Source organism: Microbacterium radiodurans (genome assembly GCF_008710705.1).
GTDB classification, from domain to species: domain Bacteria; phylum Actinomycetota; class Actinomycetes; order Actinomycetales; family Microbacteriaceae; genus Microbacterium; species Microbacterium radiodurans.
The window spans coordinates 686,225-743,116 of record NZ_VYRZ01000002.1 but is presented as its reverse complement, the minus strand read 5'-3'; the positions used below and the strand labels follow the sequence as shown (position 1 = coordinate 743,116).

At 69.5% G+C, this 56,892-nt stretch carries 54 protein-coding genes (1 of these 54 running past the window's edge); 32 read left to right on the top strand and 22 right to left on the bottom strand.

Annotation, left to right across the window (positions count from 1 at the left end; translation table 11 throughout):
* The first annotated feature begins 49 nt into the window (after positions 1 to 49).
* Positions 50 to 1,093, top strand: a complete 1,044-nt coding sequence (locus F6B42_RS09405) for a quinone-dependent dihydroorotate dehydrogenase (RefSeq protein WP_150419357.1) — start codon at positions 50 to 52, stop codon at positions 1,091 to 1,093.
* Here the strand turns inward: F6B42_RS09405 and F6B42_RS09400 are convergent.
* Positions 1,068 to 1,637 carry a DUF3043 domain-containing protein gene (locus tag F6B42_RS09400; protein WP_150419356.1) on the bottom strand — a complete coding sequence of 190 codons (570 nt, stop codon included), beginning with the start codon at positions 1,635 to 1,637 and terminating at the stop codon, positions 1,068 to 1,070. The two genes, F6B42_RS09405 and F6B42_RS09400, sit on opposite strands and share 26 nt — an antisense overlap.
* A 47-nt stretch (positions 1,638 to 1,684) precedes the next feature.
* On the opposite strand from F6B42_RS09400, the gene F6B42_RS09395 reads away from it, so the two are divergent.
* The 5 genes from F6B42_RS09395 to F6B42_RS09375 all read left to right on the top strand — a co-directional run bounded on the left by F6B42_RS09395 (position 1,685) and on the right by F6B42_RS09375 (position 6,740).
* Positions 1,685 to 3,076 carry a dipeptidase gene (locus F6B42_RS09395; RefSeq protein WP_150419355.1) on the top strand — a complete coding sequence of 464 codons (1,392 nt, stop codon included), beginning with the start codon at positions 1,685 to 1,687 and terminating at the stop codon, positions 3,074 to 3,076.
* A gap of 81 nt (positions 3,077 to 3,157) precedes the next feature.
* Positions 3,158 to 3,520: an iron-sulfur cluster insertion protein ErpA gene (erpA, locus tag F6B42_RS09390; protein ID WP_150419354.1), complete on the top strand. Its 363-nt coding sequence runs from the start codon at positions 3,158 to 3,160 to the stop codon at positions 3,518 to 3,520.
* Positions 3,521 to 3,630: 110 nt separating this feature from the next.
* Positions 3,631 to 4,536, top strand: a complete 906-nt coding sequence (gene ctaC / locus F6B42_RS09385; protein WP_150419353.1) for an aa3-type cytochrome oxidase subunit II — start codon at positions 3,631 to 3,633, stop codon at positions 4,534 to 4,536.
* Entirely contained in the window at positions 4,536 to 6,302 is a 1,767-nt protein-coding gene (gene ctaD / locus F6B42_RS09380; RefSeq protein ID WP_150419352.1) for an aa3-type cytochrome oxidase subunit I, read from the top strand. The genes ctaC and ctaD overlap by 1 nt, the downstream gene beginning before the upstream one ends.
* Complete coding sequence (locus F6B42_RS09375) at positions 6,303 to 6,740, top strand: cytochrome c oxidase subunit 4 (RefSeq protein ID WP_150419351.1); 438 nt, start codon at positions 6,303 to 6,305, stop codon at positions 6,738 to 6,740. It abuts the gene before it with no gap.
* Between the two features lie 674 nt (positions 6,741 to 7,414).
* Here F6B42_RS09375 and F6B42_RS09370 read toward each other — a convergent pair.
* From F6B42_RS09370 to ctaE, 5 genes are all read right to left on the bottom strand, one after another.
* Positions 7,415 to 7,822: a rhodanese-like domain-containing protein gene (locus tag F6B42_RS09370; RefSeq protein ID WP_150419350.1), complete on the bottom strand. Its 408-nt coding sequence runs from the start codon at positions 7,820 to 7,822 to the stop codon at positions 7,415 to 7,417.
* 78 nt (positions 7,823 to 7,900) lie between these two features.
* The gene (gene qcrB / locus F6B42_RS09365; RefSeq protein ID WP_150419609.1) at positions 7,901 to 9,694 is read right to left on the bottom strand and encodes a cytochrome bc1 complex cytochrome b subunit; all 1,794 of its coding nucleotides are present in this window, start codon (positions 9,692 to 9,694) and stop codon (positions 7,901 to 7,903) included.
* Positions 9,695 to 9,738: 44 nt separating this feature from the next.
* On the bottom strand, positions 9,739 to 10,818 hold the full coding sequence (gene qcrA, locus F6B42_RS09360; RefSeq protein WP_150419349.1) for a cytochrome bc1 complex Rieske iron-sulfur subunit: 1,080 nt from the start codon (positions 10,816 to 10,818) through the stop codon (positions 9,739 to 9,741).
* A gap of 39 nt (positions 10,819 to 10,857) precedes the next feature.
* Positions 10,858 to 11,658, bottom strand: a complete 801-nt coding sequence (gene qcrC / locus F6B42_RS09355; RefSeq protein ID WP_150419348.1) for a cytochrome bc1 complex diheme cytochrome c subunit — start codon at positions 11,656 to 11,658, stop codon at positions 10,858 to 10,860.
* Between the two features lie 19 nt (positions 11,659 to 11,677).
* On the bottom strand, positions 11,678 to 12,322 hold the full coding sequence (ctaE, locus tag F6B42_RS09350) for an aa3-type cytochrome oxidase subunit III (RefSeq protein ID WP_150419347.1): 645 nt from the start codon (positions 12,320 to 12,322) through the stop codon (positions 11,678 to 11,680).
* 121 nt (positions 12,323 to 12,443) lie between these two features.
* Here ctaE and trpD point away from each other — a divergent pair, with 121 nt between their 5' ends.
* Positions 12,444 to 13,496 carry an anthranilate phosphoribosyltransferase gene (gene trpD / locus F6B42_RS09345; protein ID WP_150419346.1) on the top strand — a complete coding sequence of 351 codons (1,053 nt, stop codon included), beginning with the start codon at positions 12,444 to 12,446 and terminating at the stop codon, positions 13,494 to 13,496.
* 11 nt (positions 13,497 to 13,507) lie between these two features.
* Complete coding sequence (locus F6B42_RS09340; protein WP_150419345.1) at positions 13,508 to 14,503, top strand: PHP domain-containing protein; 996 nt, start codon at positions 13,508 to 13,510, stop codon at positions 14,501 to 14,503.
* A gap of 16 nt (positions 14,504 to 14,519) precedes the next feature.
* Here the strand turns inward: F6B42_RS09340 and F6B42_RS09335 are convergent, their stop codons facing one another.
* The 3 genes from F6B42_RS09335 to F6B42_RS09325 form a co-directional block, all read right to left on the bottom strand.
* Complete coding sequence (locus tag F6B42_RS09335; protein ID WP_150419344.1) at positions 14,520 to 15,437, bottom strand: 5'-3' exonuclease; 918 nt, start codon at positions 15,435 to 15,437, stop codon at positions 14,520 to 14,522.
* Between the two features lie 39 nt (positions 15,438 to 15,476).
* Positions 15,477 to 15,971 (bottom strand): hypothetical protein, encoded by a 495-nt coding sequence (locus F6B42_RS09330; protein WP_150419343.1) that lies wholly within the window; start codon positions 15,969 to 15,971, stop codon positions 15,477 to 15,479.
* A 257-nt stretch (positions 15,972 to 16,228) separates the two neighbouring features.
* Positions 16,229 to 16,759 carry a hypothetical protein gene (locus F6B42_RS09325; RefSeq protein WP_150419342.1) on the bottom strand — a complete coding sequence of 177 codons (531 nt, stop codon included), beginning with the start codon at positions 16,757 to 16,759 and terminating at the stop codon, positions 16,229 to 16,231.
* Positions 16,760 to 16,846: 87 nt separating this feature from the next.
* On the opposite strand from F6B42_RS09325, the gene F6B42_RS09320 reads away from it, so the two are divergent.
* From F6B42_RS09320 to F6B42_RS09305, 4 genes are all read left to right on the top strand, one after another.
* The gene (locus F6B42_RS09320) at positions 16,847 to 17,269 is read left to right on the top strand and encodes a YchJ family protein (protein ID WP_150419341.1); all 423 of its coding nucleotides are present in this window, start codon (positions 16,847 to 16,849) and stop codon (positions 17,267 to 17,269) included.
* Between the two features lie 231 nt (positions 17,270 to 17,500).
* Positions 17,501 to 18,958 carry a 30S ribosomal protein S1 gene (rpsA, locus tag F6B42_RS09315; protein WP_150419340.1) on the top strand — a complete coding sequence of 486 codons (1,458 nt, stop codon included), beginning with the start codon at positions 17,501 to 17,503 and terminating at the stop codon, positions 18,956 to 18,958.
* A gap of 113 nt (positions 18,959 to 19,071) precedes the next feature.
* The gene (locus F6B42_RS09310; RefSeq protein ID WP_150419339.1) at positions 19,072 to 20,757 is read left to right on the top strand and encodes a sensor histidine kinase; all 1,686 of its coding nucleotides are present in this window, start codon (positions 19,072 to 19,074) and stop codon (positions 20,755 to 20,757) included.
* Entirely contained in the window at positions 20,754 to 21,920 is a 1,167-nt protein-coding gene (locus F6B42_RS09305; RefSeq protein WP_150419338.1) for a diguanylate cyclase domain-containing protein, read from the top strand. Before F6B42_RS09310 ends, F6B42_RS09305 begins: the two co-directional genes overlap by 4 nt.
* Before the next feature lie 13 nt (positions 21,921 to 21,933).
* Here the strand turns inward: F6B42_RS09305 and F6B42_RS09300 are convergent, their stop codons facing one another.
* Positions 21,934 to 22,638, bottom strand: coding sequence for a response regulator transcription factor (locus F6B42_RS09300; protein WP_150419337.1), 705 nt, complete (start codon positions 22,636 to 22,638; stop codon positions 21,934 to 21,936).
* An 89-nt stretch (positions 22,639 to 22,727) separates the two neighbouring features.
* On the opposite strand from F6B42_RS09300, the gene coaE reads away from it, so the two are divergent.
* Together coaE and uvrB are read left to right on the top strand one after the other, a co-directional pair.
* Positions 22,728 to 23,324, top strand: a complete 597-nt coding sequence (gene coaE, locus F6B42_RS09295) for a dephospho-CoA kinase (RefSeq protein WP_150419336.1) — start codon at positions 22,728 to 22,730, stop codon at positions 23,322 to 23,324.
* Between the two features lie 90 nt (positions 23,325 to 23,414).
* Positions 23,415 to 25,496, top strand: coding sequence for an excinuclease ABC subunit UvrB (gene uvrB, locus F6B42_RS09290; protein WP_150419335.1), 2,082 nt, complete (start codon positions 23,415 to 23,417; stop codon positions 25,494 to 25,496).
* A gap of 55 nt (positions 25,497 to 25,551) precedes the next feature.
* Here uvrB and F6B42_RS09285 read toward each other — a convergent pair whose 3' ends face one another.
* The gene (locus F6B42_RS09285; RefSeq protein ID WP_150419334.1) at positions 25,552 to 25,791 is read right to left on the bottom strand and encodes a hypothetical protein; all 240 of its coding nucleotides are present in this window, start codon (positions 25,789 to 25,791) and stop codon (positions 25,552 to 25,554) included.
* Between the two features lie 37 nt (positions 25,792 to 25,828).
* Here F6B42_RS09285 and F6B42_RS09280 point away from each other — a divergent pair, with 37 nt between their 5' ends.
* The 11 genes from F6B42_RS09280 (at position 25,829) to F6B42_RS09230 (ending at position 37,681) form a co-directional block, all read left to right on the top strand.
* The gene (locus tag F6B42_RS09280) at positions 25,829 to 26,272 is read left to right on the top strand and encodes a MarR family winged helix-turn-helix transcriptional regulator (protein ID WP_150419333.1); all 444 of its coding nucleotides are present in this window, start codon (positions 25,829 to 25,831) and stop codon (positions 26,270 to 26,272) included.
* Positions 26,273 to 26,336: 64 nt separating this feature from the next.
* Entirely contained in the window at positions 26,337 to 29,222 is a 2,886-nt protein-coding gene (gene uvrA / locus F6B42_RS09275; RefSeq protein ID WP_150419332.1) for an excinuclease ABC subunit UvrA, read from the top strand.
* 1 nt (position 29,223) lies between these two features.
* The gene (gene uvrC, locus F6B42_RS09270) at positions 29,224 to 31,122 is read left to right on the top strand and encodes an excinuclease ABC subunit UvrC (protein ID WP_150419331.1); all 1,899 of its coding nucleotides are present in this window, start codon (positions 29,224 to 29,226) and stop codon (positions 31,120 to 31,122) included.
* Between the two features lie 33 nt (positions 31,123 to 31,155).
* The gene (gene rapZ, locus F6B42_RS09265; RefSeq protein WP_150419608.1) at positions 31,156 to 32,031 is read left to right on the top strand and encodes an RNase adapter RapZ; all 876 of its coding nucleotides are present in this window, start codon (positions 31,156 to 31,158) and stop codon (positions 32,029 to 32,031) included.
* Positions 32,032 to 32,072: 41 nt separating this feature from the next.
* A complete protein-coding gene (gene whiA / locus F6B42_RS09260) occupies positions 32,073 to 33,050 on the top strand; it encodes a DNA-binding protein WhiA (RefSeq protein WP_150419330.1) in 978 nt (325 codons plus the stop codon).
* Between the two features lie 152 nt (positions 33,051 to 33,202).
* Positions 33,203 to 33,823 (top strand): superoxide dismutase, encoded by a 621-nt coding sequence (locus F6B42_RS09255; RefSeq protein WP_150419329.1) that lies wholly within the window; start codon positions 33,203 to 33,205, stop codon positions 33,821 to 33,823.
* A 134-nt stretch (positions 33,824 to 33,957) separates the two neighbouring features.
* Positions 33,958 to 34,962 carry a type I glyceraldehyde-3-phosphate dehydrogenase gene (gene gap / locus F6B42_RS09250; RefSeq protein ID WP_150419328.1) on the top strand — a complete coding sequence of 335 codons (1,005 nt, stop codon included), beginning with the start codon at positions 33,958 to 33,960 and terminating at the stop codon, positions 34,960 to 34,962.
* A gap of 5 nt (positions 34,963 to 34,967) precedes the next feature.
* Positions 34,968 to 36,182, top strand: a complete 1,215-nt coding sequence (locus tag F6B42_RS09245) for a phosphoglycerate kinase (protein ID WP_150419327.1) — start codon at positions 34,968 to 34,970, stop codon at positions 36,180 to 36,182.
* Positions 36,173 to 36,961, top strand: coding sequence for a triose-phosphate isomerase (gene tpiA / locus F6B42_RS09240; RefSeq protein WP_150419326.1), 789 nt, complete (start codon positions 36,173 to 36,175; stop codon positions 36,959 to 36,961). The genes F6B42_RS09245 and tpiA overlap by 10 nt, the downstream gene beginning before the upstream one ends.
* A gap of 115 nt (positions 36,962 to 37,076) precedes the next feature.
* Positions 37,077 to 37,325: a preprotein translocase subunit SecG gene (gene secG, locus F6B42_RS09235; RefSeq protein WP_150419607.1), complete on the top strand. Its 249-nt coding sequence runs from the start codon at positions 37,077 to 37,079 to the stop codon at positions 37,323 to 37,325.
* Positions 37,325 to 37,681: an RNA polymerase-binding protein RbpA gene (locus F6B42_RS09230; RefSeq protein WP_150419325.1), complete on the top strand. Its 357-nt coding sequence runs from the start codon at positions 37,325 to 37,327 to the stop codon at positions 37,679 to 37,681. The genes secG and F6B42_RS09230 overlap by 1 nt, the downstream gene beginning before the upstream one ends.
* A gap of 92 nt (positions 37,682 to 37,773) precedes the next feature.
* Here F6B42_RS09230 and pgl read toward each other — a convergent pair whose 3' ends face one another.
* From pgl to tkt, 6 genes are read right to left on the bottom strand one after another with little or no spacing between them, the layout of a single operon-like run.
* Positions 37,774 to 38,547, bottom strand: coding sequence for a 6-phosphogluconolactonase (pgl, locus tag F6B42_RS09225; protein WP_150419324.1), 774 nt, complete (start codon positions 38,545 to 38,547; stop codon positions 37,774 to 37,776).
* A 1-nt stretch (position 38,548) separates the two neighbouring features.
* The gene (locus F6B42_RS09220) at positions 38,549 to 39,493 is read right to left on the bottom strand and encodes a glucose-6-phosphate dehydrogenase assembly protein OpcA (protein ID WP_150419323.1); all 945 of its coding nucleotides are present in this window, start codon (positions 39,491 to 39,493) and stop codon (positions 38,549 to 38,551) included.
* Entirely contained in the window at positions 39,490 to 41,037 is a 1,548-nt protein-coding gene (zwf, locus tag F6B42_RS09215) for a glucose-6-phosphate dehydrogenase (RefSeq protein ID WP_150419322.1), read from the bottom strand. Before zwf ends, F6B42_RS09220 begins: the two co-directional genes overlap by 4 nt.
* Positions 41,038 to 41,048: 11 nt before the next feature.
* Positions 41,049 to 42,668 (bottom strand): glucose-6-phosphate isomerase, encoded by a 1,620-nt coding sequence (locus F6B42_RS09210; protein WP_150419321.1) that lies wholly within the window; start codon positions 42,666 to 42,668, stop codon positions 41,049 to 41,051.
* Positions 42,665 to 43,771: a transaldolase gene (gene tal / locus F6B42_RS09205; protein ID WP_150419320.1), complete on the bottom strand. Its 1,107-nt coding sequence runs from the start codon at positions 43,769 to 43,771 to the stop codon at positions 42,665 to 42,667. Before tal ends, F6B42_RS09210 begins: the two co-directional genes overlap by 4 nt.
* On the bottom strand, positions 43,768 to 45,846 hold the full coding sequence (gene tkt / locus F6B42_RS09200) for a transketolase (protein WP_150419319.1): 2,079 nt from the start codon (positions 45,844 to 45,846) through the stop codon (positions 43,768 to 43,770). Before tkt ends, tal begins: the two co-directional genes overlap by 4 nt.
* Before the next feature lie 264 nt (positions 45,847 to 46,110).
* On the opposite strand from tkt, the gene F6B42_RS09195 reads away from it, so the two are divergent.
* A complete protein-coding gene (locus F6B42_RS09195; RefSeq protein ID WP_150419318.1) occupies positions 46,111 to 47,043 on the top strand; it encodes a heme o synthase in 933 nt (310 codons plus the stop codon).
* 208 nt (positions 47,044 to 47,251) lie between these two features.
* Here the strand turns inward: F6B42_RS09195 and F6B42_RS09190 are convergent, their stop codons facing one another.
* Entirely contained in the window at positions 47,252 to 47,740 is a 489-nt protein-coding gene (locus F6B42_RS09190) for a dinucleotide-utilizing enzyme (RefSeq protein ID WP_150419317.1), read from the bottom strand.
* Positions 47,741 to 47,816: 76 nt separating this feature from the next.
* Positions 47,817 to 48,779, bottom strand: a complete 963-nt coding sequence (locus F6B42_RS09185; protein WP_150419316.1) for a COX15/CtaA family protein — start codon at positions 48,777 to 48,779, stop codon at positions 47,817 to 47,819.
* Positions 48,780 to 49,023: 244 nt separating this feature from the next.
* On the opposite strand from F6B42_RS09185, the gene sufB reads away from it, so the two are divergent.
* The 6 genes from sufB (at position 49,024) to F6B42_RS09155 (ending at position 54,396) form a co-directional block, all read left to right on the top strand.
* A complete protein-coding gene (gene sufB, locus F6B42_RS09180) occupies positions 49,024 to 50,442 on the top strand; it encodes a Fe-S cluster assembly protein SufB (RefSeq protein ID WP_150419315.1) in 1,419 nt (472 codons plus the stop codon).
* Positions 50,442 to 51,626, top strand: coding sequence for a Fe-S cluster assembly protein SufD (gene sufD / locus F6B42_RS09175; RefSeq protein WP_150419314.1), 1,185 nt, complete (start codon positions 50,442 to 50,444; stop codon positions 51,624 to 51,626). The genes sufB and sufD overlap by 1 nt, the downstream gene beginning before the upstream one ends.
* Positions 51,623 to 51,964 (top strand): non-heme iron oxygenase ferredoxin subunit, encoded by a 342-nt coding sequence (locus tag F6B42_RS09170; protein ID WP_150419313.1) that lies wholly within the window; start codon positions 51,623 to 51,625, stop codon positions 51,962 to 51,964. Before sufD ends, F6B42_RS09170 begins: the two co-directional genes overlap by 4 nt.
* Positions 51,965 to 51,979: 15 nt before the next feature.
* Complete coding sequence (gene sufC / locus F6B42_RS09165) at positions 51,980 to 52,750, top strand: Fe-S cluster assembly ATPase SufC (RefSeq protein ID WP_150419312.1); 771 nt, start codon at positions 51,980 to 51,982, stop codon at positions 52,748 to 52,750.
* 20 nt (positions 52,751 to 52,770) lie between these two features.
* Positions 52,771 to 53,100 (top strand): metal-sulfur cluster assembly factor, encoded by a 330-nt coding sequence (locus F6B42_RS09160; RefSeq protein ID WP_150419311.1) that lies wholly within the window; start codon positions 52,771 to 52,773, stop codon positions 53,098 to 53,100.
* An 84-nt stretch (positions 53,101 to 53,184) separates the two neighbouring features.
* On the top strand, positions 53,185 to 54,396 hold the full coding sequence (locus tag F6B42_RS09155) for a MalY/PatB family protein (RefSeq protein ID WP_150419310.1): 1,212 nt from the start codon (positions 53,185 to 53,187) through the stop codon (positions 54,394 to 54,396).
* A gap of 27 nt (positions 54,397 to 54,423) precedes the next feature.
* Here the strand turns inward: F6B42_RS09155 and F6B42_RS09150 are convergent, their stop codons facing one another.
* The 3 genes in view from F6B42_RS09150 to F6B42_RS09140 are tightly spaced (at most 11 nt apart) and all read right to left on the bottom strand, a layout consistent with a single transcriptional unit that may run on beyond the window.
* Positions 54,424 to 55,329, bottom strand: a complete 906-nt coding sequence (locus F6B42_RS09150; RefSeq protein ID WP_150419309.1) for a siderophore-interacting protein — start codon at positions 55,327 to 55,329, stop codon at positions 54,424 to 54,426.
* An 11-nt stretch (positions 55,330 to 55,340) separates the two neighbouring features.
* A complete protein-coding gene (locus tag F6B42_RS09145; protein ID WP_150419308.1) occupies positions 55,341 to 56,162 on the bottom strand; it encodes an ABC transporter ATP-binding protein in 822 nt (273 codons plus the stop codon).
* On the bottom strand, positions 56,159 to 56,892 hold the 3' portion of the coding sequence (locus F6B42_RS09140) for a FecCD family ABC transporter permease (RefSeq protein ID WP_150419307.1). 316 nt of this gene lie beyond the right edge of the window; 734 of the gene's 1,050 nt are visible here — the last part of the coding sequence; its start codon lies off the right edge, out of view — the gene reads right to left on this strand; it ends in the stop codon at positions 56,159 to 56,161. The genes F6B42_RS09145 and F6B42_RS09140 overlap by 4 nt, the downstream gene beginning before the upstream one ends.

The following is a 56,892-nucleotide window of genomic DNA, read 5'->3' as shown; positions in this document are numbered from 1 at the left end:
CGGAACGGCGGTCACGCGCGGTCGACGCGGCGCTCTAGGCTGGAGCCCGATGTACGCGCTGATCTTCCGCACGGTCCTGTCCCGCCTCGACCCCGAGACGGCGCATCACGCCGCGATGCCGGTGATCCAGATGCTGGGGCTCCCGCCCTTCGCGTCGATCGCACGCACGATCACACGCCCGGCCGCCGAGCTGCGCACCGAAGCGCTCGGCCTGACCTTCGCCTCTCCCTTCGGTGTCGCCGCGGGCTTCGACAAGAACGCCGTCGCCGCGCGCGGCCTCGGGGCGCTCGGATTCGGTCATGTCGAGATCGGGACGGTCACCGCGATCGCGCAGGAGGGGAACCCCCGCCCGCGCTTGTTCCGCCTCGTCGCCGACCGCGCGCTGATCAACCGCATGGGGTTCAACAATCGCGGCGCCGCAGCGGCCGCGAGCCGGCTCGCGCGGCTGCGTCGTCGGCGTCACCGTCCCGTCCTCGGCGCCAACATCGGCAAGAGCCGCGTCGTGGACGTCGCCGACGCGACCGCCGACTACGTCACGAGCACCCGCCTCGTGGCGCCGGTCGCGGACTACCTCGTCGTCAACGTGTCATCGCCCAACACCCCGGGTCTACGCGGCCTGCAGGCGGTCGAGACCCTGCGTCCGCTGCTGGAGGCCGTGCGCGAGGCCGCGGGCTCGACGCCGCTGCTCGTGAAGATCGCGCCCGACCTCGACGACGACGAGGTGACGGCGATCGCCGCGATGGCGGTCGACGCGGGTCTCGCGGGGCTCATCGCGACGAACACCACGATCTCGCGTTCGGGGCTCCGCGCCGATGCGGCACGGGTGGATGCCGCCGGGGCCGGCGGTCTGTCGGGTGCGCCGCTGCGCGAGCGGTCGCTCGCCGTGCTCCGCCTCGTGCGAGCGGCGGTGCCGGCATCCTTCTGCGTCGTCGCAGCCGGCGGGGTCGAGACGGCTGCCGACGTTCAGGAACGTCTCGATGCGGGCGCCGATCTCGTGCAGGGATACACGGCGTTCGTATACCGCGGTCCGCTGTGGGCCCGCGAGATCAACCGCGGGCTGGTCGCTCTCAGGCGGGACGCTCGCCGCGCTTGACCTGAGCCTTCGGCAGGCGCATGAAGCGCATCTGGATCGAGCGCATCGCGCCGTACCAGCCGAGGCCCTTCTCGAGGCGTTCGGCGCCGAACTTCGCGCGCGCTGCCTTCTTCACGCGTGCGCTGGTGATGATCATGTCGGCGATGACGAGCAGGATGAACGCCCACAGGCCGATGAAGGCGTAGAAGGTGAAGGCCGTCGAGCCGAGGAACGTGACGATGATCACGAGCACCATGGCGCCCATGACGAGCTCGCCGAGGTGCCATCCCGCGTCCACGTAGTCACGCACGAACTTGCGCTGCGGGCCCTTGTCGCGCACCGGCAGGTACCGCTCGTCGCCGTTCGCCATGCCGATCCGCGCCTTGTCCCGACGCTCCGCGAGCTCGGCGCGGGCGCGAGCCTTCGCCTCCTTGGTGTCGGGCACCAGGGGTCGCTTGCGCGCTGCCTCCTGGGCGGCCCGGCTCGGGGTGGGGCGGTTCTTGCCCGATCCCGGAAGCGCCTCGGCGGCGTCGTTGGGAGTGGGTACGGCGGGGGTCTTGGCCACGGGGATCCTCGGGTTTCGCGACGAACGTGCCTTCTAAGATTACCCGCATGACCTCCGAATCTCCTCGGTCCTCCGCTGTGCGCGAAGCCGCCCTCTCCGCCGTCCCCGCCGCTCTCGCCGATCTGGGCGCGCTCGTGCGCATTCCCTCGATCGCGTTCCCGGGATTCGACCGGGCCGACGTGGAGCGCAGCGCTGCCGCGGTGGCGACGCTCGCCGAGGACCTCGGGATCTTCGACCGCGTGGAGGTCAAGACGGCCGCGATCGCCGGCACGGGAGAGCAGGGCATGCCCGCCGTGCTGGCGACACGAGCGGCTCGAGGAGGCAAGCCGACGATCCTCCTGTACGCCCATCACGATGTGCAGCCGGTGGGCGACGAGAGCCTGTGGGAGTCCGCTCCGTTCGAGCCGACGGTGCGCGGCGGCCGGCTCTACGGCCGCGGCGCAGCTGACGACAAGGCGGGCGTCATGGCGCACATCGGCGCGCTGCGCGCGCTCGTCGACGCCGTCGGCACCGACTTCGACCTCGGCGTCAACCTCTTCATCGAGGGGGAGGAGGAGGCCGGCTCGGGCTCGTTCGCCGCCTTCCTCTCCGACAACGCCGACGCCCTGCGCGCGGACGTCATCGTCGTCGCCGACTCCGGCAACTGGGATGCGACCACCCCGGCGCTGACGGTGTCGCTGCGCGGCAACGCTCGCTTCACCCTCACGGTGCGGACACTCGAGCATGCGTCGCACTCCGGGATGTTCGGCGGCGCGGTGCCGGACGCCATGCTCGCCGCGATCAAGCTGCTCGGCACGTTGTGGGACGACGACGGCGCCGTCGCGGTCGCGGGGATGACCGAGCGCGATGCCGACACGCCCGAGTACACCGAGGAGACCCTGCGGTCGGAAGCGGGTCTGCCGAGCGGCGTCTCGCCCATCGGGCGAGGCAGCATCCTGAGCCGCATCTGGAACAAGCCGTCGATCACCGTGACGGGTATCGACGCGCCCACCGTGCGCAACGCCTCGAACACCCTCAGCCCCGAGGTGTCCGTCGTGATCTCCGCCCGCGTCGCGCCCGGTCAGCCCGCCGCCGAGGCGTACGCGGCGATCGAGGCGCACCTGCGCGCGGCGGCTCCGTTCGGCGCCGAGCTGACCTTCAGCGACATCGAGACCGGCGATCCGTTCCTCGTCGACACGAGCGGCCCCGCGGTCACGAGCGCTCGAGCGGCACTCGCGACGGGGTACGGCGTCGAGCCGGTGGACATCGGCGTCGGCGGTTCCATCCCCTTCATCGCGGATCTCGTGCGCGAGTTCCCCGCGGCGCAGATCCTCGTCACGGGTGTGGAGGACCCGCACGCACGCGCCCACAGCCCGAACGAGTCGCTCCACCTCGAGACGTTCCGCAATGCGCTCGTGTCGGAGGCGCTGCTGCTCGAGGGCCTCGATTCCACGGTCTGAACCACCGCCCCGGCGGACGGGTGCCCGGCGTAGAATCGGGATACCCGCCGCCGTCCGGCGGCTCGAACCCGGGGGAGAGCCATGACCGACATCGCCACCACGCCCGAGACCGCCAACGCACACGGTGTCTCGCTCACCGAAAACGCCGCGCTGAAGGTGAAGAGCCTGCTGTCGCAGGAGAACCGCGACGATCTGCGGCTGCGTGTCGCCGTTCAGCCGGGCGGATGCAGCGGCCTGATCTACCAGCTGTACTTCGACGAGCGCTACCTCGACGGCGACCAGACGGTCGACTTCGACGGCGTGGAGGTCATCGTCGACGACATGTCGGTGCCCTACCTCGACGGAGCCACGATCGACTTCAAGGACACGATCTCGGAGCAGGGCTTCACGATCGACAACCCCAACGCCGCCGGCTCGTGCGCGTGCGGAGACAGCTTCCACTGACGACCGCGCGTCGGCGCCCGCCGGCCTCGACATCCTGAACGGTTGGCCTGAATAGGGTGAAAGCTTGCCCTAGACTGAAGGTCGAACCATTCGTCCCGGAAAGGTGCACCGTGCGCTTCAAACGCCGCCTCCGCTGGGCCGTGATCCCGCTCGGGATCGTCACGGCAGTCTCCCTCGCAGCATGTACACCGACGGAGTTGAACGGCTACCTCCCGGGCTTCACCGGCGACGGCACCCAGGCGACCAACCACACCGAGATGGTGTCGGGTCTCTGGGTCAACTCGTGGATCGTCCTCCTCGCGGTGGGCGTGCTGACGTGGGGTCTGATGGCGTTCGCCGCCATCGCCTACCGCCGCCGCCGCGGGCAGAGCGGCCTGCCGGTCCAGCTCCGGTACAACATGCCGATCGAGATCTTCTACACGATCGTCCCGCTGATCCTCGTGATCGGGTTCTTCGCCTTCACGGCGCGCGACCAGACGATCCTCGAGACGCAGTACGACGACCCGGACGTCTCGATCACGGCGATCGGCAAGCAGTGGGCGTGGGACTTCCAGTACAACGGCGAGGAGTCGGACAACTCCGACGCCGTCTGGACGATGGGTGTCCAGGCGCAGCCCGAGGCGAACGGCGACGTCGATCAGTCGGCGCTCCCGACGCTCGTGCTCCCGGTCGACAAGACCGTGCGCATCAGCCTCCAGTCGCGCGACGTCATCCACTCCTTCTGGGTCATCGACTTCCTCTACAAGAAGGACATGTACCCGGGACGCGACACCAACTCGTGGTCGTTCATCCCGACCCGCGAGGGTACCTACGCCGGCAAGTGCGCCGAGCTCTGCGGCGAGTACCACTCGATGATGCTGTTCAACGTCGAGGTCGTCTCGGAGGACGAGTACGAGGACTACCTCGCATCGCTCCGGGCCGCCGACCAGACCGGTGACATCAACGACGCCTACGACCGCTTGCAGAACTTCCCGGGCACGGGTGCGGTCTCCACCGATGCCGAGGGAAACCACTGATGGCGACGACTCTTCCGCTCCAGAGCGACCAGCCCGCGGGCCGCCCGACGACCCTGCCGCCACGGCAGGCTGCCCTGCTCAGCGCCTCGCGCGTCGAGCAGAAGGGCAACATCATCGTCAAGTGGATCACTTCGACCGACCACAAGACGATCGGGTACATGTACCTGATCGCGTCGGTGCTGTTCTTCCTCCTCGGCGGTGTGATGGCGCTGATCATCCGTGCGGAGCTCTTCGAGCCCGGCATGCAGATCGTGCCGACGAAGGAGCAGTACAACCAGCTCTTCACGATGCACGGCACGATCATGCTGCTCATGTTCGCGACGCCGCTGTTCGCGGGCTTCGCCAACGCGATCCTGCCGCTGCAGCTCGGAGCGCCGGACGTCGCGTTCCCGCGTCTGAACGCCTTCGCCTTCTGGCTGTTCCTGTTCGGCTCGATCATCGCGATCTCGGGCTTCCTCACCCCGCAGGGCGCGGCATCCTTCGGCTGGTTCGCGTATCAGCCGCTTGCGAACGCGACGTTCTCGCCGGGTGCCGGTGGAAACCTCTGGATGCTGGGACTCGGCCTGTCCGGTTTCGGGACGATCCTCGGCGCGGTGAACTTCATCACGACGATCATCACGATGCGCGCTCCCGGCCTGACCATGTGGCGCATGTCGATCTTCTCGTGGAACACCCTCGTCACGAGCATCCTGATCCTCATGGCGTTCCCCGTGCTCGCCGCCGCGATCTTCGCCGCAGCATCCGATCGCGTCCTCGGATCGCACATCTACGACCCGGCCAACGGCGGTGTGCTGCTCTGGCAGCACCTGTTCTGGTTCTTCGGTCACCCCGAGGTGTACATCATCGCGCTGCCGTTCTTCGGCATCATCTCGGAGATCCTGCCGGTGTTCAGCCGCAAGCCGATCTTCGGCTACAAGACGCTCGTCTACGCGACGATTGCGATCGCCGCGCTCTCGGTGGCGGTGTGGGCGCACCACATGTACGTCACCGGCGGTGTGCTCCTGCCGTTCTTCGCCCTGATGACGATGCTCATCGCGGTGCCGACCGGCGTGAAGATCTTCAACTGGATCGGAACGATGTGGCGGGGCTCCGTCACCTTCGAGACGCCCATGGTCTTCACGCTCGGCTTCCTGGTGTCGTTCGTCTTCGGTGGTCTCACCGGCGTCATCCTCGCGTCGCCGCCGCTCGACTTCCACCTGTCGGACTCGTACTTCGTTGTCGCGCACTTCCACTACGTCGTCTTCGGAACCGTCGTGTTCGCGATGTTCGCGGGCTTCTACTTCTGGTGGCCCAAGTGGACGGGCCGCATGCTCAACGAGCGGCTGGGCATGGTGCACTTCTGGATGCTGTTCATCGGCTTCCACATGACGTTCCTCATCCAGCACTGGCTGGGCGTCGACGGCATGGTGCGTCGTTACGCCGATTACTCGGCCGCGGACGGGTGGACCTGGCAGAACCAGGTGTCGACCATCGGCGCCATCCTCCTCGGCGCCTCGATGATCCCGTTCTTCCTGAACGTCTGGATCACCTCGCGCACGGCGCCCAAGGTCACGGTCAACGACCCGTGGGGCTATGGCGCTTCGCTCGAGTGGGCGACGAGCTGCCCGCCGCCGCGTCACAACTTCACGTCCATCCCGCGGATCCGCAGCGAGCGTCCCGCGTTCGACCTCAACCACCCCGAAGCCGCCATCCCCGTGGGCGTCGGCCCGGCGAAGGACGCACCCGATGCGCCCGTCATGGATGTGGCCGATGGAGAGGTGAAGTAAGTGAAGACCAACATCAACCTCTGGTGGGTTCTCACCGGGTTCTTCTTCCTGGTGTTCGTCATGTACACGGTGTGGAACCTCCTGGCCCACACCGACCAGGACATGTGGTACCACCGCATCGAGTGGGTCGGCTCAACGGCGCTGCTCTTCACGGGCTTCATGGGCGCGATGATCGCGTTCTATGTCGCCCGCGTGCACAAGGCGCAGGGCGGAGAGCTTCCCGAGGACCGTCTCACCGCCGACATCGACGACGGTGACCCGGAGCTCGGTGAGTTCAGCCCGTGGTCGTGGTGGCCTCTCGTGCTGGCGTTCGCCGCTGCGATCTTCATCATCGGCCTGGCGGTCGGTCAGTTCCTGCTCCCGATCGGCTTCGCGATCTTCGTGGTCGCGATCGTCGGCTGGGTCTACGAGTACTACCGCGGCTACTTCGCCCGCTGAGCCGAGCCTCTCCCGACGGCCATCGCACTCCGGTGCGGTGGCCGTCGTCGTCTTCCCGGCCGGCGCTGCGTTTCGGGGCCGTACCGCGATGCAAGGGATCCGTGGCGACACGCAGCGGTTGCGCCGGTTCCTCGGGGTGTCTCCCCGCATCCCTTGCATGCGGGTCGCCGTGCGGCGCGGACGTGGCCGGCTGTCTCACCTCCGTGCTCGCCCCCGCACCCGCATCCATCCGCCGATGCAAGGCGAAGGTGAAGACGCGCCGTGCGACCGGCCCAAGACCCGGCGTGTCCCGCGGGAGGCCTTGCATCCCGGCCCGGCCCGGCCCGGGTCCGGCCCGGCCCGGTCCGGCCCGGCCCGACCCGGCGTTCGGTGGAGGGTTCGCTGGGCGCTCGGCAGGTCATCGTCGGCTCGTGGGCGGCAGCCTCGGTCCCGCTCCGCGAATGCCGGGCACGCACCGGTCGCGCCCGAGCCGCGATGCAAGGGATGCGGAGCGGGAGTCGCGAGTCGCGGGTTCGGCGTGCGCGTGTCGCCCAGAAACCCTTGCATCGCGGTCCTGGGCCGCCGTTCGGCCGGACCGCTGCAGGAGGTCCCAGACGCACAGGACGACCGCTGCGCGGGTCATGGCGGGCGCTGGCGCCCTCCTGGGCGGCCGGCGGCGGCAAGGCGACGAGCCGTCAGGTGCGGACGAGGGCCACCAGGGGGTCGTGGTGGCGGGGGAGCGGGCCTCTGGCGTTCTCGATCGGGTACCCCTCTCGAGCCCAATACTCGAAGCCGCCGATCATCTCCCGCACGCGGTAGCCGAGCTGGGCGAACTCGACAGCGGCTTTCGCGCCGCCGTTGCAGCCGGGGCTCCAGCAGTAGACGACGACGTCCACGTCGCCGAGCTCCGTCCGGGCGCGTGAAGCGACATCCCGACGGGGGAGGTGCACCGCGCCGACGGCATGGCCCTGCGCCCACGCCGCGTCGTCGCGGACGTCGACGAGCACGAAGTCGGCCGAACCGTCGCGCTGGGCGCCGTAGACGTCGGAGGCATCGGTTTCGTGGGTGAGCTTGGCGGAGAAGTAAGCGAGTGCATCGGTCATGGATCCGACGCTACGGGTCAACGCAGAAGGCGGGGTGCGACCGGTCGGTCACACCCCGCCTTCTGACGGACAGAGTCCTCAGTGCTTCTTCGAGTCCTTCTCGTCCTCGTCGGGCACGATGATGTTCGACGGACGGTTGGCCGTCTCGACGCCCTTGCCCTCGTCGATCGGCTGGTGCGGGGCGTCCGGGACACCGGCACGCTCGTGCGCGCCCTGGATCTCGGCATCCTCTTCCGCGGCGATGTGCTCGAGGTCGTGCGATGCGTGCGCCCGCGCTGCCTGCAGCTCCGCCTGCGTCAGCGGGGTGAGACGGTCCTCGAAGAACCAGCGCGAGAGGCCCGCGCGGAGGTTCTCGTGCCAGGGGATGCGGCCCTGGTCGTTGGGGCGGACCACCAGCGGAGCGTTCGTCGTGTAGTCGACGAGCTTGACGAGCTCGTACTCGTCCACCGGCTGGTGGACCTCGATGTACTCGCCGCCGGGGAGGCGGACGATCCGGCCGGACTCGTACCCGTGCAGCGCGATCTCGCGGTCCTTCTTCTGAAGCGCGATGCAGATGCGCTTCGTGACGAAGTACGCGACGACCGGTCCGACGAACAGGAGGGCCTGCAGGGCGTGGATGACGCCTTCCATCGTGAGGTGGAAGTGCGTGGCCATCAGGTCGGAGGATGCCGCAGCCCACAGCACGGCGTAGAACGTGACGCCGGCCGCGCCGATGGCGGTGCGGGTCGCCGCGTTGCGCGGGCGCTCGGCGATGTGGTGCTCGCGCTTGTCGCCGGTGATCCACGCCTCGATGAACGGGTAGAGCATGACGATGACGATGAACACACCGACCACGGCGAGCACGGAGATGATGTTGAACGACCAGGTGTGGTCGAACAGCACGAACTCCCAGTGCGGCGGGACGAGGCGCAGAGCGCCGTCGGCGAAGCCGATGTACCAGTCGGGCTGGGTACCGGCGGAGACGGGGGAGGGGTCGTACGGTCCGTAGTTCCAGATCGGGTTGATCGTGAAGAGCGACGCGATGAGCACCAGCACACCGAAGACGATGAAGAAGAAGCCGCCCATCTTCGACATGTACACGGGCATCATCGGGTAGCCCACGACGTTGCCGTTGCTGCGCGCCGGGCCGGCGAACTGCGTGTGCTTGTTGACGATCATCAGCATGAGGTGCAGCGCGAGCAGCGCGACCAGGATCGCCGGGAGCAGCAGGATGTGCAGTGCGTAGAGGCGTCCCACGATCGCGGTGCCGGGGAACTCGCCGCCGAACAGCAGGTACGAGGTCCACGTACCGATCAGCGGGATGCCCTTGATCATGCCGTCGATGATGCGCAGACCGTTGCCGGAGAGCACGTCGTCGGGGAGCGAGTAGCCGGTGAAGCCCTCGGCCATGGCGAGGATGAACAGGATGAAGCCGATGACCCAGTTCAGTTCGCGGGGCTTGCGGAACGCACCCGTGAAGTAGACGCGCAGCATGTGCACGCCGATGCCGGCGATGAACACGAGCGCCGCCCAGTGGTGCAGCTGGCGGACCAGCAGACCGCCGCGGATGTCGAAGGAGATCTCGAGCGTCGAGGCCATGGCCGCGGACATCTCGAGCCCGCGCATCGGCGCGTAGGCGCCGTAGTAGTGCGTCTCGGCCATGGACGCGTCGAAGAAGAACGTCAGGAAGGTGCCGGACAGCAGCACCACGACGAACGACCAGAGCGCGATCTCGCCGAGCATGAACGACCAGTGGTCGGGGAAGATCTTCCGACCCAGCTCCTTGACGAGGCCCGAGATGCTCGTGCGCTCATCGAGGTAGTTCGCGACGCCGCCGACGAACTTGCCGCCGAGCGGCTTGTCCGCGGGACGCGTCGGGCCGTCAGCGTGCACCGCGGGCGCGGTGGTGACGTTCTCCGTGGGGTGGGTGGAGGTGCTCAATGACGCTCCCAGAAGCTCGGGCCGACGGGTTCGGTGAAGTCGCTGCGCGCGACCAGGTATCCCTCGTCATCGACGGTGATCGGAAGCTGGGGCAGCGGGCGTGCTGCCGGGCCGAAGATGACCGCAGCCGCGTTGGTGACGTCGAACTGCGACTGGTGGCAGGGGCACAGCAGGTGGTGGGTCTGCTGCTCGTAGAGGGCGACGGGACATCCCACGTGGGTGCAGACCTTCGAGTACGCGACGATGCCGTCGTACGACCAGTCCTTGCGGTCCTCGGACTCGTTGAGCTGCTCGGGGAGCAGACGCATCAGGAGGACGATCGCCTTCGCCTTCTCCTCGAGGTACCCGTCGTGGTGCGACAGGGTCGCGAGGGGCTCGGGGATCACGTGCACGGCGGAACCGAGCGTCAGGTCGGCGGCGCGGATCGGCTTGCCCGTCGGGTCGTGGGCCAGGCGCGTGCCCTCCTCCCACATGGTGTGCTTCAGCAGGTAGACGGGGTCACCGGCGTTCGGGTGCTCCGGCGAGCTGTGCGGCGCGAGGCCTCGGAAAAGCGTGATGCCGGGCAGAACGGATGCCGCGAGTGCCACGAACAGCGAGTTGCGCACCATGGTGCGACGTCCGAAGCCGGACTCCTCGTTGGCGTCGACGAAGACCTGGACGGCCGCGGCGCGGGTGTTCTCACTCCCGCGGGTCGAGTGGCGCTCCTCGATGTACTCGGTGTCGGCCATGACGGCCTTCGACCAGTGGATGGCCGCGATGCCGATCGCGAGCAGAGCCGCGGCGATGCCGAGCCCGATGAAGAGGTTGTTGCGCCGGATGTCGGCGACCAGACCACTCTCGATCGGGAAGATCAGGTAGGCGGCGACCGCCCAGATGCTCGCGGCAGCCGACAGGTAGAACAGCGTGTAGACCGTGCGCGCGGCACGCTTCATCGCCGCGGGATCCTTGTCGGTCATCCGCTTGCGGTGCGGCGCGAGCCCGGGGTTGATCACCGGGTCCGACACCGAGACGGCGAGCCCCGATGAGGGCGCCGGGGCAGCAGCCACCTGCTTGTGCGCCTTCTCGTCGTCAGCCATTTTGCTCCTTGTGCGTTGCGTCGTTCATCACAGCGATGCTCAGTTGGACTTCGCGGTGATCCACACCGTGATCCCGATGAGCGCTCCGATGCCGAAGATCCAGATGAACAGACCCTCCGAGACCGGTCCGAGCGATCCCAGCGAGAAGCCGCCGGGCGAGTTCTCGGTCGGGCGCATCATCAGGTAGCTGATGATGTCGCGCTTCTCCTCGGTGGTGAGGGTCATGTCGTTGAAGACGGGCATGTTCTGCGGGCCGGTGACCATCGCGGCGTACATGTGCAGCGGCGACGTCGTGGTCAGGGGCGGGGCGTACTTGCCCTCGGTGAGCGCACCGCCGGCACCGGCCACGTTGTGGCACATGGCGCAGTTGATGCGGAAGAGCTCGGCGCCGTGCGAGACGTCGCCCTCGCCGTCGAGGATCTCGTCGGAGGGGTAGGTCGGGCCGGGGGCCTGCGTCTGAACCCAGGCGGCGATGGCCTCGATCTGCTCCTGCGTGAACTGCGGCGGCTTCTGCGGAGCCTGCGGTCCCTGCATCTGCAGCGGCATGCGTCCGGTGGCGACCTGGAACTCGACCGAGAGCTCGCCGACGCCGTACAGCGAGGGGCCGTCGTTGGTGCCTTCGAGGTTGAGGCCGTGGCAGGTGGCGCAGTTGGCCTGGAACAGCTTCTTGCCGTCCTCCACCGTCAACGTCGACGTCGTCGAGGACGAGTCGGACGCCGCCATGGCGGCGGTTGCGCCGGCGTAGCCTCCGCCGGTGACGAGCAGTCCGATGCCGATCAGCGCGGCGGCAGCCCACTTGCTGCGGCGGCCTCCGTTGCGGCGCGGGTTCTTGGATGCCATGAGGGAATCAGCTCCGGGTTTACTTCAGGAAGTAGATGACGGCGAACAGGACGAGCCAGACGACGTCGACGAAGTGCCAGTAGTACGACACGACGATCGCGGACGTCATCTCTTTGCGTCCGAAGTTCTTGACGGCGAAGGCGCGACCGATGACCAGCAGGAAGGCGACGAGGCCGCCGGTGACGTGCAGGGCGTGGAAACCGGTCGTGATGTAGAACGCCGACGCGTACGAGTCGGCCTGGATGGGCAGGCCCTCGGCCACGAGCGTGGCGTACTCCCACACCTGGCCCGACACGAAGATCGCGCCCATGACGAAGGTGAGGAAGAACCACTCGACCATGCCCCACTTGCGCAGGTTCCAGAACGATCCGGAGCGGTAGGGACGGAAGTGCTCGGCGTTGTGCACACCGATCTGCGCGGTCACCGAGGACAGCACGAGGATCAGCGTGTTCACCGCCGCGAACGGGATGTTCAGCAGCTCGGTGCGGTCGGCCCACAGCTCGGGGGAGGTGTTGCGGAGCGTGAAGTAGATCGCGAAGAGGCCGGCGAAGAACATGACCTCGCTGCCGAGCCACACGATGGTGCCCACAGCGACCGGGTCCGGCCGCTTGACCGAGCGCAGGGCCTGGGAATACGTCGCTGGAGTGGTCGTCACGCCATCCATTATGGCCGATGTGGAGGAGGGTTTCTGCATCGCTGAAGGTCAGTTCGTCTCGGTGCCCGGTGAGGGGTCCATCGGAACCGCCCGGGAGATCGCTGATAACCGGCCGATAAGATCGTTTGCCATGGCTCAGCAGTACGCGTGGCGTGATCTTCTCACCGGTCTTCTGGAGGGGCGCGACCTCAGCGTGTCGGAGGCGACCTGGGCCATGCGCGAGGTGATGGAGGGCCGCGCGACGCCGTCGCAGCTCGCCGGCTTCCTCGTCGGGCTGCGCGCGAAGGGCGAGACCGTCGACGAGATCGTCGGATTCCGCGACGCGATCCTCGAGGCGGCGCTGCCGCTTCCCGTCCCGGCCGACGCGCTCGACATCGTGGGCACGGGCGGCGACCGCTACGGGACGGTCAACGTGTCGACGATGGCCTCGATCGTGGCGGCGGCCACCGGCATCCCGGTCGTCAAGCACGGCAACAAGGCGGCGAGTTCGCGGTCGGGTTCGTCCGACGTCCTCGGCGCCCTCGGTGTCGACCTCACCCTCGATCCGGACGGCGTGGCCCGCGTGCTCCGCGAGGCGGGCATCACGTTCGCGTTCGCGGCCGCGTTCCACCCCGGCTTCCGCCACGCCGGTCCGACGCGGTCGGAGCTCGGCATCCCGACGGTGTTCAACTTCCTCGGTCCGCTCTGCAACCCGGCGCGCGCGGAGGCGAACGCGGTTGGGGTCGCGAGCCTCGACCGTGTTCCGCTCATCACCGGGGTGTTCCGCACGCGCGGCGCGACGGCGCTGGTGTTCCGCGGCGACGACGGCCTCGACGAGCTCACGACGACCGGCCACAGCCGGATCTGGGAGATCAGCCTCGGCGACATCCACGAGCACGATCTGGATCCGCGCGATCTCGGCATCCCGATCGTCGGCATCGAGGCGCTTCTCGGCGGCGAACCCGCCGACAACGCCGCGACCGTCCGGCGCACGCTCGACGGCGAGCCGGGGGCGGTGCGTGACATCGTGCTCCTCAACGCGGCAGCCGGGATCGTCGCCTATCGGCTGTGGCAGGATGCCGCGCAGGCCCAGCGGCCGATCCTCGACCGCCTGGCCGAGGCGCGCGACCTCGCCGCCGAAGCCGTCGACTCCGGCGCGGCGCGCGGCACGCTCGGCCGATGGGTCGAAGCCACAGCTCGCTGAGGGCGGCCGCCATGAATCCCGTCGACGCGCTGACAGAGATCGCCGAACTGCTCGAGCGCGAGCGCTCGTCCCGGTACAAGTCGAAGGCGTTCCGCGCCGCGGCCGAGGTGATCGGATCGCTGTCGGAGGCGGAGATCGACGACACGGCATCGCTTCGACGTCGCTCCGGAATCGGGGATCGCACGCTGCAGGTCATCGTGCAGGCGCGGGCGGGCGGCGTTCCGGAGTATCTGGCCGACCTGCGCGAGCGCCGCGGCGCGGCGGGCGGCTCGGAGCTGCGCCGCCTCCTGCGCGGCGACCTCCACAGCCACTCGAACTGGTCCGACGGCCTCACCCCGATCGACGAGATGGCCGCCGCCGCTCGGGCGCTGGGCCACGAGTACCTCGCTCTCACCGACCACTCGCCACGGCTGCGGGTGGCGAACGGCCTGTCGCCCGAGCGTCTGCGCGCACAGCTCGACGTCGTCTCGGGCCTGAGCGGCGACGGCTTCACCCTGTTGAGCGGCATCGAGGTGGACATCCTCGACGACGGGTCGCTCGATCAGGAGGACGATCTGCTCGACCGGCTCGACATCGTCGTCGCCTCGGCGCACTCGAAGCTGCGGACTCCGCGGGCGGCGATGACCCGCCGACTGGTCGCTGCGGCATCCCACCCCCGCACCGACGTTCTTGGTCATGTCACGGGGCGCCTCGTCGAGGGTAGTCGAGGCACCCGGCCGCCGTCGGAGTTCGACGCCGACGCGGTGTTCGCCGCGTGCGCCGCGCACGGTGTCGCGGTCGAGATCAACTCGCGACCCGAGCGGCAGGACCCGCCCGACGACCTCATCGGCCTGGCGCTCGAGGCCGGGTGCCTGTTCAGCATCGATTCGGATGCTCACGCACCCGGCCAGCTCTCGCTCCTCGACTACGGGGCCGAGCGGGCGGAGCGCCTGGGCGTGCCCGCCGAGCGGATCGTCACGACCTGGCCGCTCGACAAGCTGCGCGAGTGGACGGCGCGCGACCGCTGACGGAGCCGCCGACCGCTCAGCGCCGCGCTGACAGCGCCGCGGCGGCCCGTGTCGCCGAGCCGCCGAGCGACCACCGCGTCGCGAGATCCTCGACCCGGGCGGCGTCGACGGCGCGGATGCGGGAGTCGACCGTGCCGAGCTCGAGGTCCCGCACGACGCGCACGACCTCGGGGGCGACGGAGAGATAGTCCGCAGCGGCCAGGATCTTCGCGCGCACGCCGGCGGTCATGCCGGTGCCCGCCTCGGCCGCGGCGCGGATCGCGCCCAGATCGCCGTGCGCGGCGAGGAGCGTCGCGGCCGTCTTGTCGCCGACGCCGGCCACGCCGGGCAGTCCGTCGGAGGCATCGCCGCGCATCGTCGCGAAGTCCGCGTACTGGTCGGGTCGGACGGCGTACTTGGCGAGGACCGCCTCGTCGGTGAGGACCTCGAGATTGCTCATGCCGCGGCCGGTGTAGATGACGCGGACGCCCCGGGCATCGTCGACGAGCTGGAAAAGGTCTCGATCCCCGGTGACGACGTCGACGGGGATCTCGGACTGCGTCGCCAGGCTGCCGATGACGTCGTCGGCCTCGTGGTCGGCAACGCCGACGATCGGGATGCCGAGCACCCCCAGCGCCTCGCGGATGATCGGCACCTGGGCCTCGAGGGGATCGGGGACGACCTCGACGTCGGGGCCGGTCTCGACCGGTTCGGCGACGCGGTGCGTCTTGTACGTCGGGATGAGGTCGACCCGCCACTGCGGCCGCCAGTCGTCGTCCCAGCACGCGACGAGATGCGTCGGCTCGTACGTGGTGACGAGCTTCGCGATCATGTCGAGGAGTCCGCGCACGGCGTTCACGGCTCGCCCGTCGGGGGCCTTGACCGTATCGGGCACTCCGTAGAAGGCGCGGAAATACAGGGATGCGCTGTCGAGAAGCATGACGCGGTCGCTCATCGCATCATCCTGGCACGATGCGTGTGCCGACCCGGTTCATCAGCAGCCGGGTCCGCCGGGGTCCTCCGCGCAGGTGCGCTCGACGAGAGCGCTGCGCACCTCGAGGACCTCGACAGCGTACGTCGCGGTGGGGATCTCGAGCGTTCCCGCCACGGGCCGCCAGCCGCGGCCGAAATCGACGTCCGCTGAGTAGGTCACGACGGCGCCGGCGCGGTACGTGCCTCGCGCGGAGTACGTATGGCTCGTGTCGGTGGGGGAGAACTGCCCGAGCCCGAGGCTCGCCCAGGAGCGGCCGCCCGTGGCGGTCGTGCGGGAGGTCCCGTCGCCCGGGCGCAGGGTGATGTGCTCGGGGGTGAAGCGGACGGTGACGGGGAGATCGAACAGCGTGCCCGCGGCGGTGTGCTCCCCGACGGCGACCAGGAAGTTGGTCGGCAGCCCCACGATGCCGTGACCCGCGGGCTCGCCGGCGAGCACGGCTGGAGCTGGCGCGAACGAGGCGACGTCCGACATGGTGGGGACGGGCAGCAGCGACACCGTGAAGTTCTCGCAGCGGTTCAGCGCTCCGCAGTCCTGTGGTGGTTGGGGGGCCGCCGCATCCCTCATACCCGAGCCGTCATCTCGCTGTGCAGGCCCGGTCGGATCCACGATCCGCGACGCGCTGACGTCGACGCTCGTCCCTGTGCTCTGCGCTGTACAGGTGCTGAGCCAACCGAGTCCATCTGAGCAGGGGTCGGGATCCGGCGTTCCGCCTACCCCTATCGCAACGGTCAGCGAGATGACGAGAAGCGCCGTCAGCACGTTTCGCCGTCGTCTCGACTGCTGAACTCCACGATCTTCCACCCTCTATCGGTTTCAACGCTCCGCACCTCGAGACCTTGGACGTCCGGACGTTCCGTTTCGACGGCGCTGCCGTCGGCATCGGAGATCAGCACTTCGGATACGTCCACGCACACTGCAATCTCTGCTCCCTGCTCGGAGACGCGTGTGTCAGTCGTAGAAGTGACGATGCTCAGGCCAGAGACCGACCAACCTTCGTCACGCATCCGATTCAGCGAGTCACTGGTCTGGCGTAAAGCATCCTCGCTCAGCAGGGCGAAGACGGGCTCGAACGTCGTCGGATCGGCGAGGTCCACGGCGTTCAAGGCGTCGACGTAGGCCCGGTAGGTCGCCTCGGCGGCGCGGAACGCCTCTTCGTCGGAGGCCGGGGTCGGCGATCCGGAGGGCGTCGCGGGAGCGGGGCTCGGCCCGGCGCACGCACTCGACGACAGAGCGGCAGCGAGCAGCACGGTGGCGGCGGCGAAGCGATAGCGAAGGCGGAGCATGAGCCGAAGCTAGCGAGCGGTCCGACGGCGGCGCGCCGACTTTCCACAGGGCGCCCGCGTAGGCTCGTCGGGGTCCCGGGAGGTCAGATGTCGTTCGGTCGAGCTGCGAGCACCGCAGGTCGTCGCCCTGCGCCGACGGCAACCTGCCCATGCGGCAGCGCGGACTCCTTCGCCGGATGCTGCGGCCCGCTGCTGGCGGGCGCGCCGGCCGAGACGGCCGCCGACCTCATGCGCTCGCGCTACACGGCGTTCGTCGTCGGCGATGCGGCGCACCTCGCGCGGACGTGGCACCCGCGCACCCGGCCGCGCGACACCGCGCCGGAGCCGGGCACCGCCTGGATCGGGCTCACCGTCGTCCGCACCGAGGCCGGCGGCCCGGGGGAGGATCGGGGCGTCGTCGAATTCCGGGCCCGGTGGCGCGACGCCGACGGCGTCCACGACCTCCACGAGACGAGTCGCTTCGAGCGGGTGCGGGGCCGGTGGACGTACGTGGACGGCGACCTGGGCTGAGCCGGGACGCATCCCGTGCGAGCCGCTGGATCCGGGGTTTCATCGCCCCTCGCCGAACTGGTGATCGGCGCCCGTGCTCTGATAGCCTTGAGTGTCACTCGCGTGTGGCTTCATCGCCCCGCTCCGTGACGTGCCATCCACAACCATCTGCCTCGGTTCGAGGCCGTCCTCCCGCGGGAGGCGACGACGAGCCGGGCCCGACACCCTGACCCAACAAGGACAACCCACTACATGACTAACGCAACGACCGCCCCGGCCACCAAGCAGGTCGCTATCAACGACATCGGATCTGCTGAGGACTTCCTGGCCGCGGTCGAGAAGACTCTGAAGTTCTTCAACGACGGCGACCTCATCGAAGGAACCGTGGTGAAGATCGACCGCGACGAGGTTCTCCTCGACGTCGGTTACAAGACCGAGGGCGTCATCCCCTCGCGCGAGCTTTCCATCAAGCACGACGTCGACCCCAACGAGGTCGTCAAGGTCGGCGACGAGGTCGAGGCCCTGGTTCTCCAGAAGGAGGACAAGGAAGGCCGCCTCATCCTGTCCAAGAAGCGCGCCCAGTACGAGCGCGCCTGGGGCGACGTCGAGAAGATCAAGGAGAACGACGGTGTCGTCACCGGTTCCGTGATCGAGGTCGTCAAGGGTGGTCTGATCGTCGACATCGGCCTGCGCGGCTTCCTGCCCGCGTCGCTCATCGAGCTGCGCCGTGTCCGCGACCTCACGCCTTACCTGGGTCAGGAGATCGAGGCCAAGATCCTCGAGCTCGACAAGAACCGCAACAACGTCGTGCTCTCGCGCCGCGCGCTGCTCGAGCAGACGCAGTCCGAGTCGCGCACCACGTTCCTCAACAACCTGCACAAGGGTCAGGTCCGCAAGGGCGTCGTCTCGTCGATCGTCAACTTCGGTGCGTTCGTCGACCTGGGCGGCGTGGACGGCCTCGTGCACGTCTCCGAGCTCTCCTGGAAGCACATCGAGCACGCCTCCGAGGTCGTCGAGGTGGGCCAGGAGGTCACCGTCGAGATCCTCGAGGTCGACCTCGACCGCGAGCGCGTCTCGCTGTCGCTCAAGGCGACGCAGGAGGACCCGTGGCAGGTCTTCGCCCGCACCCACGCGATCGGTCAGGTCGCGCCGGGCAAGGTCACGAAGCTCGTTCCCTTCGGTGCGTTCGTGCGTGTCGCCGACGGCATCGAGGGCCTCGTGCACATCTCGGAGCTCTCGGGCAAGCACGTCGAGCTCGCCGAGCAGGTCGTCTCGGTCGGTGAAGAGGTCTTCGTGAAGATCATCGACATCGACCTCGAGCGTCGCCGCATCTCGCTCTCGCTCAAGCAGGCGAACGAGTCGGTCGACCCGTACGGCACCGAGTTCGACCCGGCCCTGTACGGCATGGTCACCGAGTACGACGAGAACGGGGAGTACAAGTACCCCGAGGGCTTCGACCCGGAGACCAACCAGTGGAAGGAGGGCTTCGACGAGGCCCGCCTCGCCTGGGAGGCCGAGTACGCCGCTGCCCAGGGTCGCTGGGAGGCGCACAAGGCTGCCGTCATCAAGGCCCTCGAGGCCGAGGCTGCCGCCCCGGCCGACAACGGCTCGTCGTTCTCGTCGGACGTCCAGTCCACGAGCATCGGCGGCGGCACGCTGGCCGACGACGAGGCTCTCGCCGCTCTGCGCGAGAAGCTCTCGGGTCGTTGATCCTGCGTCGCATCTGACGAATCGGAAGGGCCGGAGCATCGCGCTCCGGCCCTTTCGGCGTTCCCGGAGAGGAAGAGCCGACGTGGTCGTGAGGAAAGCGATAGTTTCAGTCCATGGACACTGACGCGCCGCAGCGCACGCGTGCGACCTTCGTCCTCCCGGCCGCCCCCCGCTGGATCGATGCGGTCCTCGGCGACGGCGATCGATCCCGGTCGGCGATGCTCAATCAGATCATCGTCACCGCCGTCATCATCGTCGTCGCGCTCTTCTCCCTCATCGTCGGACTGCGGGGCGACGGCGGTCTGTTCTATCTCGCGGTGACGATCGTCTTCGTCCTGACCGGCGCCGCGCTCCTGGTTCCGTGGGCGGCCATATCGCCCGTGTGGCTGGCTCTCGTCCCGATCGGCGACATCGTCGCCGTCGCGCTCATGCGGGTGGCCGAGCCGACGGCCGGCTTCGGACTGCTGTGGGTGTTCCCGGTGCTCTGGCTCTCGTCGGGATTCGGCACAGCCGGCTGGATCGTCGGCATCGTCGCATCCCTCGCCGCCACCGGGATCGTCGACATCGTCAACGGGCCCGCGGCGGCGTCGTTCGGATTCATCCTGCTGCCGCTCATGCTCATCGCGGTGAGCACGTCCGCGTACCTCGGCAGCCGGCGCGCGAGCGCACAGCGACTCCTGCTGGATCGACAGGCGACGGTGCTCACGCAGTCGCTGGAGCGCGCTCGTCGTCACGAGCAGGTGCTGACCGAGGCGCTGGACCGCGTCGACTTCGGTGTCGCCCGCATCGAGACCGACGGCACCGCGTCGATCATCAACGACGCGCACGCCCGCCTGCAGCGAGGCTCGCGAACCGGCTCGGGATTGGAGGTCTTCGCAGCCGACGGGACGACGCCGCTCCCTGCCGCCGACCACCCGCTCGCGCGCGTGCGCCAGGGGGAGGCGTTCACGGACGCGCGCATCCAAGTATCAGGGGGAGCGGGCGAACGTCGCGTTCTCAGCGTTTCGGCGCGGCGCATCATCGAGCCGGACGGCCGCGACTCGGGCGCGGTGGTCGTCACGCGCGACGTCACCGCCGAGACCGAGTCGGCGCGCGAGCGCGACGCGCTCGTGTCGTCGGTGTCTCACGAGCTCCGCACGCCGCTCACGTCGATCCTCGGCTATCTCGAGCTCGCGATCGACACTCCCGGTGTTCCGGAGGCGGCGCTCGAGAACCTCCGGGTGGCCGACCGCAACGCGGATCAGCTCCTGCGCCTGGTCGGCGACGTGCTCGCAGCCAGCAGCCAGAGCAAATCCGCGGCTCAGGTCACCGTCCAACCCGAGGAGGTCGATCTCGCCGAGTACGTCACGGCCGCGGTCGAGTCGATCCTCGTGAGCGCGAGCGAGCGCGGAATCGTCATCGACGTGTCGCGAGTCGAACCCGCGCACGCATTCGCCGATCCGGTGCGGATCCGTCAGGTGCTCGACAACCTGCTCTCGAACGCCGTCAAGTACAACCGCCCGCGCGGTCGCGTCTCGGTGGCGACGTCGGTCGGGGCGCAGTGGGCGGTCATCGCCGTGCAGGACTCCGGTGTCGGTCTCAACGAGGAGGACCTCGCCTCGGTGTTCCAGCGCTACTACCGCGGCGTCGCCGTCCGCGACTCGACGGTCACCGGCAACGGCCTGGGCCTCGCGATCAGTCGCGACATCGTGCGACGCCACGGCGGCGACATCACCGTCAGCAGCGTGCTCGGCGTCGGTTCCACGTTCACGGTGACGCTCCCCGTTCACCGCCCGGGCAGATCGGGGGGCGCGCTGTGATCGACCAGTTCTCGGTCTCGCTGATGACCGCCCTCGTGGTGCTCATGGGCGGCATCCTCTTCCTCTTCGACACGCTGCTGCGCCGACCCGAGGTGAGCGGTCGACTCTGGGCGACCGGCTTCCTCTCCGCCGTGCTGACCACGATCTTCTACCTGCTCTGGGCGGCCGATCCCGCCTCCGTCTGGCCCGTCGTGTGCGGCAACGCGTTCTCGGTCTTCGGGACCGGCGCGATGTGGCTCGGATGCCGTGCGTACAACCGCCGGGGGGTTCTCGTGCCGGGCGGGATCGTCGCGCTGGCGGCGGTCGCCGTGGCGACGGCGACCGGGGTCGAGTTCGCACTCGGGGGCGACGACTGGTCGGGCTCCGTGGCGATGTTCATCGCGCTGCTCGGCCTGGCCGGAGCCGCCTCGATCGAGTGCTTCCGCGGCGATCTGGGCGCGACGCGCACCGCGCTTCCCCTGGGGATCGTCTTCGGCATCCAGTCGGCCTTCTACGCCGCCCGGGTCGTCGTCGTCACCCTCGACGGCTACGGCGGGTTCTTCCACACCTGGCTCGGCACCTTCTCGACCAGCCTCCTCACCGTCATCCTCGCCGTCACCGCTCTCGTCACCGTCTCGGTGCTGCGCGCGGGCAGAGTGGGCCTGCGCGGTTCGGTCGCCGGACGCCTCGAGGGTGAGGATGCCGAGGAGATCCTCTCGGCCGAGGTCTTCCAGCTCACGCTCCGGAGTCAGGTCCGGAGGGCAGCGGTGCGCAACGACCTGCTGGCCGTCTCGGTCATCGAGCTCGACGGCCTCGAATACATCGCGACCGCCTTCGGCCTCGACGTCGGCGACGAGGTCGTGACGATCTGGCGACGGACGATGACCGACAGTGCGCCGACCCTCGCCCTGCTCGGCGAGGTCGGCTCGGAGCGCATCGGCATGATCACGGTGGTGCCGTCCGCTGCGGAAGCGCGCCGACAGGCGATGGCGCTGTACCGGTCGCTCTTCGAGTCCCTCGGGACGGTCGAAGGCGGCGTGCTGCCCGCGATCGGCATCGGCGTCGCGCTGAGCGACGTCACCGGTTACGACGCGGAGCGACTCCGCGAGCTCGCGCTGTCGACGGCGGAACGCGCCTCGTCCGGCGTGGCATCGGCCGTCCTGCTGGCCGAGGAGAACGCCTGATCGGACCGCGGCGTCAGTCGCCCGCGCCGACGAGTCGGTAACCCAGGCCCTGCTGCGTGTCGATGCGCGTCGCCGACCCCGCGGAGTCGAGGTGACCGCGCAGGGACTCGACGGCTCGCTCCACGGTGCGGATCTCGTCCGCATCCGGCGCATCGTCGCGGGGCCGCGATCGCAGAGCGAGTGCGAGGTCGTCCTTCGAGCGACTGCGCCCGTGGGCGCCCACGAGCTGGCGCGCGACCGCGAGCTCGTCCGAGGTGGCGGCGATCTCCACGTCGGCGATACGGAGCGCGGTGCCCGCGACGGATACGCCGGCATGCGAGACGTCGCCGTCGGTGGGGGCGTCGATCGCATCCCGGCGACGCCGCGACGGGATCGCGGCGAGCCGCGCCTTGAGGTCGCGCGGTCGGAAGGGCTTTCCCAGGTATTCGTCTCCGCCGGCGGCACGACCCCGCTCGGCGTCGCCCGGCTCGACGAAGGCCGAGATGAAGATGATGTACGTGTCGCTGAACGGCCGCACGCGGCGCGCGACCTCGAATCCGTCGATCCCCGGGATGTTCACGTCGAGCGTCGTGACGTCCGGCTGCACCGTGCGCACGAGCTCCACGGCGTCGAGACCGTTGTCCGTCGACGACACCGTGAACCCGCTCGACTCGAGGATCGCGGTGAGGAGACTGCGGATGTCTTCCTGGTCCTCGACGATGACGGCGGCACGTTCCACGGTGATCGACCTCCGGGGGCTGGGAACTCCTCATTCTAATCGCGTGGCAGGATCGCGCCCGGGCTGGCGCCCGTGCCATGCTCGGGTGTATGCCTCTCATCGCATTGACCGGCGGCATCGCCTCCGGGAAGTCGACGATCGCGTCCCGCCTGGCCGAGCACGGCGCCGTCGTCGTCGACGCCGATGCCATCGTCCGCGACGTGCAGGCACCCGGATCCCGGGTGCTCGCCGAGATCGCCGGGGAGTTCGGATCGGAGGTGCTCGCCGTGGACGGGGCGCTCGATCGAGCCGCACTCGCGACGATCGTCTTCGGGGATGCCGCGGCGCTCCAGCGGCTGAACGGCATCGTGCACCCGGCGGTACGCGCCGAGTCCCAGCGCCGATTCGAGGCCGCCCGGCGCGAGCGGGCGGATGCCGTCGTCGTGTACGACGTGCCGCTCCTGGTCGAGGCACGCGTCGACGACCCCTGGGACGAGATCGTCGTCGCGCACGCGCCGGCGGACGTCCGTCGCGAGCGACTGCAACGACTGCGGGGGATGAGCGCAGACGAGGCGGAGCGTCGCATCCGGTCGCAGGTGGACGACGACGCGCGGCTCGCGATCGCGGACGTCGTGATCGACACCGGCGGCGACCTGGCGGAGACGCTCGCGCAGACCGACGAGCTCTGGCGGCGCCTCACCGCCTGAGCGCCACGCCCGCTCGGGTGAGCCCGCAGCGGCTGCACGCTGTGAGCGAAGCGCGGCCGCGGTGTCGGAGGCCCGGCCTACGCTTGTCACATGCAGACGACGCGTTCCGTGCGGCCCTTCGAGGTGATCAGCGAGTACATGCCGAGCGGTGACCAGCCGCAGGCCATCGCCGAGCTCGCCGCTCGGATCAACGCCGGTGAGACCGATGTGGTGCTGCTCGGTGCGACCGGAACCGGCAAGTCGGCCACCACGGCCTGGCTGATCGAGCAGGTGCAGCGCCCGACGCTCGTCATGGCCCACAACAAGACCCTGGCGGCCCAGCTCGCGAACGAGTTCCGAGACCTCATGCCGAACAACGCGGTCGAGTACTTCGTGAGCTATTACGACTACTACCAGCCCGAGGCGTACGTGCCGCAGACGGACACCTTCATCGAGAAGGATTCGTCGATCAACGCCGAAGTGGAACGCCTGCGACACTCGACGACGAACTCGCTCCTCAGCCGCCGGGACGTCGTCGTGGTGAGCACCGTCTCGTGCATCTACGGTCTGGGCGCGCCCGAGGAGTACCTCCGCGCGATGGTCGCATTGCAGGTGGGCGAGCGGTACGACCGCGACGCCCTGATCCGCAAGTTCATCGCGATGCAGTACAACCGCAACGACGTCGACTTCTCACGCGGCAACTTCCGCGTGCGCGGCGACACCATCGAGATCATCCCGGTGTACGAGGAGTACGCGGTCCGCATCGAGCTCTTCGGCGACGAGATCGAGGCGCTGTACATGCTGCACCCGCTCACGGGCGACGTCGTGCAGAAGCTCGACAGCGTGCCGATCTTCCCGGCATCCCACTACGTCGCCGGCACCGACACCGTCCAGCGCGCGATCGGAACCATCGAGCACGAGCTCGCCGAGCGGCTGAAGGAGCTCGAGAGCCAGGGGAAGCTGCTCGAGGCCCAGCGCCTGCGCATGCGGACCACCTTCGACATCGAGATGCTCCAGCAGCTCGGCTTCTGCTCGGGCATCGAGAACTACTCGCGTCATCTCGACGGACGATCCCCGGGCGACCCGCCGCACACGCTGCTCGACTTCTTCCCCGACGACTTCCTGCTGGTCATCGACGAGTCGCACGTCACCGTGCCCCAGATCGGTGCCATGTACGAGGGCGATGCCTCACGCAAACGCACGCTCGTCGACCACGGGTTCCGGCTGCCGAGCGCCATGGACAACCGGCCGCTCCGGTTCGACGAGTTCAAGGAGCGCATCGGGCAGGCCGTCTACCTCTCGGCCACGCCCGGGCGCTACGAGATGGGCATCGCCGACGGTGTGGTGGAGCAGATCATCCGTCCGACGGGACTCGTCGACCCCGAGATCATCATCAAGCCCTCGAAGGGGCAGATCGACGACCTGCTCGAGGAGATCCGCGTCCGCGTCGAGCGCGACGAGCGCGTGCTCGTGACGACGCTCACGAAGAAGATGGCGGAGGAGCTCACCGACTTCCTCGGCGAGCACGGGGTGCGTGTGCGCTACCTGCACTCCGACGTCGACACGCTCCGGCGCGTCGAGCTGCTCACCGAGCTGCGCCAGGGCGTGTACGACGTGCTCGTCGGCATCAATCTGCTGCGCGAGGGGCTCGACCTGCCCGAGGTGTCGCTCGTGGCGATCCTCGACGCCGACAAGGAGGGGTTCCTGCGATCCGGGACCTCGCTCATCCAGACGATCGGCCGGGCCGCGCGGAACGTGTCGGGGCAGGTGCACATGTACGCCGACAAGATCACCGACTCGATGGCCGCCGCGATCGACGAGACCGAGCGGCGACGCGAGAAGCAGATCGCGTACAACCTCGAGAACGGCATCGACCCGCAGCCCCTGCGCAAGAAGATCGCCGACATCACCGATGCGTTGGCGCGAGAGGCGTCCGACACGCGCGACCTGCTCAACGGCAAGGCGACCGCCCGCAACAAGTCGGGCAAGGGGAAGAGCCCCACACCGCAGCTGCGCCGGGAGGGCATCGCGGCGGAGGGCGCCCAGCAGCTCGAGTCGACGATCGAGGATCTGTCGCAGCAGATGCTCGCGGCCGCCGCGGAGCTGAAGTTCGAGCTGGCGGGCCGGCTCCGCGACGAGGTGCAAGACCTCAAGAAGGAGCTGCGGGCGATGGAGCGCGCCGGCCACGCGTGATCGTCCGCCCTCCGGCGGCGGCCGGCGGGTCCGTCCGACCGCCGTGCCTATGGGATCACGGGCAGTGGAGGAGCGGCTTCGGGCCGGAGCGGTCGACGGTGTGCGCTGACATCGGGTGGCCGCAGAGCGGGCAGGCGCGCTCGGTGCGCACCGGCTCGGGTTCCGTCTCGTACGGGCCGACGGATGCTGGTCCGGCAGCGCGGATGAGGCGCGCGTTCACGTAGGCGTACCAGCCGCCGGCCTCGCGGACTCGGGTCCGGAGGGGAGGGCGGCGGGGCTGGTCGGTCATGATCATCAGTGTACTAAGGATCAGTGCGCGTAGGATCGATTCCGTGGACCCGCGCGATGACCTCCTCCGCCTCGACAGCCAGGTGTGCTTCGCTCTCGTGACCGCCGCGCGCAACGTGGTCGCGATCTATCGCCCGATCCTCGAACCCCTCGGGCTCACCCACCCCCAGTACCTCGTGATGCTCGCGCTGTGGGACAGCTCGCCGCGCGCTCTCGGCGAGCTCGCCCGCGAGCTCGCCATGGAGCCCGCGACCCTCTCGCCGCTCGTGAAACGCCTGGAGTCGCAGCACCTCGTGACGCGGCGACGGCGCGTGGCCGACGAACGCGTGCTCGAGATCGCCCTCACGCCGCAGGGGAGCGCGCTGCGGGAGCAGGCGCTGCAGGTCCCCGAGCAGGTCGCCGCGGCCGTGGGGATGGATGCGGCCGAACTCGCCTCGCTGCGGGATGCGCTCGCGCCCTTCGCAGGTCGCCGCACCGCGGCGCCCTAGCGCATCGGTGTCGCTTCGAGCGAACCCCGGAGCCCGTGTCGGAGGCCCGACCTAGACTTGTGCGGTGCCCATCGTCCCCGTCGCTTCCTCCTCCAAACTCAGCGTCCGCGGCGCTCGCGTCCACAACCTGAAGGATGTGGATCTCGACATCCCGCGCGACAGCCTCGTCGTCTTCACCGGTCTCTCCGGCTCCGGCAAGTCGAGCCTCGCCTTCGACACGATCTTCGCCGAGGGTCAGCGCCGCTACGTCGAGTCGCTGAGCGCGTACGCGCGTCAGTTCCTCGGTCAGGTCGACCGCCCCGACGTCGATTTCATCGAGGGGCTCAGCCCGGCCGTCTCGATCGACCAGAAGTCGACGAACCGCAATCCGCGCTCCACCGTCGGCACGATCACCGAGATCCACGACTACATGCGCCTGCTGTGGGCCCGCATCGGCGTGCCGCACTGCCCGGAATGCGGTGAGCGCATCCAGCGGCAGACCGTCCAGCAGATCGCCGACCAGCTCGTGGCGCTGCCCGAGCGCACGCGGTACCAGGTCGTCGCTCCGGTGGTGAGCCAGAAGAAGGGCGAGTTCGTCGACCTCTTCAAGGAGCTGAGCGCCAAGGGCTACGCACGCGCCGTCGTCGACGGCGACGTGATCTCGCTCGCCGAGCCGCCGACGCTCAAGAAGAGCTACAAGCACGACATCGCCGTGGTCGTCGATCGCCTCGTGGCCGGCCCCGACCTCCTCGGCCGCGTGACCGACTCCGTCGAGACGGCGCTCGGACTCGCCGGCGGCGTCATCCAGGTCAACTTCGTCGACGAAGAGGGCGACGACGCCTGGCAGAGCTTCAGCGAGAAGCTGGCGTGCCCCAACGGGCACGCCCTGCAGCTGACCGAGATCGAGCCGCGCACCTTCTCGTTCAACGCGCCGTTCGGTGCGTGCCCCACGTGCTCCGGCCTGGGCACGCGCATGTCGGTCGATGCGGAGCTCATGCTCGGCGACGAGGACCTCTCGATCTCCGAGGGCGTGCTCCTGCCGTGGACGACCCAGGGCAAGGGGCTCTTCCAGTACTACGAGCGCCTGCTCGAGGGCCTCGCCTCCGACCTGAAGTTCTCGCTCAAGACGCCGTGGCGCAAGCTGCCGTCCGACGTCAAGGACGCCGTTCTCCGCGGCGAGAACTACAAGGTCACGGTCAAGTGGAAGAACCGCTACGGGCGCGAGATGCGCTACGCCTCGGGTTTCGAGGGAGTCATCCCCTACATCGAGCGGCAGTACCTCCAGGCCGAGACCGACACGCAGCGCCAGCGGTGGGCCGAGTACCTCCGCGAGGTCCCGTGCCCGGCGTGCGACGGCGACCGCCTCAAGCCCGAGGTGCTGGCCGTCCAGGTGCACGGCAGCTCGATCGCCGACGTCGCCCGTCTCAGCCTCGCCGATGCGCACGCGTACTTCGACCGGCTCCAGCTCACCGAGCGCGAGGCGAAGATCGCCGCGGCGGTGCTGCGCGAGATCCGTGCGCGCCTCGACTTCCTCATCGAGGTGGGGCTGAACTACCTGAGCCTCGGCCGCGCCGCCGGCTCCCTGTCGGGCGGCGAGGCGCAGCGCATCCGTCTCGCGACGCAGATCGGCTCGGGTCTGACCGGCGTGCTCTACGTCCTCGACGAGCCGTCGATCGGCCTCCACCAGCGCGACAACCGTCGGCTCGTCGACACGCTGATCAAGCTGAAGAGCCTCGGCAACACGCTCATCGTCGTCGAGCACGACGAGGAGACGATCGCCGCGGCCGACTGGGTCGTCGACATCGGCCCGCGGGCCGGCGTCGACGGCGGGCACGTCGTCCACTCGGGTCCCTACGACGCGCTCCTCGCCGACGAGGGATCGCTCACCGGCGACTACCTCTCGGGTCGACGTGCGCTTGAGACGCCGAAGCGTCGGCGCAAGATCGACAAGAAGCGGATGATCTCCGTCGTCGGCGCGCGCGAGAACAATCTCAAGAACGTCACCGCCGACTTCCCGCTCGGCGTCCTCACGTCGGTGACCGGCGTGAGCGGCTCGGGCAAGTCGACGCTCGTCAACGGCATCCTGTACGAAGTCCTCGCGACCCGCCTCAACGGTGCGCGCCGCGTGGCCGGCAAGCACACGCGCGTGACCGGTCTCGACAACCTCGACAAGGTCGTCCACGTCGACCAGGCGCCGATCGGCCGCACCCCGCGCTCGAACCCGGCGACATACACCGGCGTGTTCGATCGCATCCGCACCCTGTTCAGCGAGACCCCCGAGGCCAAGGTGCGCGGCTACCAGCCGGGGCGTTTCTCGTTCAACGTCAAGGGCGGTCGGTGCGAGGCGTGCTCGGGAGACGGCACGCTGAAGATCGAGATGAACTTCCTGCCGGACGTGTACGTCGACTGCGAGGTCTGCCACGGCAAGCGCTACAACCGCGACACCCTGGCCGTGCACTACAAGGGCAAGAACATCGCCGAGGTGCTCGAGATGCCGATCTCCGAGGCGGCGGAGTTCTTCGAGCCGATCCAGGCGATCCACCGCTATCTCAAGACGCTCGTCGACGTCGGGCTCGGCTACGTCCGGCTCGGCCAGTCGGCCACGACGCTCTCGGGCGGCGAGGCGCAGCGCGTGAAGCTCGCGACCGAGCTGCAGCGCCGGTCGAACGGTCGCAGCATCTACGTGCTGGACGAGCCGACGACGGGCCTGCACTTCGAAGACGTCCGCAAGCTCCTCGAGGTGCTGAACGGCCTGGTCGACAAGGGCAACACGGTGATCACGATCGAGCACAACCTCGACGTCATCAAGGCGTCGGACTGGATCATCGACCTCGGTCCCGAGGGCGGCGCGGGCGGCGGCACGATCGTCGCGACCGGCACGCCCGAGCAGGTTGCGGGCGCCGAGGGCAGCCACACCGGTCACTTCCTGGCGGAGATCCTGGGGACACCCGCGGCGCGCAAGGCGGGTTGAGGTGGCGAACGTCCTTCCGTATCGCCCGAAGGCGGGGGAGATCCCCACCGATCCCGGCGTCTATCGATTCCGGGATGCCGCGGGACGGGTGCTCTACGTGGGCAAGGCGAAGAACCTGCGGGCTCGGCTGTCGAACTACTTCGCGCCGCTGCACACCCTGCACGAGCGCACCCGACGGATGGTCACGACGGCGGCATCCGTCGAGTGGACGGTCGTTCCGACGGACGTGGACTCGCTGCAGCTCGAGTACATGTGGATCAAGGAGTTCGATCCGCCGTTCAACGTCCGCTACCGCGACGACAAGTCGTACCCGTTCATGGCGATCACCCTGGGCGACGAGGCGCCGCGGGTGATCGTCACCCGCAACCGTCGCATCTCGGGCGCGAAGTACTTCGGCCCGTACCCGAAGGTCTGGGCGGTGCACGAGACCATCGACCTCATGATCAAGGTCTTCCCGATCCGCACCTGCAGCGATTCGTCGTACAAGAAGGCCATGGCGAGCGGCCGCCCCTGCTTCCCCGGGCAGATCGGCCGCTGCGGCGGACCGTGCTCGATGAAGGTGACGATCGAGGAGCATCGGGCCATCGTCGACGACTTCGTCGCCTTCATGGCGGGCGGTGACCAGCGCTTCGCCCGCGATCTCACGGCGCGGATGCGCGAAGCGTCGGCCGCGATGGACTACGAGAGCGCCGCCCTCTACCGCGACAAGCTGCAGGCCATCGACGCGGTGCTGAACAAGAGCGCGCTGGTGCTCGACGACGCGATGGACGCCGATCTGTTCGGCATCGCCGAGGACGAGCTCGCCGCCGCGGTGCAGCACTTCGTCGTGCGGGGCGGGCGCATCCGCGGTGTCCGGGCGACGACGATCGAGAAGGAGATCGACATCGCCGGCGCCGATCTGGTCGATCAGGTGCTCCAGCGCGCCTACGGGGATGCCGCGGCAGCCGACATCCCGCGCCACGTCTTCGTCCCCTCGATGCCCGAGGGGGCCGACGAGCTCGAGCAGTGGCTGCAGGACCGGCGGGGCAGGCGCGTCACGATCCAGGTCGCGCAGCGCGGGCGCAAGGCCGATCTGATGAAGACCGCGAGCATCAATGCCCAGCAGGCGCTCATGCTCCACAAGACGCGCCGGACCAGCGACTACGTGGCCCGGAGTCAGGCGCTCACCGACCTGCAGGAAGCGCTGGATCTGCCGGAGGCGCCGCTGCGCATCGAGGGCTACGACGTCTCGCACCTCTCCGGCACGAACGTCGTCGCCTCCCTGGTCGTCTTCGAGGACGGCCTTCCCCGCAAGGACCAGTACCGGATCTTCGGCGTGGCCGAGACGACCGACGACACCGACTCGATGTACCAGGTGCTCACCCGGCGTCTCGCGCACCTCGACCACCCCGACGAGGCCGACGAGCCGGTGCCCGACGCCACCGCCGACGGCGAGGTCGTCACGACCCGGAAACGCCCGCGATTCGCGTACCGGCCGCAGCTCCTCGTCGTCGACGGCGGAAAGCCGCAGGTGGATGCGGCCGCACGCGCCCTCGCCGACGCCGGCCACAGCGAGATCCCGCTCTGCGGCATCGCGAAGCGGCTCGAGGAGGTCTGGCTGCCGGGGGAGGAGTACCCGGTGATCCTGCCGCGCACCTCCGAGGCGCTGTACCTGCTGCAGCGGCTGCGCGACGAGGCGCACCGATTCGCCATCGTGCACCAGCGCAAGCGACGCAAGCGCGACATCACGTCGGTGCTCGCCGAGGTTCCGGGTCTCGGCGACGCCCGCATCAAGGCGCTCCTGCGGCACTTCGGCTCCGTCGCGTCGCTCAAGCAGGCGACGCCCGAGCAGATCCAGGAGCTCCCGGGCGTCGGGCCGCGCCTGGCGGACGCGATCCACCGCCACCTGTCGAGCGGATAGGCTGGGCGCGAGCGGAAGACAGGGGTGGTCACGGTGGCGGACGGCGTTCCGGCGGGCGAGATTCTCATCGTGACCGGCATGTCCGGTGCGGGACGGACCACGGCGGCCAACGCCCTGGAGGACCTCGGCTGGTACGTGGTCGACAACCTCCCGCCGCAGATGCTGCGCCCGCTCCTCGAGCTCAGCGAGCTCGCCGGGAACGCGTTGCCGAAGGTCGCGGCCGTCGTCGACGTCCGCGGCGGCGATCTGTTCGCGGCGCTCCCGGAGATCGCGCGAGCTCTCCGACACGGCCGCACCCTGCGCGTGCTCTTCCTCGATGCGGCCGATGAGGTTCTCGTCCGCCGCTTCGAAGCGGTGCGCCGCCCACATCCGCTTCAGGGCGAAGGGACGCTCGTCGACGGCATCCGACGCGAGCGGGAGCGGCTCGCTCCGATCCGCGAGGGCGCGGATGTCATCGTCGACACGTCGCGCGACAACATCCACCAGCTTGCGACCTACATCGCCGACCTCTTCGCCGAGGAGGGGGATGCGCGGCACACCGTCACCGTCATGAGCTTCGGGTTCAAGTACGGGCTCCCGCCCGACGCCGACCTCGTCGCCGACATGAGATTCCTCCCGAACCCCTTCTGGAATCCCGACCTCAAGGCCCTCACGGGCAAGGACGCCGCGGTCCGCGCCGAGGTGCTGTCGCATCCCGGCGCGACGGAGTTCATCGACGCCTACTCGGCAGCGCTCGTGCCGGTGGTGCGCGGCTACCAGGAGGAGAACAAGCGGCATTCTGTGGTCGCCGTCGGGTGCACGGGAGGCAAGCACCGCTCCGTCGTGGTGGCGCAGGAGATCGCGGATCGGCTCCAGCAGCTGCCGGGCGTCGCCGTGCGACTCAAACATCGGGACCTCGGGCGCGAGTAGGCTATCCCTTTGTCCCCTGCACCCGAAGCACAAGGAGCGCCGTGCCGCTGACCGCTGACGTCAAGACCGAGTTGGCCGCGATCCGCGACCCCCGCCCGTCTGCTCGCGTCGCCGAGGTGACCGCGATCCTGCGCTTCGCCGGGGGACTGCACTCCATCGCGGGGCGCGTCGCGGTCGAAGCCGAGGTCGACTCGGACGTCCTCGCGCGCCGTGTCGCCCGCGAGCTCGTCGAGATCTACGGCGTCCGGCCCGAGCTGGCGCGCATCCAGGCGTCGGGGGGACGCGACGGGGCGACATTCGCCGTGCGCGTCCGGGACGGCGGCGAGACGCTCGCGCGTCAGACGGGCCTGCTCGACCAGCGACGCCGCCCCGTACGCGGGCTGCCCAACCGCCTGACCACCGGCTCGCGGCCCGACCTCGCCGCGCTGTGGCGCGGCGCGTTCCTCGCCGCCGGCTCGCTGTCCGATCCCGGCCGCTCGGCCGCCCTCGAGATCTCCTGCCCGTCCCCCGAGGCGGCCATGGCGCTCGTGGGTGCCGCCCACCGACTGGGGATCGCGGCGAAGGCGCGCGAAGTTCGAGGCGTGCCCCGCGTCGTCGTGCGCGACGGCGAGGCGATCCGTGCGACGCTCGCCGAGATCGGCGCAGCCAAGACCGCCGAGGCATGGGATCAGATGCGCCAGCGCCGGGAGGTCCGTGCCGGGGTCAATCGCCTCGTCAACTTCGACGACGCGAACCTGCGCCGCTCGGCGCAGGCCGCCGTCGCCGCGTGCGCCCGCGTCGAGCGCGCGCTCGAGATTCTCGGCGACGAGATCCCCGATCACCTGAAGCAGGCCGGCGATCTCCGGCTGGCGCATCGCGACGCGAGCCTCGACGAGCTCGGCCACCACGCCGATCCTCCGCTGACGAAGGATGCGGTCGCCGGCCGCATCCGGCGCCTCCTGGCGATGGCCGACAAGAAGGCGTCGGCCGACGGCATCCCCGACACCGAGTCGGCCGTCCCCGCCGGTCTGCAGGACTGAGCGACGCACTCTCGTCACATAGACGCGAACGGGAAGCAACGGGGTGACCGGCGCGTTGCCGGTCAATAGGATGAACCCGTCCACGAGGTGCGCGTACGCGCGCCGTCGACAGCACGAGCCGCGCCCCGCGCGGTGCTGACAGGAGATACAGAATGCCGAAGTACACCCTTCCCGAGCTTCCCTACGACTACGCGGCCCTCGAGCCGCACATCAGCGGCAAGATCATGGAGCTGCACCACTCCAAGCACCACCAGGCATACGTGACGGGCGCGAACACGGCGCTCGAGCAGCTCGCCGAGGCCCGCGAGAGCGGCAACCTGGCGAACGTCAACAAGCTCGAGAAGGACCTCGCGTTCAACCTGGGCGGTCACGTCAACCACTCGATCTTCTGGACCAACCTCTCGCCCGAGGGCGGCGGCGAGCCCGAGGGCGAGCTGCGCGCGGCGATCGATGAGTTCTTCGGCGGCTTCGACAAGTTCCAGGCGCACTTCACCGCCGCCGCCACCGGCATCCAGGGCTCGGGGTGGGCCGTCCTCAGCTGGGACCCGATCGGCGCGCAGCTGATCATCCAGCAGCTGTTCGACCAGCAGTCGAACACCGCGCAGGGCACCGTCCCCATCTTCCAGCTCGACATGTGGGAGCACGCCTTCTACCTCGACTACCTGAACGTCAAGGCCGACTACGTCAAGGCCGCGTGGAACATCGCGAACTGGCAGAACGTCTCGCAGCGTTTCACGACGGCACGCGAGAAGACGGCCGGCCTGCTCGCGTAGTAGGGTCGTGACCAGGTGAGGATGCCGGGCTCCTCCCGGCAACGGGGGCCGAGTTCGGCATCCTCTTCTTTTTCAGCACATCGCATTCCGGCCGCCATCTGGTGCTCCGGACGCGACGACAAACGGGAGACATCGTGTCTGTCAAGATCGGCATCAACGGCTTCGGCCGCATCGGACGCAACTACCTCCGCGCCGCCCTCGCTCAGGGCGCGGACCTCGAAATCGTGGCGGTGAACGACCTCACCGACAACAAGACCCTGGCCCACCTCCTGAAGTACGACTCCATCCTCGGGCGCCTCGACGCCGAGGTCACGTACTCGGAGGACTCGATCACGGTCGGCGGCAAGACCATCAAGGTCTTCGAAGAGCGCGACCCCGCCAACCTCCCCTGGGGCGAGCTGGGCGTCGACATCGTCATCGAGTCGACCGGCCGCTTCACGAAGGCAGCCGACGCGGGCAAGCACATCGCCGGCGGCGCCAAGAAGGTGCTCATCTCGGCTCCCGCCTCGGGCGAGGACGGCACGTTCGTCATCGGCGCCAACGAGGACCAGTACGACCCCGAGAACCACAACATCATCTCGAACGCGTCGTGCACGACGAACTGCCTCGCGCCGCTCGCCAAGGTCCTCAACGACAACTTCGGCATCGTCAAGGGCCTCATGACGACGGTCCACGCCTACACCGCGGACCAGAACCTCCAGGACGGACCGCACAGCGACCTGCGTCGTGCCCGCGCGGCCGCCCTGAACATCGTCCCCACCTCCACCGGTGCCGCCAAGGCGATCGGCCTCGTCCTGCCCGAGCTGAAGGGCAAGCTCGACGGCTTCGCGCTGCGCGTTCCGGTCCCCACCGGATCGGCGACGGACCTCACGGTCGAGCTCGAGCGCGACGTCACCGTCGACGAGATCAAGGCCGCGTACAAGGCTGCCGCCGAGGGTCCCCTCAAGGGCATCCTGAAGTACACCGAGGACGAGATCGTCTCGAGCGACATCGTCACCGACGACCACTCCTGCATCTTCGACGCCGGTCTGACCCGCGTCATCGGCAACCAGGTCAAGGTCGTCGGCTGGTACGACAACGAGTGGGGCTACTCGAACCGCCTCGTCGACCTCACCGAGCTCGTCGCCAGCAAGCTCTGACGATTATGGCTCTGCGTACCCTCGATTCGCTGGGTTCGCTGGCCGGCAAGCGCGTCATCGTCCGTGTTGACTTCAACGTCCCCCTGAAGGACGGCGTCATCACGGACGATGGTCGTGTTCGGGCAGCGCTTCCGACCATCGATCGCCTCATCGGCCAGGGCGCGCGCGTCATCGCGTGCTCCCACCTCGGACGTCCCGACGGCGCCCCGGACGCGAAGTACTCGCTCGCACCCGTCGCGCAGCGTCTCTCCGAGCTCCTCGGCAAGCCGGTCGCCTTCGCGGGCGACACGGTCGGCGAGTCCGCGCACGAGGTCGCGGCATCCCTCGGCGACGGCGACGTCGCGGTCATCGAGAACCTCCGCTTCAACGCGGGTGAGACGGCGAAGGATGCGGCGGAGCGCCGTGCCTTCGCCGAGCAGCTCGCCGAGCTCGGCGACGTTCTCGTCTCGGACGGCTTCGGCGTCGTCCACCGCAAGCAGGCGTCGGTGTTCGACCTCGCGGAGCTGCTGCCCTCGGCGGCCGGCTTCCTCATCGAGAAGGAGGTCGACGTGCTCGACCGCCTCACGGAGAACCCGGAGCGCCCGTACACCGTCGTCCTCGGCGGATCGAAGGTCAGCGACAAGCTGGGTGTCATCGAGCACCTCCTGCCGCGGGCCGACAAGATCCTGGTCGGCGGAGGCATGCTCTTCACCTTCCTCGCCGCGCTCGGCCACAGGGTCGGCAAGAGCCTGCTCGAGAGCGACCAGCTCGAGACGGTGCGGGGGTACATCGCGACGGCGAAGGAGCGCGGCGTCGAGCTCGTGCTCCCCGTCGACGCCGTGATGGCCTCCGGCTTCGCGGCCGACGCCGACCACGTGGTCGCCGACGCCGACGCGCTCGAGGGCACCGCGTTCGGTGCGGCCGGCATGGGTCTCGACATCGGTCCCCGCAGCGCGGAGATCTTCGCCGAGGCGATCCGCACGTCGCGGACGGTGTTCTGGAACGGGCCGATGGGCGTGTTCGAGATGCCGGCGTTCGCCGCGGGCACCCGGACGGTCGCCCAGGCTCTCACCGAGGTCGACGGCCTGTCGGTCGTCGGCGGCGGCGACTCGGCCGCGGCCGTGCGTCAGCTCGGCTTCGCCGACGACGCGTTCGGCCACATCTCGACCGGCGGCGGAGCGTCGCTGGAATTCCTGGAGGGCAAGAAGCTCCCCGGACTGGAGGTACTCGGATGGCAGTGAGCCGTCTCCCGCTCATCGCGGGCAACTGGAAGATGAACCTCGACCACCTGCAGGCGGTCGCGTTCGTGCAGAAGCTCCACTGGACGCTGAAGGACGCCAAGCACGAAGAGGACTCGGTCGAGGTGGCGGTGTTTCCGCCGTTCACCGACATCCGCACCGTCCAGACGCTTCTCGACGCCGACAAGATCGCCTTCGCTCTCGGCGGGCAGGATCTGTCGACGAAGGATTCCGGCGCCTACACGGGTGAGATCTCCGGTGCCTTCCTGAAGCAGCTCGACTGCCGATACGTCATCATCGGGCACTCCGAGCGCCGTGAGTACCACGCGGAGACCGATGAGGTCGTCGCGGCCAAGGTCGAGGCGGCTCTCCGCCACGGCCTCGCACCGGTCATCTGCGTCGGTGAGACGGCGGAGGACCTCGAGAAGCACGGCGCCGCAGCGGTGCCGGTGGCGCAGCTCGAGGTCGCGCTGGACGGCGTCGCGTCGGATGCCGATGTCGTCGTCGCGTACGAGCCGGTCTGGGCTATCGGTTCGGGTCAGGCCGCGACGCCCCAGCAGGCGCAGGATGTCTGCGCCAAGCTGCGCGAGGTCGTCGCCGCCAAGCTCGGCGCGGAGGCCGCCGAGCGCACCCGCATCCTCTACGGGGGATCCGTGAAGTCGGGCAACATCGCCGGCTTCATGCGCGAGCCCGACGTCGACGGTGCCCTCGTGGGCGGTGCGAGCCTCGTCACCGACGAGTTCGCCGCGATCATCCGCTACCAGAAGCACGTCGGCGTGTGACCCGTTCCGACCCGGCGGTCACACGGCTGCCGGGTCGGAACGTGTCCGCGATCGACCTGCCGATATACTTGACCCTCGTGCGATCGGGACGATCGCCGGAAAGGTGACGACCACCGTGCAGATCCTCGAGTTCGCGCTACAGGTGCTGCTGGGCATCACCAGCCTGCTGCTGACACTCCTCATCCTGCTCCACAAAGGCCGTGGCGGCGGGCTGTCCGACATGTTCGGCGGCGGGATGAGCTCGGCCATGGGTTCGTCGGGCCTCGCCGAGCGCAACCTCAACCGCTTCACGATCGTCCTCGCGCTCGCGTGGTTCGTGTCGATCGTCGCCCTCGGTCTCATCACGAAGTTCACGGTCATCTGATGGCCACCGGAGGAAACGCCATCCGCGGCACCCGCGTGGGCGCCGGGCCCATGGGGGAGCAGGACCACGGCCACCACGCCGATCGCGTGGCGGTCTCGTACTGGGATGCCCTCGGCAACGAGACGGTGCGGTACTTCGCCGCCGGCATCCCCGACGACGAGATCCCCGAGACGATCGACTCGCCCCATTCGGGGCTCCCGGCCGGTCGCGACAAGGCGAACCCGCCCGCTGTCGCCAAGACCGAGCCGTACAAGACGCATCTCGCCTACGTGAAGGAGCGTCGGAGCGATGAGGAGGCCGAGCAGCTTCTCGGCGATGCGCTCCAGCAGCTGCGGGAGCGCCGCGGTCAGAGCTGACCGTCCGATGACACCACGAGAAGAGCGGATACCGACCGGCATCCGCTCTTCTCGTGCATCCGGCAGCGACGATCGGGTCGCCGCTGCCGGGATCAGTACTGATCGTCGATGAGCTCGGGCGGGACCTGAGCCGCAGTCGCCTCGTCGGTGAAGAGGATCGTCCGCCTCGTGCCCTTCGCGCCGGCGGCGGGCACGCTGTGATAGCTGGCACCCGCCAATGCGAGGCCCAGCGCCGACGACTTGTCGGGCCCCGTCAGCACCATCCAGACGCGCTTGGCCGAGTTGATCACGGGTCGCGTCACCGTCACGCGATCGGCGGGGGGCTTCGGCGAGTCGCGCACAGCCGCCGTCGCCCGATCGGTGATCCGGATCTCGGGTCGGTCGGGGAACAGCGAGGCGATGTGCGCGTCGGGTCCGACGCCCAGGAAGCAGATGTCGAACACGGGCCAGGCGGAATCCGCGGCGCTGAAGCGCGCGAGCTCACGGGCGTAGGCGTCGGCGGCCGCCTCGATATCGGTCCCGCCGTCCGACGCGGCCACCGCGTGGATGTTCTCGGCAGGCACGGAGATGCGATCGAGGAACGCCCGTCGGGCCTGCACCTCGTTGCGCTCGTCGTCGCTGCGGGCCACGAAGCGCTCATCGACCCACCAGAAGTGGACCTGCGACCAGTCGATCAGTTCACGCTCGGGTGACGCGCCGATCCGATCAAGGATCTCTCCGCTGATGCCGCCCCCGGTGAGCCCGACGTGAACCGTCCGGCCGGACGCGGTCCACTTGCCCACCCGGTCGAGGAAGCGCGCGGCCACCGACGCCGCGAGCTCGTCGGCGTCACGGCTGATGACCACGCGCTTCTCGGCGGTCGTCATCTCAGGCGTCCCGCGCCGGCGAATCGGTCGCCAGCAGCTTCCAGCCGTCCGTGATGACGCGTCCGTAGAGCAGGTCGGGTCCGAGTCGGCGCAGCTCCTCGGCGAGGCACTCGCGGAGCGTGCGGCGCGGCAGCACCAGATCGTGCTCGGGCTGACCGGGCTGGGTGAGCTTGGCGTCGACGGGCGTGCTGCGTTCGAGCAGCACGTCGCCGCCGGGACGGCTCAGTCGGACGCTGCGGATGCCGTGCTCCCACTCGTCGGCCGGCGCGTAGCGCCAGGTCACCGGGACGTCGAGCATGAGCCGCAGCCAGGCGGCGAGCAGACCCGTCGACGGGGAGCTGCCGCTGCCGATGACCTCGACCTCGGTGACCGGCTCGTAGGGCGGCTGGTCGAGCACGGCGGCGAGCTGCTCGCGCCAGTGCGTGAGACGCGTCCAGGCGAGGTCGGTGTCGCCCGGGTTGTAGCCCTGTCCGAGCAGCGCCAGCCGGCTGCTGTCGTACGGCAGCGTGGACGCGTCGGTGATGCGGCGGCTCGCGATGCGGCCGATGGGGGAGGACGCGGGCTCGACGGGCGGATGGTCGGGCCACCACGCGACCACCGGAGCGTCGGGCAGGAGCAGCCCGGTCACGAGCGCCTCGGCGTTGCTCGCAGCGCCGCCGCTCGCGCGCAGGACGACGACCTCGCTCGCTCCGGCGTCGCCGCCCACTCGGATCTGGGCATCGAGCTTGGAGGGGCCGTCCTCGCGCGTGATCAGAACGATCACGCGCATCGGGTGCTCGCGCGACGCATCGTTGGCCGCTTCGATCGCCTCTTCCTCCAGGCCGTGCGAGGTGGCGATGATGAGCGTCAGGACGCGGCCGAGGGCGACCGCGCCGCCCTCCTCGCGGACGTTGACGAGCTCGCGGGCGATCTTCGACACGGACGTGTCGGGCAAATCGACGATCATGGACGTCTCCAAACGCGGCCGTCGCGGGCCAGCAGCTCATCGGCGGATGACGGACCCCACGAGCCGGGAGCGTACTGCTCCACCGGGCCGCCCTGGGCTTCCCAGAACTCCTCGACGGGGTCCAGGATGCGCCAGGAGAGCTCGACTTCCTCGTGGCGGGGGAAGAGGGGCGGATCGCCCAGAAGAACGTCGAGGATGAGTCGCTCGTACGCCTCGGGGCTGGATTCCGTGAAGGCGTGGCCGTACCCGAAGTCCATGGTCACATCGCGCACCTCGGTGGTCGCGCCGGGAACCTTCGAACCGAAGCGGATCGTGACGCCCTCGTCGGGCTGCACCCGGATGACCAGGGCGTTCTGGCCGAGCTCCGTCGTCTGATTGCGGAGGAACAGGTGCTGCGGCGCGCGCTTGAAGACGACGGCGATCTCGGTGACGCGGCGTCCGAGGCGTTTGCCGGCGCGCAGGTAGAACGGAACGCCCGCCCAGCGCCGCGTCGCGATGTCGAGCTTCAGAGCCGCGTACGTCTCCGTCGCGGACTCCGGGTTCATCCCGTCCTCGTCGAGGAAGCCGGTGACCTCCTCGCCGCCCTGCCAGCCACCCGCGTACTGTCCGCGCGCCGTGGCTGTGGACAGATCGTCGGGCAGCTGGACGGCCGCGAGGACCTTCTCCTTCTCGGAGCGGAGGTGGTGCGCATCCGTCGAGATCGGCTCCTCCATCGCCGTGAGGGCGAGGAGCTGGAGGAGGTGGTTCTGGATGACGTCGCGCGCTGCGCCGATGCCGTCGTAGTATCCCCCGCGGCCGCCGACGCCGATGTCCTCGGCCATCGTGATCTGAACGTGGTCGACGTAGTTGGCGTTCCAGATCGGCTCGAACAGCTCGTTGGCGAAGCGCAGCGCGAGGATGTTCTGCACCGTCTCCTTACCGAGGTAATGATCGATGCGGAAGATCGAGTCGGCGGGGAACGCCACCTCGAGGGCCGCGTTGAGCTCGCGCGCGGTCTTCAGGTCGCTGCCGAAGGGCTTCTCGATGACGACGCGGCGCCAGGTCTCGCCGTCGGCGTCCTCGTCCACGAGACCCGAGTCCTTCAGCTGCTTCGCGACGATCGGGAAGTCCTTGGGCGGGATCGACAGGTAGAACGCGTGGTTGCCCATCGTGCCGCGTTCGACGTCCAGCTTCTCGACGGTCTCCCGCAGGCGCGTGAACGCCGCGGCATCCCCGAACTCACCGGAGACGAACCGGATGCCCTGGAGGAGCTGCTTCCAGGTCTCCTCGCGGAACGGCGTCCGGGCGTACTGCTTGACCGCGGCGTGCACCACCTCGGCGAAGTCCTGGTCCTCCCAGTCGCGACGCGCGAAGCCGACGAGCGCGAAGCCCGGGGGCAGCAGGCCGCGGTTGGCGAGGTCGTAGACGGCGGGCATGAGCTTCTTGCGGGACAGGTCGCCGGTGACGCCGAAGATCACGAGGGCGCTCGGCCCCGCGATTCGGTTCAGGCGGCGATCGTCAGGGTCGCGCAGGGGATTGTGGGCGCGCGAGATCTCCACGGTCATGGGAGGACTTCCTACTGGGCTGCTTCGAACAGGGTGAGGACCTCGGTGGCGGGGTCCGTCAGAGTGAGGGTGACGACGGGACGGCCGCGCTCGGCGAGCACGGCGGCGTCACCGGCTGCCTGCGCCTCGATGAGCCGACCGAAGGTGAACGGGCGGTCGGGGATCTCCAGATCGACGTCGGTGCGCTCCGTAATCTGCAGGAACACACCGTTCGCCGGCCCGCCCTTGTGGTACTGACCGGTCGAGTGCAGGAAGCGCGGGCCCCATCCGAAGGTGGTGGGGCGTCCGGCATCCGCCGCGATCAGCTCACGGACTCCCGCGAGCTGCGGCACGGCACCGCGGTCCACGTACGCCTGCACGGCGATGTAGCCGTCCGCGGCGACGCGCGTCCACAGCTCGGCGAGCACGCCGGCGAGCGTGCCGGAGGCGGCCAGCGACGGGTCCGACACGCGTACCTCGACACCGCGCTCGACGAATGCCGGCGCCGTGATCTGCGGCTGCGATTCGAGGAGTCCGCGCGCCGCCGTCTTGGCCGCCTCGACGTCCGGCTGATCGAACGGATCGATGCCGAGCAGTCGTCCGGCGATGGCGGTGGCGTACTCCCACACGAGGAACTGCGCGCCGAGCGAACCGCTGACGAGGACCTCGCCCGGGTGCTCCTCGAGCAGGCGGAAGTGGACCGCATCGTCGACGAGGCGGACGATCTGCAGGTCGGCGGGCAGGATGTCGAGCTCGGGCGAGAGCGGGGTGAGGACGACGGGCAGGATGCCGGTGCCGCCCTTTCCGGTCGACTCGGCGACGAGCTGCTCGATCCAGTCGGGCAGCCCCACGATGTGGGTGCCGTCGCTGACGAGCCCGAGCTTGTCGCGACGCGGCCGGCCGCCGGCGATCGCGGCCGCGAGACGCAGAGCGGGGTTGCGCGGATCGTCGACCGCCACCTCGAGGAGGGTGGCATCGGCCTCGTCGAGCAGCTGCCCGATGTCGGCGCCGGCGAGGCCGGCCGGAACGAGCCCGAACGCGGTGAGAGCCGAGTAGCGGCCGCCGACGGTCGGGTCGGCGGCGAACACGCGATGCCCGGCCGCGCGGGCCTCGGCCTCGAGCGGCGATCCCGGGTCGGTGACGACGACGATGCGGTCGGTCGGATCGATGCCGAGGTCGCTCCACGCCGCGGCGAAGGCGCGGCGTGCGGCATCCGTCTCGACGGTCGAGCCCGACTTCGACGACACCACGAGCACCGTCTGCTCGAGGCCGCCGGTCTCGGGGTCGCCGTCGATGGCGGCGAGCACCTGGCCCGGCGCCGTGGTGTCGACGATCACGAGCGGAACGCCGCTCGTGCGGGCGATGACCTCCGGCGCGAGGGACGACCCGCCCATGCCGGCGAGCACGACGCGGGTGATGCCGCGCGCCGCGAGGTCGCGGCGGAGAGCCTCGATCTCGGGCACCAGCGGGCGCGAGACCGAGACGGCCTCGACCCATCCGAGCCGGTTCGCCGCCTCCGCGGCCGCCTCCGGGCCCCAGAGGTCGGCGTCGCCCGCGGTGATCCCGCTCGCGACGAGGTCGGCCACGAGCCGAGGCACCGTCTCCTCGACGACCTCGGCCACGTGGCCGGAGACGTGGATCTCGAAGCTCAACGCGCGCTCTCCAGAGCCGCGGTCACCGTGCCCTGCAGGTCGTGCCACGACGCGATGAACTTCTCGACGCCCTCGTCCTCCAGCAGCTGGGTGACGTCGGTGAGGTCGATGCCGACCGCCGCGAGGTCGTCGAACACCTGGTGCGCCGCCGTGTATGCGCCGCTGATGGTGTCGCCGGCGACGACGCCGTGGTCGAAGGTCGCCTCGAGGGTCTTCTCGGGCATCGTGTTGACGGTGCCGGGCGCGACGAGCTCGGTGACGTAGAGCGTGTCGGGCAGCGCGGGGTCCTTGACGCCGGTCGACGCCCACAGCGGGCGCTGCAGGTTCGCCCCCGCCGCGACGAGATCCGTCGCGCGCTCCTCGGCGAACTTCTGCTCGAAGAGCTCGTACGCGAGGCGCGCGTTCGCGACCCCGGCCAGCGACTTCAGCGCGTCGGCCTCGTCGGTTCCGATGGCGGCGAGCCGCTTGTCGACCTCGGTGTCCACGCGCGACACGAAGAAGGATGCGACCGAGTGGATGCCCGCGAGGTCGATGCCCGCGCTCCGTGCACGCTCGAGGCCGGCGAGGTAGGCCTCGATGACCTCGGCGTAGCGCTCGAGCGAGAAGATCAGCGTGACGTTGACGCTGATGCCGGCCGCGATGACCTCGGTGATCGCCGGCAGGCCCGCCTTCGTCGCGGGGATCTTGATGAGGACGTTCGGACGGTCGACGGCGGCGGCGAGCTTCTTCGCCTCGGCGATCGTCGCCTCGGTGTCGTGGGCGAGGTCGGGGGAGACCTCGATCGACACGCGGCCGTCGACTCCGTCGGTGCTGTCGTAGATGGGGCGGAAGATGTCCGACGCGTTGCGGACGTCCGTCGTGGTCAGCTCGAAGATCGTGTCATCGGTGGTTGCTCCGGCCTTCGCCTGCGCCTCGATCGCCTCCTCGTAGCCGACACCGGCGCTGATGGCCGCCTGGAAGATCGACGGGTTCGTCGTCACGCCGACGACGTTGCGGGTGTCGATGAGCTCCTGGAGGTTGCCCGTCGTGATCCGCTGACGCGAGAGGTCGTCGAGCCAGATGCTGACGCCGGCGTCGGAGAGGTCCTGGGTGGGCGTGCTCATGCGTTGTTCTCCTCAACGGTTGCGCGGGCGGCCGCGACGACGGCCTCGGTGGTGATGCCGAACTTCTCGAACAGGGTCTGGTAGTCGGCCGACGCACCGAAGTGGTCGATGCCGACCGACCGGCCGGTGTCGCCGACGATCGAGCGCCACAGGGGGGTGGCGCCGGCCTCGACGGAGACGCGGGCTCGAACGGCGGCGGGCAGCACCGACTCGCGGTACGACTCGTCCTGCTCCGCGAACCACTCGAGCGCCGGCGCCGACACGACACGGGCCTGGATGCCGTCGGCTGCGAGGACCTCGCGGGCCTCGACCGCCAGCTGCACCTCGGAGCCTGTGGCGACGAGGATGACGTCCGGCTGACCGTTCTCGGCGTCGATGAGCACGTAGGCGCCCTTCGCGACGCCGACGGTCGTCGCGAAGCCGTCCTCGCCGCGCGGGAACACGGGGATGTTCTGACGCGTCAGCGCGATGCCGGCCGGGCCGGCCTGGCGGCGCAGCAGCTCGTGCCAGGCGGCGGCCGTCTCGTTCGCATCGGCCGGACGGACGACGGTGAAGTTCGGGATGAGGCGCAGCGACGAGATCTGCTCGATCGGCTGGTGCGTCGGGCCGTCCTCGCCGAGGGCGATGGAGTCGTGGGTCCAGACGTAGATCGAGGGGATGTTCATCAGGGCGGCCAGACGCACCGCGGGGCGCATGTAGTCGCTGAAGATGAGGAACGTGCCGCCGAAGGCGCGCGTCTTGCCGTGCAGGACGATGCCGTTGACGATCGCGCCCATCGCGTGCTCGCGGATGCCGAAGTGCAGCACGCGACCGTACGGGTCGCCCGACCACTCGTGGGTCGACCACTCCGTCGGGATGAAGCTCTTGCCCGACTTGATGGTCGTCAGGTTCGACTCGGCGAGGTCGGCCGAGCCGCCCCAGAGCTCCGGGAGCTGGTCGGCGAGGGCGTTGATGACCTGGCCGCTCGCGGCGCGCGTCGAGACCGCCTTGCCCGCCTCGAAGGCCGGGACGCTCACATCGGCGGGCAGCTCGCCCGACTCGAGACGATCGAGCAGCTGCTTGCGCTCGGGGTTGGCCGCGGCCCAGGCGTCGAAGGAGGTCTGCCACTCGGCGCGCTCGGCGGCGGCGCGCTCGGCGAGCGATCGGGTGTGCTCCAGGACGTCGTCGGCCACCTCGAAGCTCTTCTCGGGATCGAACCCGAGCACCTTCTTCGTCGCGGCGAGCTCGTCGGCGCCGAGCGCCGAGCCGTGGATCTTGCCGGTGTTCTGCTTACCGGGAGCGGGCCAGCCGATGATGGTCTTCAGAACGATGAGGGAGGGCTTGTCGGTCTCGCCCTGAGCCGCCTCGATCGCGGCGTGGAGAGCAGCGGCATCCTCGACGTACTCGCCGGTCTTCTTCCAGTCGACGGTCTGGACGTGCCAGCCGTAGGCCTCGTAGCGAGCCGCGACGTCCTCGGTGAAGGCGACGTTGGTGTCGTCCTCGATCGAGATCTGGTTCGCGTCGTAGATGGCGATGAGGTTGCCGAGCTTCTGATGGCCGGCGAGGGAGCCGGCCTCGGCCGTGATGCCCTCCTGGATGTCGCCGTCGCTCGCGATGACGTAGACGAAGTGGTCGAACGGCGAGGTGCCGGCGGCGGCCTCCGGGTCGAACAGGCCGCGCTCGTAGCGAGCCGCGTAGGCGAAGCCGACGGACGTGGCGAGCCCCTGACCGAGGGGACCGGTCGTGATCTCGACGCCCTTGGTGTGGCCGTACTCGGGGTGTCCCGGCGTCAGCGAGCCCCACGTGCGCAGCGCCTGGAGGTCGTCGAGCTCGAGTCCGAAGCCGCCGAGGTAGAGCTGCACGTACTGCGTGAGCGAGGAGTGGCCCGCCGACAGGATGAAGCGGTCACGGCCGAGCCAGTCCGGGTCCGTCGGGTCGTGGCGCAGCACCCGCTGGTAGAGCAGGTAGGCGGCGGGAGCGAGGCTCATCGCAGTGCCGGGGTGGCCGTTTCCCACCTTCTCCACCGCATCCGCTGCCAGGACGCGGGCGGTGTCCACCGCGCGCCGATCGATCTCATCCCAACGAAGTTCCGACACTCAGTCGCCTTTCTCGAGCGGCGGCGCCTGCGCATGCCGGTCTCAGCGATGGTCGCGGAGGGGGTTCGGCGCTGGCGCGCGTGTGGCCCCAGCATAGCGATCGCGCCGCCGCGCCGGGGCCGCCGGGTCGCTGTGTGACGGCGCCGGCAGGAGGCCGCCGCCGGCGGTTCGCCCGTGGTGGCGGGCATCGGCGGCCGTGCGGGCTGGCGCGGGGGAGTGATGACCTAGACTAGGGGGGTTGACAGCGGCGAGATGCGGGGAGCGATGGACATCACGACGACAGCGGGCTCGGCATCCGTCGACACCTCTGGATCGTCGGCTCTCGGCGCGAAGATCCGCGCCTACGTCGCTCTGACGAAGCCGCGCGTCCTCGAGCTGCTCCTCGTGACGACCGTCCCGGTGATGCTGCTCGCCGCGGGAGGCATGCCGAGCATCTGGCTCGTGCTGGCCACCGTCGTCGGCGGCTCGCTGAGCGCCGGATCGGCCGCCGCGTTCAACATGTACCTCGACCGCGACATCGACGCGCATATGAAGCGCACCGAGAACCGTCCCATCGTGACCGGCGAGGTCTCGCCGCGCGGAGCGCTGACCTTCGCCTGGACCCTCGCCGTGGTCTCCACGGTCTGGCTGGCCGTCACGACGAACGTCGTCGCCGCGGCCCTGAGCGTCACCGCGATCTTCTTCTACGTCGTGATCTACACGATGATCCTCAAGCGCCGCACCGAGCAGAACATCGTGTGGGGCGGTATCGCGGGCTGCTTCCCGGTCGTCATCGGCTGGTCCGCCGTGACCGGCTCGCTCGACTGGCCGGCGCTCATCCTGTTCGTCCTGGTCTTCCTGTGGACGCCGCCGCACTACTGGCCGCTGTCGATGAAGTACAAGAAGGACTACGACGAGGTCGACGTTCCGATGCTCGGCGCGACCCGCGACAGCTCGCAGGTCGGGCTGCAGGTCATCCTCTACGCCTGGGCGACCGTCGCGTGCTCGCTGCTGCTCATCCCGGTCGCGCCGATGGGCGTCGTCTACACGGTGTCGGCCGTGGTGTTCGGCGGCTGGTTCCTCTACGAGTCGCACCGGCTCTACAACCGCGCCGTGCGCGGTGAGCAGGCGCGTCCGATGCGGGTGTTCCACGCATCGATCACCTACCTCACCCTGGTCTTCGTCGCCATCGCGGTCGACCCGCTGCTGCCCTTCTGACCCGTCTCGGTCCGAAGCGCTCCGGATCCGGGCCGACGCGTCGGAGCCCGAGACAGCAGCGGAGCACCGAGACAGCAGCGGCTGACCGCTGTCTCGGAGCTCGACTGCTGTCTCGCTGAGGCGAGGGATAACGCGCATCGGCCGTTCTCCGCGCCGCCCGAGGGCGGAGGATGCGGAGAACGGCCGGTTTGCGCAGATGCGCCGCGGGTCAGCGCTGCGGGGCGTCGCGGTGCGCCGCGTCAGCGGTGGCGGTGTCGATCTCGGTGGCGACGGTCTCGTCGCCGGTCCGGACCTCGGATGCCGCGGCATCACGGGCGTCCGACAGGTCGCGAGACGCCGCGGGCTCGTCCGCGAAGACCGGCGACGCGGCCGTGGCGGGCGCGGTCTCGACGACGGGCGCGACCTCGGCTGCGGTCTCGGCGTTCCGCGGCGCGGCGGGGACGAGCGCACGAGCGGCCGCCACGGCGAGGGCGAGCGCGAGGCCGACGACACCGGCGCCGACGAGCACGGCGCCGAAGACGCCCCAGACCTGACCGACGTAGACCTCGACACCGGTGGCGGTCCCATCGAGGATCGTCGCCTCCATGGTGCCGAGCTTGTCGACCAGGACGTAGGCTCCTGCGCCGATCGCTGCGACCGAGAGGACGACGAGCGTCCAGAACGGCACGCTGCGGACGAGGCGGGGGTGAACGGTCATAGTGCTCCTTCGATATTCGGCCGGATGCGGCCCGGAACACTCTGGACGCCGGACCTCGCCGGCACCGATGCGGCGCCTATGAGGGTTCTGTGTATGCCGCGACGCGCTCCGACGCCGGCGCGGTCGACACGCGGGGCGCCTTGAGTGCCATCACGACGGTCACCATCGCGGCCACGAGCGCCACCGCGAGCACCATGTGGATGTTGACGAGGACGATCGGAAGACCGGTGCGCGCCTGCCAGAGGCCGATCGCGATCTGCACCAGCTCGACGCCGAGAAGCAGCAGGCTCCACCGTCGCACCCGAGGGGCGACGGTCAGGGCGCCGACGACGAGCACGACGGTGAGCGCGAGCGTGACGTACGCCGGCCAGCTGTGGACGTGCTGCCAGAAGATCGGGTCGAGACCGTTGCGCGCCGCCGCGTCGTCACCGGCGTGCGGTCCGGCGCCCGTGAGCAGGATGCCCACGACGACCGTGACGGCGACGGCGAGAGTGGTCAGGTGGGCCGTCGCGGCGTACCAGACCGGCACCGCCCGCTCCCGCGGCCCGGGCGTCGCGTACAGGCGTACGAGGAAGGCGGTCGCGACGGCCACGAGCGCCGCCGAGATGAAGTAGTGGAGTCCGACGATGCTCGGGTGCAGGTGCAGCCACACGGTGATGCCGCCGACGACGGCCTGAACGATGATCCCCAAGCCGACGAGGAAGCTCAGCACGGGCAGCTCGCGGCGGTGCGCGCGCAGCCGGAAGACGGAGAGGAACGCCAGCAGCGCGACGATGACGAGGACGCCGGTGAGTGTTCGGTTGCCGAACTCGATCAGTCCGTGGATGCCCATCTCGGGTGTCGGGGTCAGCGATCCCTCGGTGCAGTACGGCCAGGTCTCGCAGCCCATGCCCGAGCCGGTGAGCCGCACGAGCCCGCCCGTGCCGACGATGCCGATGTTGGTGATGACGAGCAGCCATCCCATGACGCGCGTCCACCGGGTGATGGTGGTCGGCATGATCGTCGCGAGCAGTCCTGGGCGGGTGCGGACCTCGGTCATCGGACTCCTCCGGCGGCGCCTGATGTGCGCCTCATACGCTCTCGGCACGCCGCGGGTGGGGGCGTTGCCTGTAGAATCGGCTGTGTTCGGGATGGCGGCGCGTGTGCACGTCGTCCCCCACAGTCTAGGCGCGGCAACCGCGCCCATCAGGCCCGCGAATCGGCATCCCCGTCCACGTGACTCCCGTCGGAGTCGGGAATGCCGGGACGGATGACACCGTTGCGGTGCGAGGAGGAGGAAAGTCATGTCGGATGTGCTCATCGACCGACCGGAACTCGACGGCCTGGGGGTGTACGAGTTCGGCTGGCACGACACCGATGCCGCTGGCGCTGTGGCGCAGCGCGGCATCAACGAAGACGTCGTCCGCGGCATCTCGGCCCTCAAGAGCGAGCCGGAATGGATGCTGAAGACCCGCCTGAAGGGGTACCAGCTCTTCGGCCGCAAGCCGATGCCCACCTGGGGCGCCGACCTCAGCGACATCGACTTCGACAACATCAAGTACTTCGTGCGCTCGACCGAGAAGCAGGCGCAGTCGTGGGAGGACCTCCCGGCGGAGATCCGCGAGACCTACGAGAAGCTCGGCATCCCCGAGGCCGAGCGTCAGCGCCTGGTCGCCGGTGTGGCGGCGCAGTACGAGTCCGAGGTCGTCTACCACCAGATCCGCGAGGACCTGGAGCAGCAGGGCGTCATCTTCATGGACACCGATACGGCGCTGCGCGAGCACCCCGAGTTCTTCGAGGAGTACTTCGGCACCGTCATCCCCGCCGGTGACAACAAGTTCGCCGCACTGAACACGGCGGTGTGGTCCGGCGGATCGTTCGTGTACGTCCCGAAGGGCGTCCACGTCGAGATCCCGCTGCAGGCCTACTTCCGCATCAACACCGAGAACATGGGGCAGTTCGAGCGGACGCTGATCATCGCGGACGAGGACAGCTACGTCCACTACATCGAGGGATGCACCGCGCCGATCTACAAGAGCGACTCGCTGCACTCGGCCGTCGTCGAGATCATCGTGAAGAAGAACGCCCGCGTTCGCTACACGACCATCCAGAACTGGTCGAACAACGTCTACAACCTCGTCACCAAGCGCGCCGTCGCCCACGAGGGCGCGACGATGGAATGGGTCGACGGCAACATCGGCTCCAAGGTGACGATGAAGTACCCATCGATCTACCTGATGGGCGAGCACGCCAAGGGCGAGACGCTCTCGGTCGCCTTCGCCGGCCCGGGTCAGCACCAGGACGCCGGCGCCAAGATGATCCACATGGCGCCGTACACGCAGTCCTCGATCGTGTCGAAGTCAATCGCCCGCGGCGGCGGTCGCGCCGGCTACCGCGGCGAGGTCCGCGTCGATGCCAACGCGCACCACTCGGCGAACACCGTGCGCTGCGATGCGCTGCTCGTCGACACGATCTCGCGATCCGACACCTACCCGGCGATCGACATCCGCGTCGACGACGTCCAGCTCGGGCACGAGGCCACGGTGTCGAAGGTCAGCGAGGAGCAGCTGTTCTACCTCATGAGCCGCGGCATGCCCGAGGACGAGGCGATGGCGATGATCGTGCGCGGCTTCATCGAGCCGATCGCGCGCGAGCTCCCGATGGAGTACGCCCTCGAACTCAACAAGCTCATCGAGATGGGCATGGAAGGCAGCGTCGGTTGATGACGAGCGTCACCCAGGCCCCCGCCGCCGGTGAGAAGGGCCACGTCGACCCTGCGTCCTCGTTCGTGCCGGTGCAGACCCGTTCCGAGCGGCCGCACTCGTTCGATCCCGCGGACTTCGACGCGCCCTCGGGTCGAGAGGTCAACTGGAAGCACACGCCCGTCGATCGGCTGCGTCCGCTCTTCGCCGATGAGGCCGGCCCGACCGGTGTCATCGACGTCGAGGTGAGTGCCCCCGCCGAGGTGCGACAGTCCCGCCTCCGGGCGGGCGAGAGCCCGCGCGGCGAGGTCTTCCGTCCCGAGGACCTGCCGAGCGCCGTTGCCTGGTCGCAGGAGTCCGAGGCGCCGCTGCTGAGCATCCCCGCGAACGTCGAGCTGTCCGAGCCCGTCGTGGTGCGGTTGCACGGCACGGGCGGGGTCGCGCACGCGCACGTCGTCATCGAGGCTCAGGCGAACGCGCGCGGGACGGTGATTCTCCGACACGAGGGGACCGCGCAGCACGCGCAGAACGTCGAGATCATCGCGCGCGACGGGTCGGCCCTGACGGTCGTCTCGTTGCAGCGCTGGGACGATGACGCGGTCCACGCGTCGGCGCACCAGGCCCGGGTCGACCGCGATGCATCCCTCACGCACGTCGTCGTCAGCCTCGGCGGCGGGGTCGTCCGTGTGAATCCGTCGGTCGAGCTCGCGGGCTCCGGCGCGCAGGGCAAGCTCTACGGGCTGTCCTTCGCCGATGCCGGTCAGCATCTCGAGAGCCAGGTCTACCTCCACCACAAGGGCCCGCACACCGTCGGCGACGTGCTCTACAAGGGCGCGCTGCAGGGTGAGAGCGCGCACAGCGTCTGGATCGGCGACGTGCTCATCGGACCGGATGCCGTCGGCACCGACTCGTACGAGGCGAACCGCAACCTCGTCCTCACGGACGGCGCGCGTGCCGACTCCATCCCGAACCTCGAGATCGAGACCGGTGACATCCAGGGCGCCGGGCACGCGAGCGCGACCGGCCGGTTCGACGACCAGCAGCTGTTCTATCTGCAGGCCCGCGGCATCCCCGAAGCCGAGGCCCGCCGTCTCGTCGTCCTCGGCTTCCTCGCCGAGATCGTCCAGAAGATGGGCGTCGACGAGCTGACCGACGAACTGCTCGGAGCCATCGAGGCCGAGCTCGCCGCCGGAGCCGACGCGTGAGCGCGCAGAAGGTCCTGAAGCTCAGCGAGCTCGAGCAGGACACCGCGGTGCGCGTCGTCGTCGACAAGGTTCCGATGGCCGTCGTCCTCGACGGCAACGGCGAGGTCCACGCGATCGGCGACGTCTGCACGCACGGCGACATCTCGCTGTCCGAGGGCTTCGTCGAGGGCGACACGCTCGAGTGCTGGGCCCACGGCTCCGCGTTCTCGCTGCGCACCGGCCAGCCTCTCAACCTCCCGGCCTACGAGCCGGTCCCCGTCTACGAGGTCACGATCGAGGGGGACGACATCCTCATCGATCCCACGGTCATCCGTGACACGACCAGCGATGTGAAGTGAAGTAAGGAACCCGACATGTCTGTTCTCGAGATCCGCGACCTGCATGTGACGGTCGAGACCGAGGCGGGGGCCACCCCGATCCTCAACGGCGTCACCCTGACCGTGCGCACCGGCGAGACCCACGCGATCATGGGCCCGAACGGCTCCGGCAAGTCCACGCTCGCCTACGCGATCGCCGGCCACCCCAAGTACACCGTCACGAGCGGCTCGATCTCGCTCGACGGCGAGGACGTTCTCGAGATGTCCGTCGACGAGCGGGCGCGTGCGGGACTGTTCCTCGCGATGCAGTACCCCGTCGAGGTCCCCGGCATCACGGTGACGAACTTCCTCCGCACCGCGAAGACCGCGGTCGCCGGCGAGGCGCCCGCCATCCGCTCGTGGACGAAGGACGTCAAGCAGGCGATGGCCAACCTGCGCATGGATCCCAAGTTCGCGCAGCGCAACGTCAACGAGGGCTTCTCGGGTGGCGAGAAGAAGCGGCACGAGATCCTGCAGCTCGAGCTGCTCAAGCCGGCGATCGCGGTTCTCGACGAGACCGACTCCGGTCTCGACGTCGACGCGCTGAAGATCGTCTCGGAGGGCGTCAACCGCGCCAAGGGCGAGACCGACCTGGGCGTTCTCCTCATCACGCACTACACGCGCATCCTCCGCTACATCCAGCCGGAGTTCGTGCACGTGATGGTCAAGGGTCGCATCGTCGAAGAGGGCGGTCCCGAGCTCGCCGACCGTCTCGAGGAAGAGGGCTACGACCGTTTCCTCGACGCCGACACGCCCGTCGACGCCTGAGACACGCGTAGGATCGTTACATGACCGCAACACTCGCTCCCGAGAAGTATGACGAGGTCACCGAAGCGCTGAAGGACGTGATGGACCCCGAACTGGGGATCAACGTCGTCGACCTCGGTCTCATCTACGACCTCGCCTGGGACGACGAGAACGACGCGCTGATCATCCACATGACGCTCACCTCGGCGGGCTGCCCGCTCACCGATGTGCTCGAGGAGCAGACGGCGCAGGCGCTCGATGACGTCGTCGAGCGGTTCCGGATCAACTGGGTCTGGATGCCGCCGTGGGGTCCCGAGCGGATCACCGACGACGGCCGCGACATGATGCGGGCACTCGGCTTCGCCATCTGATCCCGCCCTCGCGGGGGGCTCACGACGGCGTCATCCGGCGTCACCTCCAGGGCACGTGGCCGGCCGCGCGATTAGGCTCGCCGGATGAGCATCCAGCCCCTCGACGCCCTCCCGCTCGAGACGCTGCGGCGACGGTCGAGCACGAAGTGGCGATCGTTCCCGCACGACGTCATCCCGATGTTCGTCGCCGAGATCGACTTCGCCCTCGCCGAGCCGATCACGCGTGCGCTGCACGAGGCGGTCGAGCTCGGCGACACCGGGTACACCCCGCCGCAGCCCGGCGTCCGCGAAGCTTTCGTCGGCTTCGCCGAGCGCCGCTGGGGATGGTCCGTCGACCCCGAGCGGGTCCGCTGGACCGGCGACGTGATGATGGGCGTGGTGGAGCTGCTGCGCGCGACCGTCGCGCCGGGCGAGCGCGTCGTCGTCAACCCGCCGGTGTATCCGCCCTTCTTCGACACCGTCGCCGAGGCCGGAGCGGTCGTCGAGGAGGTACCGCTGCTCGACACGGGCGACGGCTGGCAGCTCGATCTCGCCGGGATCGAGGCAGCGCTGGCGGCCGGCGCGCGCGCCGTCCTCCTCTGCAACCCGCACAACCCGACGGGAACCGTCTTCCCGCGTGAGGCGCTGCGAGAGCTCGCCGCGATCGCGGCTCGTCACGGAGCCGTCGTCATCAGCGACGAGATCCACGGCCCGCTCGCCTCGTCGGACACGCCGTTCACCCCGTTCCTGACGGTCTCGGCCGACGCTGAAGCCGTCGGGTACGTCGTGACCAGTGCGTCCAAGGCGTACAACCTCGCCGGTCTCAAGTGCGCGGTCATCGTGACGGCATCCGAGGCCCACGCCCGGATCGTGCAGGCACTGCCGTGGGAGGTCGAGTGGCGCACGGGGCTGTTCGGTGCGATCTCCGCCGTCGCCGCCTTCTCGTCGGAGTCGGACGCCTGGTTGGACGCGCTGCTGGCCCGCCTGGATGCCAACCGACGACTGCTGGCGGATCTGCTCGCCGAGCACCTTCCCCGTGCGCGCTACCGGCTGCCCGAGGCCGGCTTCCTCGCGTGGATCGACGTCTCGGCCTACGGCTGGGGCGATGACCCCGCCGATCCGATCCGCGAGGGTGCGGGTGTCGCGTTGCACCATGGGCCGTTCTTCGGCAGCCAGGGGCGCGGACACGTGCGCCTGAACTTCGGGTGCGGTCCGGACGTGCTGCGCGAGGCGCTCCAGCGGATCGGGGCCTTCGCGCGCGAGGCCGCCGCGGCGTCGAGCGCTGGAACCGTCGCCGAGCTCGTCTCCCGCCGCTGACGCCTCACCGGCGCACGGAACCGGCGGTCAGTTCTCCGATCGGCCCAGCCGCCAGTAGCCCATGAACGCCACCGCCCGGCGATCGACGCCCACCTCGCCCACGAGATGACGACGCAGGGTCTTGATCGCCGAGGCTTCGCCGGCGAGCCAGGCGTACAGCGGCGCGCGCTTCAGAGCCGCGCCGCCCTTCGCGGTGCGCGGCACCTCCCACAGGATGTCGGTGTCGACGTCGATCTCCTCGACCTCGGCGCCGATACCCGCCGGCGCGAGCCGGTGGGCGACGCCCTGCACCGCGTCGATCAGGTGTTCGTGGCGTGCCGCCTCGCTCCGCCGCGCCGAGACGGCGAACTCGAAGCCCGGGTGGGCGGGGAGGTAGGCGGCATCCTCGGCGCGGGGGAGCTCGAGCACCACGACACCGCGGGCCTCGGGGGGCAGCTGTTCGAGGATCACCGCGATCGCGGGAGCGGCCGTCTCATCGCCGGCGAGGAGCAGCGCATCGGTATCGGCCGGCGGGACGAAGTCGATGCCGAGGCTGACGCCTCGATGCTCGGTCGTCGGCCCGAGGATGAGCACCTCGTCGCCGATCGAGGCTCCCGCGATCCACGCGGACGCCGGCCCCAGCACGTCGTGGGCCACCATGTCGATGTCGACCTCGCCGGATGCCGCGCGCACCGCCCGCGTCGTGTACGTGCGCATCACGGGGCGGTCCGCCGCCGGCATCTCCCGCCACCGGTCGTACCAGTCCTCGCCGGTCGGCATGGCGTCCACGCCGGCGGTCTCGGTGGGAAAGAGGATCTTCACCCGTTGGTCGAACCCGGGGTCGCCGTACCCGCGCAGGTCGTCGCTGCGGAAGGTGAAGCGGCGGAAGCTGGGCGTCAGATCGGTGATCGCCGCGACGGGTGCGCGGAAGAAGCCGAGGGGATTCTGAGACATCGGTACTCCGGTCAGGCGGTGGCGTCGTGCGGGGCGGGTACGTGGTGGCGCCCGATCGGCAGCACGAGGGGTCGCCCGGTCAGCGGATCGGGGATGACCCGGCTGTCGAGGCCGAACACCGCTCGGACGGTGTCGGCCGTGAGGACATCGCCGGGATCGCCGGCGGCGTAGAGACGCCCGCCCGCCATCGCGACGAGGTGGTCGGCGTAGCGCGCGGCGAGGTTGAGGTCGTGGAGCACCATCACGATCGTCGTCCCGCGCGATCGGTTGAGATCGGTGAGCAGATCCAGGACGTCGATCTGGTGGCTGACGTCGAGGAAGGTCGTCGGCTCGTCGAGGAGGAGCACGTCGGTCTGCTGCGCGAGCGCCATGGCGATCCACACGCGTTGACGCTGCCCGCCCGACAGCTCGTCCACCGACCGATCGGCCAGTGCCGCGGTGTCGGTCGCCTCCAGCGCGTGCGCGATCGCCGCGTCGTCCTCCGTCGTCCAGCGAGCGAGGGGGCCGTGGTGAGGTGTGCGGCCGCGGCTCACGAGGTCGGAGACGGCGATGCCCTCGGGCGCGATGGGGGATTGCGGCAGGAGGCCGAGCTGACGGGCCACCTGCTTGGTCGGCAGCCGATGGATGTCCTTGCCGTCGAGCAGGACTCGACCCGCGCGCGGCGAGAGCAGGCGCGCGAGCGATTTCAGCATCGTCGACTTGCCGCAGGCATTGGCGCCCACGATCGCGGTGATGCGTCCGCCGGGCACGCCGAGCGTCAGGTCGTCGACGATCACCCGGTCGCCGTAGCCGAGGCGGAGTCCCTCGGCGGCGAGTGTGCGGTCGGCGGTCATAGGGAACCTCCGGAACGGCTGCTGCGGATGAGCAGGAGGATGAGGTACGGAGCGCCCAGCACGCCGGTGACCACCCCGACGGGCAGTCGGAGACCGAGCAGGTACTGCGCGACCAGGTCGGCGACGAGCACCAGCAGGGAGCCGAAGAGCCCGGCCGCAAGCACGGGCGAGCCCACCGGCCCCAGCAGGCGGGCGGCGATGGGGCCGGACAGGAACGCCACGAACGAGATCGGGCCGGCGGCGGCCGTGGCGAAGGCGAGGAGGGCGACGGCGGCGACGATGAGAAGGATGCGGCGGCGCTCGACCGGAACGCCGAGTCCGGCGGCCGCGTCGTCGCCGAGCCGCATGAGTTCGAGGTCGCGCGTCAGCCAGAGCAGCACCGGGACGACGACGAGCATCGTCAGGGCGAGGGGGGCCGCCTGTTCCCAGGAGCTCCCGTTGAGGTTGCCGGTGATCCAGCGCATCGCGGCCTGCAGGTCCCACTCGGCGGCTCGGGAGAGGACGTACGACACCACGCTGTTGAAGATCGCGGCGACACCGATGCCGATCAGGATGAAGCGGGCGCCGGCGCCGCCGTCCTTGTACGCGAGAAGGTAGATCGCCATCGCGGTCACGAGCGCCCCCACCGTCGCGACGAACGACACCGAGGTCGGATCGAGCGAGAGGAACACGATGCCCACCACCGCTGCGGCACTGGCCCCGGCGTTGACGCCGATGATGTCGGGGCTCG

Coding starts and splice junctions, on each gene's coding strand:
- F6B42_RS09220 (WP_150419323.1), bottom strand. CDS start 39,493: ATGATCGTCGATTTGCCCGACACGTCCGTGTCGAAGATCGCCCGCGAG.
- F6B42_RS09155 (WP_150419310.1), top strand. CDS start 53,185: ATGAGCATCCAGCCCCTCGACGCCCTCCCGCTCGAGACGCTGCGGCGA.
- F6B42_RS09185 (WP_150419316.1), bottom strand. CDS start 48,779: ATGACCGAGGTCCGCACCCGCCCAGGACTGCTCGCGACGATCATGCCG.
- F6B42_RS09145 (WP_150419308.1), bottom strand. CDS start 56,162: ATGACCGCCGACCGCACACTCGCCGCCGAGGGACTCCGCCTCGGCTAC.
- F6B42_RS09310 (WP_150419339.1), top strand. CDS start 19,072: ATGGACACTGACGCGCCGCAGCGCACGCGTGCGACCTTCGTCCTCCCG.
- trpD (WP_150419346.1), top strand. CDS start 12,444: ATGGCTCAGCAGTACGCGTGGCGTGATCTTCTCACCGGTCTTCTGGAG.
- zwf (WP_150419322.1), bottom strand. CDS start 41,037: ATGACCGTGGAGATCTCGCGCGCCCACAATCCCCTGCGCGACCCTGAC.
- coaE (WP_150419336.1), top strand. CDS start 22,728: ATGCCTCTCATCGCATTGACCGGCGGCATCGCCTCCGGGAAGTCGACG.
- F6B42_RS09320 (WP_150419341.1), top strand. CDS start 16,847: ATGTCGTTCGGTCGAGCTGCGAGCACCGCAGGTCGTCGCCCTGCGCCG.
- F6B42_RS09395 (WP_150419355.1), top strand. CDS start 1,685: ATGACCTCCGAATCTCCTCGGTCCTCCGCTGTGCGCGAAGCCGCCCTC.
- ctaE (WP_150419347.1), bottom strand. CDS start 12,322: ATGGATGGCGTGACGACCACTCCAGCGACGTATTCCCAGGCCCTGCGC.
- sufB (WP_150419315.1), top strand. CDS start 49,024: ATGTCGGATGTGCTCATCGACCGACCGGAACTCGACGGCCTGGGGGTG.
- F6B42_RS09230 (WP_150419325.1), top strand. CDS start 37,325: ATGGCCACCGGAGGAAACGCCATCCGCGGCACCCGCGTGGGCGCCGGG.
- qcrC (WP_150419348.1), bottom strand. CDS start 11,658: ATGGCATCCAAGAACCCGCGCCGCAACGGAGGCCGCCGCAGCAAGTGG.
- rpsA (WP_150419340.1), top strand. CDS start 17,501: ATGACTAACGCAACGACCGCCCCGGCCACCAAGCAGGTCGCTATCAAC.
- F6B42_RS09160 (WP_150419311.1), top strand. CDS start 52,771: ATGACCGCAACACTCGCTCCCGAGAAGTATGACGAGGTCACCGAAGCG.
- F6B42_RS09405 (WP_150419357.1), top strand. CDS start 50: ATGTACGCGCTGATCTTCCGCACGGTCCTGTCCCGCCTCGACCCCGAG.
- tpiA (WP_150419326.1), top strand. CDS start 36,173: ATGGCAGTGAGCCGTCTCCCGCTCATCGCGGGCAACTGGAAGATGAAC.
- ctaD (WP_150419352.1), top strand. CDS start 4,536: ATGGCGACGACTCTTCCGCTCCAGAGCGACCAGCCCGCGGGCCGCCCG.
- F6B42_RS09195 (WP_150419318.1), top strand. CDS start 46,111: ATGGACATCACGACGACAGCGGGCTCGGCATCCGTCGACACCTCTGGA.
- F6B42_RS09335 (WP_150419344.1), bottom strand. CDS start 15,437: ATGAGCGACCGCGTCATGCTTCTCGACAGCGCATCCCTGTATTTCCGC.
- F6B42_RS09150 (WP_150419309.1), bottom strand. CDS start 55,329: ATGTCTCAGAATCCCCTCGGCTTCTTCCGCGCACCCGTCGCGGCGATC.
- F6B42_RS09285 (WP_150419334.1), bottom strand. CDS start 25,791: ATGATCATGACCGACCAGCCCCGCCGCCCTCCCCTCCGGACCCGAGTC.
- F6B42_RS09340 (WP_150419345.1), top strand. CDS start 13,508: ATGAATCCCGTCGACGCGCTGACAGAGATCGCCGAACTGCTCGAGCGC.
- qcrA (WP_150419349.1), bottom strand. CDS start 10,818: ATGGCTGACGACGAGAAGGCGCACAAGCAGGTGGCTGCTGCCCCGGCG.
- F6B42_RS09370 (WP_150419350.1), bottom strand. CDS start 7,822: ATGACCGATGCACTCGCTTACTTCTCCGCCAAGCTCACCCACGAAACC.
- F6B42_RS09255 (WP_150419329.1), top strand. CDS start 33,203: ATGCCGAAGTACACCCTTCCCGAGCTTCCCTACGACTACGCGGCCCTC.
- tal (WP_150419320.1), bottom strand. CDS start 43,771: ATGAGCACGCCCACCCAGGACCTCTCCGACGCCGGCGTCAGCATCTGG.
- F6B42_RS09190 (WP_150419317.1), bottom strand. CDS start 47,740: ATGACCGTTCACCCCCGCCTCGTCCGCAGCGTGCCGTTCTGGACGCTC.
- F6B42_RS09325 (WP_150419342.1), bottom strand. CDS start 16,759: ATGCTCCGCCTTCGCTATCGCTTCGCCGCCGCCACCGTGCTGCTCGCT.
- pgl (WP_150419324.1), bottom strand. CDS start 38,547: ATGACGACCGCCGAGAAGCGCGTGGTCATCAGCCGTGACGCCGACGAG.
- uvrB (WP_150419335.1), top strand. CDS start 23,415: ATGCAGACGACGCGTTCCGTGCGGCCCTTCGAGGTGATCAGCGAGTAC.
- sufC (WP_150419312.1), top strand. CDS start 51,980: ATGTCTGTTCTCGAGATCCGCGACCTGCATGTGACGGTCGAGACCGAG.
- erpA (WP_150419354.1), top strand. CDS start 3,158: ATGACCGACATCGCCACCACGCCCGAGACCGCCAACGCACACGGTGTC.
- F6B42_RS09245 (WP_150419327.1), top strand. CDS start 34,968: ATGGCTCTGCGTACCCTCGATTCGCTGGGTTCGCTGGCCGGCAAGCGC.
- sufD (WP_150419314.1), top strand. CDS start 50,442: ATGACGAGCGTCACCCAGGCCCCCGCCGCCGGTGAGAAGGGCCACGTC.